This is a genomic window from Paenibacillus macquariensis (assembly GCF_900156375.1).
In the GTDB taxonomy this organism is placed as follows: domain Bacteria; phylum Bacillota; class Bacilli; order Paenibacillales; family Paenibacillaceae; genus Paenibacillus_AQ; species Paenibacillus_AQ macquariensis.
This window is the reverse complement of the sequence record NZ_FTNK01000013.1, coordinates 1-57,671: the sequence shown is the minus strand read 5'-3', so window position 1 is coordinate 57,671 and position 57,671 is coordinate 1. Positions and strand designations below refer to the sequence as shown.

57 protein-coding genes and 2 riboswitches (1 of these 59 running past the window's edge) are annotated in these 57,671 nt (G+C 40.7%); of the genes, 47 read left to right on the top strand and 10 right to left on the bottom strand.

Annotated features, from left to right (window positions below):
- Positions 1–454, top strand: the 3' portion of a protein-coding gene (locus BW961_RS20380; RefSeq protein WP_068591495.1) for an IclR family transcriptional regulator. It extends 290 nt beyond the left edge of the window; the window shows 454 of its 744 coding nt (coding positions 291–744); the start codon falls outside the window, past its left edge; the stop codon is at positions 452–454.
- Between the two features lie 82 nt (positions 455–536).
- Here the strand turns inward: BW961_RS20380 and BW961_RS20375 are convergent, their stop codons facing one another.
- Positions 537–1,991, bottom strand: a complete 1,455-nt coding sequence (locus BW961_RS20375) for an amino acid permease (protein WP_068591497.1) — start codon at positions 1,989–1,991, stop codon at positions 537–539.
- 173 nt (positions 1,992–2,164) lie between these two features.
- Positions 2,165–2,368, bottom strand: a riboswitch (Lysine riboswitch).
- 91 nt (positions 2,369–2,459) lie between these two features.
- On the bottom strand, positions 2,460–3,596 hold the full coding sequence (locus tag BW961_RS20370; protein WP_068591499.1) for a virulence factor: 1,137 nt from the start codon (positions 3,594–3,596) through the stop codon (positions 2,460–2,462).
- A 361-nt stretch (positions 3,597–3,957) separates the two neighbouring features.
- A riboswitch (cyclic di-GMP riboswitch) is annotated at positions 3,958–4,051 on the top strand.
- Positions 4,052–4,273: 222 nt separating this feature from the next.
- Here BW961_RS20370 and ggt point away from each other — a divergent pair.
- The 8 genes from ggt (at position 4,274) to BW961_RS20330 (ending at position 17,634) form a co-directional block, all read left to right on the top strand.
- Complete coding sequence (gene ggt, locus BW961_RS20365) at positions 4,274–5,992, top strand: gamma-glutamyltransferase (protein WP_068591500.1); 1,719 nt, start codon at positions 4,274–4,276, stop codon at positions 5,990–5,992.
- Positions 5,993–6,167: 175 nt separating this feature from the next.
- On the top strand, positions 6,168–8,213 hold the full coding sequence (locus tag BW961_RS20360) for a methyl-accepting chemotaxis protein (protein WP_082867679.1): 2,046 nt from the start codon (positions 6,168–6,170) through the stop codon (positions 8,211–8,213).
- Positions 8,214–8,584: 371 nt separating this feature from the next.
- A complete protein-coding gene (locus BW961_RS20355; RefSeq protein ID WP_068591502.1) occupies positions 8,585–10,210 on the top strand; it encodes an ABC-F family ATP-binding cassette domain-containing protein in 1,626 nt (541 codons plus the stop codon).
- A gap of 199 nt (positions 10,211–10,409) precedes the next feature.
- Complete coding sequence (locus BW961_RS20350; protein ID WP_068591504.1) at positions 10,410–11,372, top strand: ABC transporter permease; 963 nt, start codon at positions 10,410–10,412, stop codon at positions 11,370–11,372.
- 30 nt (positions 11,373–11,402) lie between these two features.
- On the top strand, positions 11,403–12,296 hold the full coding sequence (locus BW961_RS20345) for a carbohydrate ABC transporter permease (protein WP_170878592.1): 894 nt from the start codon (positions 11,403–11,405) through the stop codon (positions 12,294–12,296).
- Positions 12,297–12,378: 82 nt separating this feature from the next.
- On the top strand, positions 12,379–14,049 hold the full coding sequence (locus BW961_RS20340; protein WP_068591506.1) for an extracellular solute-binding protein: 1,671 nt from the start codon (positions 12,379–12,381) through the stop codon (positions 14,047–14,049).
- 209 nt (positions 14,050–14,258) lie between these two features.
- A complete protein-coding gene (locus tag BW961_RS20335; protein WP_068591508.1) occupies positions 14,259–15,839 on the top strand; it encodes a response regulator in 1,581 nt (526 codons plus the stop codon).
- Positions 15,840–15,855: 16 nt separating this feature from the next.
- The gene (locus tag BW961_RS20330) at positions 15,856–17,634 is read left to right on the top strand and encodes a cache domain-containing sensor histidine kinase (RefSeq protein ID WP_170878594.1); all 1,779 of its coding nucleotides are present in this window, start codon (positions 15,856–15,858) and stop codon (positions 17,632–17,634) included.
- Positions 17,635–17,727: 93 nt separating this feature from the next.
- On the opposite strand, the gene BW961_RS20325 is transcribed toward BW961_RS20330, so the two are convergent.
- Complete coding sequence (locus tag BW961_RS20325; RefSeq protein WP_068591509.1) at positions 17,728–17,913, bottom strand: hypothetical protein; 186 nt, start codon at positions 17,911–17,913, stop codon at positions 17,728–17,730.
- Between the two features lie 152 nt (positions 17,914–18,065).
- Here BW961_RS20325 and BW961_RS20320 point away from each other — a divergent pair, with 152 nt between their 5' ends.
- Together BW961_RS20320 and BW961_RS20315 are read left to right on the top strand one after the other, a co-directional pair.
- Entirely contained in the window at positions 18,066–18,959 is an 894-nt protein-coding gene (locus BW961_RS20320) for a cation diffusion facilitator family transporter (protein WP_082867680.1), read from the top strand.
- A gap of 238 nt (positions 18,960–19,197) precedes the next feature.
- Positions 19,198–19,773 (top strand): hypothetical protein, encoded by a 576-nt coding sequence (locus BW961_RS20315; RefSeq protein ID WP_082867681.1) that lies wholly within the window; start codon positions 19,198–19,200, stop codon positions 19,771–19,773.
- An 84-nt stretch (positions 19,774–19,857) separates the two neighbouring features.
- Here the strand turns inward: BW961_RS20315 and BW961_RS20310 are convergent, their stop codons facing one another.
- Entirely contained in the window at positions 19,858–20,022 is a 165-nt protein-coding gene (locus BW961_RS20310) for a DUF1328 domain-containing protein (RefSeq protein WP_076576970.1), read from the bottom strand.
- 274 nt (positions 20,023–20,296) lie between these two features.
- On the opposite strand from BW961_RS20310, the gene BW961_RS20305 reads away from it, so the two are divergent.
- From BW961_RS20305 to BW961_RS20255, 11 genes are all read left to right on the top strand, one after another.
- On the top strand, positions 20,297–20,785 hold the full coding sequence (locus BW961_RS20305; protein WP_068591511.1) for a DUF948 domain-containing protein: 489 nt from the start codon (positions 20,297–20,299) through the stop codon (positions 20,783–20,785).
- 59 nt (positions 20,786–20,844) lie between these two features.
- Complete coding sequence (locus BW961_RS20300; RefSeq protein ID WP_068591513.1) at positions 20,845–21,381, top strand: hypothetical protein; 537 nt, start codon at positions 20,845–20,847, stop codon at positions 21,379–21,381.
- 79 nt (positions 21,382–21,460) lie between these two features.
- Positions 21,461–21,799 carry a YflT domain-containing protein gene (locus BW961_RS20295; RefSeq protein WP_068591514.1) on the top strand — a complete coding sequence of 113 codons (339 nt, stop codon included), beginning with the start codon at positions 21,461–21,463 and terminating at the stop codon, positions 21,797–21,799.
- A 283-nt stretch (positions 21,800–22,082) separates the two neighbouring features.
- Entirely contained in the window at positions 22,083–23,252 is a 1,170-nt protein-coding gene (locus BW961_RS20290) for a PP2C family protein-serine/threonine phosphatase (RefSeq protein ID WP_068591515.1), read from the top strand.
- Positions 23,249–26,935 carry a response regulator gene (locus BW961_RS20285; protein ID WP_068591517.1) on the top strand — a complete coding sequence of 1,229 codons (3,687 nt, stop codon included), beginning with the start codon at positions 23,249–23,251 and terminating at the stop codon, positions 26,933–26,935. Before BW961_RS20290 ends, BW961_RS20285 begins: the two co-directional genes overlap by 4 nt.
- 22 nt (positions 26,936–26,957) lie before the next feature.
- Positions 26,958–27,827 (top strand): CheR family methyltransferase, encoded by an 870-nt coding sequence (locus BW961_RS20280; RefSeq protein ID WP_068591520.1) that lies wholly within the window; start codon positions 26,958–26,960, stop codon positions 27,825–27,827.
- Positions 27,828–27,844: 17 nt separating this feature from the next.
- On the top strand, positions 27,845–29,476 hold the full coding sequence (locus BW961_RS20275) for a response regulator (protein WP_068591521.1): 1,632 nt from the start codon (positions 27,845–27,847) through the stop codon (positions 29,474–29,476).
- Between the two features lie 80 nt (positions 29,477–29,556).
- A complete protein-coding gene (locus BW961_RS20270) occupies positions 29,557–29,892 on the top strand; it encodes an STAS domain-containing protein (protein WP_068591523.1) in 336 nt (111 codons plus the stop codon).
- Positions 29,893–29,913: 21 nt separating this feature from the next.
- The gene (gene rsbW, locus BW961_RS20265; protein WP_068591525.1) at positions 29,914–30,369 is read left to right on the top strand and encodes an anti-sigma B factor RsbW; all 456 of its coding nucleotides are present in this window, start codon (positions 29,914–29,916) and stop codon (positions 30,367–30,369) included.
- A complete protein-coding gene (locus tag BW961_RS20260) occupies positions 30,366–31,136 on the top strand; it encodes a sigma-70 family RNA polymerase sigma factor (protein ID WP_068591527.1) in 771 nt (256 codons plus the stop codon). Before rsbW ends, BW961_RS20260 begins: the two co-directional genes overlap by 4 nt.
- A 141-nt stretch (positions 31,137–31,277) precedes the next feature.
- Entirely contained in the window at positions 31,278–32,267 is a 990-nt protein-coding gene (locus BW961_RS20255; protein ID WP_068591529.1) for a magnesium transporter CorA family protein, read from the top strand.
- 93 nt (positions 32,268–32,360) lie between these two features.
- Here BW961_RS20255 and BW961_RS20250 read toward each other — a convergent pair whose 3' ends face one another.
- The 3 genes from BW961_RS20250 to BW961_RS20240 form a co-directional block, all read right to left on the bottom strand.
- Positions 32,361–32,681 carry a DUF5665 domain-containing protein gene (locus BW961_RS20250; protein WP_068591531.1) on the bottom strand — a complete coding sequence of 107 codons (321 nt, stop codon included), beginning with the start codon at positions 32,679–32,681 and terminating at the stop codon, positions 32,361–32,363.
- 103 nt (positions 32,682–32,784) lie between these two features.
- Positions 32,785–33,192, bottom strand: coding sequence for a YtxH domain-containing protein (locus tag BW961_RS20245; RefSeq protein ID WP_068591533.1), 408 nt, complete (start codon positions 33,190–33,192; stop codon positions 32,785–32,787).
- Positions 33,193–33,243: 51 nt separating this feature from the next.
- The gene (locus BW961_RS20240; RefSeq protein ID WP_068591534.1) at positions 33,244–33,501 is read right to left on the bottom strand and encodes a GlsB/YeaQ/YmgE family stress response membrane protein; all 258 of its coding nucleotides are present in this window, start codon (positions 33,499–33,501) and stop codon (positions 33,244–33,246) included.
- A 246-nt stretch (positions 33,502–33,747) separates the two neighbouring features.
- Here BW961_RS20240 and BW961_RS20235 point away from each other — a divergent pair, with 246 nt between their 5' ends.
- On the top strand, positions 33,748–34,482 hold the full coding sequence (locus BW961_RS20235) for a pirin family protein (RefSeq protein ID WP_068591536.1): 735 nt from the start codon (positions 33,748–33,750) through the stop codon (positions 34,480–34,482).
- An 89-nt stretch (positions 34,483–34,571) separates the two neighbouring features.
- On the opposite strand, the gene BW961_RS20230 is transcribed toward BW961_RS20235, so the two are convergent.
- Positions 34,572–34,799, bottom strand: a complete 228-nt coding sequence (locus BW961_RS20230; protein WP_068591538.1) for a DUF1128 domain-containing protein — start codon at positions 34,797–34,799, stop codon at positions 34,572–34,574.
- Between the two features lie 187 nt (positions 34,800–34,986).
- Between BW961_RS20230 and BW961_RS20225 the strand changes: the two genes are divergently transcribed.
- The 4 genes from BW961_RS20225 to BW961_RS20210 all read left to right on the top strand — a co-directional run bounded on the left by BW961_RS20225 (position 34,987) and on the right by BW961_RS20210 (position 40,116).
- The gene (locus BW961_RS20225; protein ID WP_068591540.1) at positions 34,987–35,781 is read left to right on the top strand and encodes an alpha/beta fold hydrolase; all 795 of its coding nucleotides are present in this window, start codon (positions 34,987–34,989) and stop codon (positions 35,779–35,781) included.
- Positions 35,782–35,985: 204 nt separating this feature from the next.
- A complete protein-coding gene (locus BW961_RS20220; protein ID WP_068591542.1) occupies positions 35,986–36,636 on the top strand; it encodes a DUF6483 family protein in 651 nt (216 codons plus the stop codon).
- 123 nt (positions 36,637–36,759) lie between these two features.
- Positions 36,760–37,875 carry a class I SAM-dependent methyltransferase gene (locus tag BW961_RS20215; RefSeq protein ID WP_082867682.1) on the top strand — a complete coding sequence of 372 codons (1,116 nt, stop codon included), beginning with the start codon at positions 36,760–36,762 and terminating at the stop codon, positions 37,873–37,875.
- A 168-nt stretch (positions 37,876–38,043) separates the two neighbouring features.
- Complete coding sequence (locus BW961_RS20210; protein WP_068591546.1) at positions 38,044–40,116, top strand: O-antigen ligase family protein; 2,073 nt, start codon at positions 38,044–38,046, stop codon at positions 40,114–40,116.
- Positions 40,117–40,126: 10 nt separating this feature from the next.
- Here the strand turns inward: BW961_RS20210 and BW961_RS20205 are convergent, their stop codons facing one another.
- Complete coding sequence (locus tag BW961_RS20205) at positions 40,127–40,441, bottom strand: dehydrogenase (RefSeq protein WP_068591548.1); 315 nt, start codon at positions 40,439–40,441, stop codon at positions 40,127–40,129.
- 171 nt (positions 40,442–40,612) lie between these two features.
- Between BW961_RS20205 and uptA the strand changes: the two genes are divergently transcribed.
- From uptA to BW961_RS20110, 19 genes are all read left to right on the top strand, one after another.
- Complete coding sequence (gene uptA, locus BW961_RS20200) at positions 40,613–41,227, top strand: undecaprenyl phosphate transporter UptA (protein ID WP_068591550.1); 615 nt, start codon at positions 40,613–40,615, stop codon at positions 41,225–41,227.
- On the top strand, positions 41,224–41,790 hold the full coding sequence (locus tag BW961_RS20195) for a thioredoxin family protein (RefSeq protein WP_068591551.1): 567 nt from the start codon (positions 41,224–41,226) through the stop codon (positions 41,788–41,790). Before uptA ends, BW961_RS20195 begins: the two co-directional genes overlap by 4 nt.
- A gap of 6 nt (positions 41,791–41,796) precedes the next feature.
- A complete protein-coding gene (locus BW961_RS20190) occupies positions 41,797–42,420 on the top strand; it encodes an MBL fold metallo-hydrolase (protein ID WP_068591553.1) in 624 nt (207 codons plus the stop codon).
- A gap of 519 nt (positions 42,421–42,939) precedes the next feature.
- Positions 42,940–43,461: an RNA polymerase sigma factor SigY gene (sigY, locus tag BW961_RS20185; protein WP_068591555.1), complete on the top strand. Its 522-nt coding sequence runs from the start codon at positions 42,940–42,942 to the stop codon at positions 43,459–43,461.
- A gap of 2 nt (positions 43,462–43,463) precedes the next feature.
- A complete protein-coding gene (locus BW961_RS20180) occupies positions 43,464–43,802 on the top strand; it encodes a YxlC family protein (protein ID WP_068591557.1) in 339 nt (112 codons plus the stop codon).
- Entirely contained in the window at positions 43,799–44,038 is a 240-nt protein-coding gene (locus BW961_RS20175) for a hypothetical protein (protein WP_280175214.1), read from the top strand. The genes BW961_RS20180 and BW961_RS20175 overlap by 4 nt, the downstream gene beginning before the upstream one ends.
- A gap of 1 nt (position 44,039) precedes the next feature.
- Positions 44,040–44,234, top strand: a complete 195-nt coding sequence (locus BW961_RS20170) for a PLD nuclease N-terminal domain-containing protein (RefSeq protein ID WP_068591560.1) — start codon at positions 44,040–44,042, stop codon at positions 44,232–44,234.
- Positions 44,234–45,151 (top strand): ABC transporter ATP-binding protein, encoded by a 918-nt coding sequence (locus tag BW961_RS20165; RefSeq protein WP_068591562.1) that lies wholly within the window; start codon positions 44,234–44,236, stop codon positions 45,149–45,151. The genes BW961_RS20170 and BW961_RS20165 overlap by 1 nt, the downstream gene beginning before the upstream one ends.
- On the top strand, positions 45,148–45,927 hold the full coding sequence (locus tag BW961_RS20160) for an ABC transporter permease (protein WP_068591564.1): 780 nt from the start codon (positions 45,148–45,150) through the stop codon (positions 45,925–45,927). The genes BW961_RS20165 and BW961_RS20160 overlap by 4 nt, the downstream gene beginning before the upstream one ends.
- Before the next feature lie 89 nt (positions 45,928–46,016).
- Complete coding sequence (locus BW961_RS20155; RefSeq protein WP_068591566.1) at positions 46,017–46,400, top strand: ATPase; 384 nt, start codon at positions 46,017–46,019, stop codon at positions 46,398–46,400.
- A gap of 172 nt (positions 46,401–46,572) precedes the next feature.
- Positions 46,573–46,860: an Asp-tRNA(Asn)/Glu-tRNA(Gln) amidotransferase subunit GatC gene (gene gatC / locus BW961_RS20150; protein ID WP_068591570.1), complete on the top strand. Its 288-nt coding sequence runs from the start codon at positions 46,573–46,575 to the stop codon at positions 46,858–46,860.
- Between the two features lie 29 nt (positions 46,861–46,889).
- A complete protein-coding gene (gene gatA, locus BW961_RS20145; RefSeq protein ID WP_068591572.1) occupies positions 46,890–48,347 on the top strand; it encodes an Asp-tRNA(Asn)/Glu-tRNA(Gln) amidotransferase subunit GatA in 1,458 nt (485 codons plus the stop codon).
- A gap of 115 nt (positions 48,348–48,462) precedes the next feature.
- Positions 48,463–49,902: an Asp-tRNA(Asn)/Glu-tRNA(Gln) amidotransferase subunit GatB gene (gene gatB, locus BW961_RS20140; RefSeq protein ID WP_068591574.1), complete on the top strand. Its 1,440-nt coding sequence runs from the start codon at positions 48,463–48,465 to the stop codon at positions 49,900–49,902.
- A 171-nt stretch (positions 49,903–50,073) separates the two neighbouring features.
- Positions 50,074–50,544 (top strand): GNAT family N-acetyltransferase, encoded by a 471-nt coding sequence (locus BW961_RS20135; RefSeq protein ID WP_068591576.1) that lies wholly within the window; start codon positions 50,074–50,076, stop codon positions 50,542–50,544.
- Positions 50,545–50,578: 34 nt separating this feature from the next.
- Positions 50,579–51,292 (top strand): MgtC/SapB family protein, encoded by a 714-nt coding sequence (locus BW961_RS20130; RefSeq protein WP_068591578.1) that lies wholly within the window; start codon positions 50,579–50,581, stop codon positions 51,290–51,292.
- 167 nt (positions 51,293–51,459) lie between these two features.
- The gene (locus tag BW961_RS20125; RefSeq protein ID WP_068591580.1) at positions 51,460–52,062 is read left to right on the top strand and encodes a hypothetical protein; all 603 of its coding nucleotides are present in this window, start codon (positions 51,460–51,462) and stop codon (positions 52,060–52,062) included.
- A 2-nt stretch (positions 52,063–52,064) separates the two neighbouring features.
- On the top strand, positions 52,065–53,333 hold the full coding sequence (locus BW961_RS20120; protein WP_068591582.1) for a DUF4097 family beta strand repeat-containing protein: 1,269 nt from the start codon (positions 52,065–52,067) through the stop codon (positions 53,331–53,333).
- Positions 53,334–53,465: 132 nt separating this feature from the next.
- Entirely contained in the window at positions 53,466–53,891 is a 426-nt protein-coding gene (gene perR / locus BW961_RS20115; RefSeq protein WP_068591584.1) for a peroxide-responsive transcriptional repressor PerR, read from the top strand.
- Positions 53,892–53,997: 106 nt separating this feature from the next.
- Positions 53,998–55,713, top strand: coding sequence for a glycosyl hydrolase family 18 protein (locus BW961_RS20110; protein WP_068591586.1), 1,716 nt, complete (start codon positions 53,998–54,000; stop codon positions 55,711–55,713).
- Positions 55,714–55,831: 118 nt separating this feature from the next.
- On the opposite strand, the gene BW961_RS20105 is transcribed toward BW961_RS20110, so the two are convergent.
- A complete protein-coding gene (locus tag BW961_RS20105) occupies positions 55,832–56,209 on the bottom strand; it encodes a YgzB family protein (RefSeq protein ID WP_068591588.1) in 378 nt (125 codons plus the stop codon).
- Positions 56,210–56,335: 126 nt separating this feature from the next.
- Between BW961_RS20105 and BW961_RS20100 the strand changes: the two genes are divergently transcribed.
- On the top strand, positions 56,336–57,205 hold the full coding sequence (locus tag BW961_RS20100; RefSeq protein ID WP_068591590.1) for a nucleotidyltransferase-like protein: 870 nt from the start codon (positions 56,336–56,338) through the stop codon (positions 57,203–57,205).
- Positions 57,206–57,671: the final 466 nt, after the last annotated feature.

Below are 57,671 nucleotides of genomic sequence, written 5' to 3'. Positions count from 1 at the left end.
TCGATTAGGGGAAACGGTCAGTCTTTATTTACGTGAAGGAAATGAACGACTACGTATTCAGGCGGTGCAGAGTAACCAAGGAATTCGGCGCGTGGCTAAGGTTGGTGCAAGGCTTCCGTTATATGTAGGTGCATCAAGTAAAGTTCTTGTAGCGTTTGCATCATCTGAAGAGCAAGGGGAATTGCTAAATGATCCTGAATGGCCGGCTTTGATTGACCGTGGCAGTTACTTGGAACAGTTACACGAGATTCGTGAGTGTGGATATGCGATGAGCTTTGAGGAGAGGGAACCAGGAGCTGCGGCTATATCGGTACCTATTGCAAATCGTCATGGTGTCGTGACTGCGGCATTGTCGGTATCAGGCCCAGTTAATAGATTATCTATTGAGACGCTTCGTGGATATGTGCCTTATCTCTTGGAAGCAGCACATGATATGGGATTAATGCTTCCATAGCATGATATAAAAAGGTAAGGATCAGCTAACACTATTTTCCAGTGTTGGGCTGATCCTTACCTTTTTTTGTCTCGGCTTCAGGTTAATCGATAGTACTTAAATCACATTGTTCCAATGGAATGATTTTGGTCTTCTTCACAAAGCGATATCCGAACCATATCATCAAGAACAGAGGAATACTGATATAAGATACGACAATGCCATACCAATCAATAGAATCGCCGGTAAATGCTCCAAGGTTCTGGCCGAAAATAGCGATTAGACATAGGATGAAAGCGAAGATCGGACCGCTTGGGAAAAAGCGTGCTACGAAAGGGAGTTCCTTAAGAGAATGCCCTTGAGCTAGAAATGCACGTCGGAAACGATAGTGACAGACCGATATAGCTAACCAATTAATAAATCCACACATGCCAGATGCATTCAGTAGCCAGATGTAGACAATACCATCTCCAAAGAAGGAGGCAAGGAATGCAAGCATTCCAATGGAAGTTGTTAGGATCAGAGCATTAACTGGAATGCTACGTCGATTTAACTTACCTAAAAATTTCGGTGCTAGTCCGTTCTTAGCCATGGAATATAAGACACGGGTTGCTGCATACATACCTGAGTTTCCTGCGGAAAGGACTGAACTCAGGATAACAGCATTCATGACCGCTGCGGCAAAAGCAAGTCCAGCCTTCTCGAATAATAGCGTGAATGGGCTGACCCCAATGTTATTTAGATCACTGTTGAGTAGACTAGGATCTGTATAAGGGATAAGCATCCCAATAACAAAAATAGAGAAAACATAGAAAATAAGAATGCGCCAAAAAACTTGCCGAATAGCACGTGGCACATTTTTGCGAGGATTCTCGCTTTCACCCGCGGCAACACCAATCAGTTCGGTACCTTGAAATGAGAAACCTGCGGCCATAAATACCCCAACAAAGGCAAAGAATCCACCGTGGAATGAGGAGCCTCCTAGATTGAAATTCTTCAATCCAACGAATTCACCACCGATAACTCCGAAGATCATGAGTACGCCAAGGGTAAGAAAGACAATGACTGTAATAATCTTTATGATAGCGAACCAAAACTCTGATTCCCCAAAGCTTTTAGTAGATAAGAAATTTAATCCAAACATGATAAGTAGAAACAAGAGGCTCCATATAGCAGAAGGGCTATCAGGGAACCAAAACTTGATGATGACGGTGGCTGCAGCGAGTTCTGCAGCAATGGTGATCGCCCAGTTATACCAGAAATTCCAGCCCACAGCAAAACCAAATGCAGGACTAACAAATCTTGAAGCATACGTGCTAAATGAACCTGAGTCGGGAAGATAGGTAGCCAATTCACCAAGGCTATTCATAAGGAAATATACCATCAATCCTACCGCAGCGTAAGCTAGTAAGGCCCCGCCGGGACCAGAAGAGGAAATAGCACTCCCACTAGCAAGAAAAAGTCCTGTTCCTATAGATCCACCTAAAGCGATCATTGTCATATGTCGTGCTTTGAGACTGGGCTTCAGTGAACCTTCAGTCTCCTTGTGATTCTTCATTAATCATTACACTCCCTCTACAAAATAAATACTTGTCATGGAAGGGGAGGGAAACAGCAAAAAAGACCGCTGGAATGGATTCCGGCGGTCTTTTCAATAGATACCAAAACAAAGGTATGCCCGTATACAAAGAGCATAATGTCTTCTATTTATATGATCCGCACCCAACTTCCATGAAAGATAGCCCAACATAGTGTCCTTATTGAAGGACACTATGACAGTTCTGCCCCTATTCGGAAAACAGACCCAGCATACGTGGCTAATTGAAGCAGCCTATATACTTCGGCGAAAGGCGCCTTTCGATCTGTGAATGATACGGCGGCTTCTTACGCCTCTTCACAGTCTACTCATCGCAATTCGCGACCTCTACCTCACCTTAGTAGGATGAGGATATCTTTACTTGTTTATACTGAACAATGTCTAAGTATAATCAATTGTCATCGCAGGATCAAATGGATAAATATTGTATTACGAGCGTGTGCGCTTAGCCATCTGCTGCCATATGGTTCCGGCAGCTTCTTCGCCAGACTCGATCCGTTCAAGAGCCATTTTGGCTTGTAAGCTAACTTCGAATTCAGGATCTTCAGCCGCTTCCTCAAGAGCTTGGCGTGCATCCTCCGTACCGACTTCATAAAGAAAGCGAGCGGCCCGCCAACGAACAAGTTTACTGCTATCTTTCAAGGTTTCAGTCATAGCCTTCGTTGCATGAGCATCACCGATGTCTGATAACGTGTCGCCAGCTGTACGACGTACAGCAGCAGACTTATCTTGCAATGCAACATATAACAGTTCCATTGCTTCTGGTGATTTCAAATCTCCAAGGTAGATAATTGCGAGACGACGGATTTGCATTTTGGAATCATGAAGTGCTGTTCTAATGAAACGGATTCTTTCGGGTGTTGGGCTCATACCGTCAAATGCTGCATAGCGAATACGCCAATCGTTATTCTGTAGTGCTTCTTCAAGCTCTTGGTCACTTAGTTCCGTACGTTTCTCCATGAATTCTTCGTCGCTTGCACCATGTGCAATGGCCTGCTGAATGACTTTCTCGAGACGCTCGGGAGGATAGGCTGCTTCAAGTTCTTGCTCCACTTCGCGTGCAATGTCAGCAAGTTCCCCGTAACGAATACCATAATCAGAAAGCTTACGTTCCTTAATCATAGTAGCGATAGCAACAGCCGTTACAGCCTGCGTGAATCGTTCGGACAAAGCGATACGTTCTTCGCGCCCAGCGGCCTTCACACGAATTTGCATGGGGATACTGCGGAAATACTGAACAAGAACTTCAGCTTCGCCGTAATGTTCGCCTAACTCATTATCTACTTCTAACCATGTCGTTGTCATGCCATCTTGACCGAGTCGTTCCTGTACTTCGCCTAGGATGGTGGACCAATCTGCATTACCTTTACGTTCAAGAGCTGCAAAATCAGTGGTGTGGAACACACTTTTGACACCTGAAATATGGAGCATTTCCCGTATCCATACGGGTGCTGAACGTTCATTTTCCAGGGTGTACGTTTTACGTAACCCAGTCTCTATAGTTTCATCCAAATGGAGCTTCATTGTATTGGGGCTTGGTGTTGGTTCAATAAATGTGATCTTCATGATTATGATCAACCTCCTCTTCTACGTTATTTTACCTCATTTATAAGAAAACCAAAAATAAGGATTTTTTAGCTACTGAAAATCAATATAGAGTTTAAAAGGATAGCCAAGTGCATGAATGCTCGATTGTAGGAATTCATTTTATTGAAGGGAGGTCTATGATCTAAGTGTTAAAAGGCAAGAAAAAAAGCGTTATGGCTAGTATGATCATAGCCAGTATTCTACATATAAATATGGAAAATAAAACAAATAAAAAATAATGACATCGTTATATTTACTCGAATTTTGTCGACTATTGATGGAATTTGATGGATGGTATATAATCTATCTTTATGATTAAATGTTCATGAACAAATACAATTACAGAAAAGAGCACACTATTTCGAAAGAATAGGTCGCAAAGCTATAGGGGCTACCGCTTGTTTTTACGCAGGTTATGCCAGCCAGTTACCTGTCATCGCAACGCGAATAAATAAGATGACATTGGTGGATGAGTTTCACCTCATCCTGTAGAGAAACTTTCTTCTAACAAGGGAAGGGCTCTCTCGCTGCAATGTCATCTTTATTTTGCTTTTACAGTGGTGATTGTTACCTTCAAAGGGGGAAAAAGGTATTAAGGGTTAGGTTCTAATACATTACATAACCATCAAGAATATTTATTATTTAGGAGGAGAAACATGAGAATTAATTTGAAAAAGTGTACAACCCTGTTGCTGACGACAATGTTATGCTTCTCGACTTTATCGGCCACTGCAGGTGCGGCGGGTCGCCCCACAACAATGGCTCCAAACGGAATCGTTACAACGCCGCATTATCTGGCATCTGCGGCAGCATTGGAAGTTCTTGAAGATGGAGGTAATGCTGTAGACGCGGCAATCGCAGCGCAAGCAGCGCTCGCGGTTGTTTACCCCCACTATACAGGTTTGGGTGGAGACGCATTCTGGCTTATTTATAACGCAAAGACAAAAGAAGTAAAAGCATTAAATGCAAGTGGTCGCTCAGGTGAGAAGACTACGATTGATTTCTACAAACAAAAGGGTTTTGAGAAAATTCCTTCCCGCGGCTATTTGGCGGCAAACACAGTTCCAGGAACAGTGTCTGGTTGGGGAGAAGCTTACAAATACGCGAAAAAATCGATGGGTAATTCCATGGATCTGGACAACGTGCTTGAGCGTGCCATTCAATACGCTGAGAAAGGTTATCCGGTGACACCTAATCAAGAGTCATGGACGATAAGCGCCATCGACACAAAAGATAAAGAGTTGAAAAACTTGCAGCGTTTTGAAACGTTCCGCAAGACGTTCTTGAAGCCTAACGGTGAGCCTTACAAAGCGGGCGAAATGCTTGTGCAGAAAGACTTAGCGAATACGCTGAAGATCATTGCAAATAAAGGTACAGATGCATTCTACAAAGGAGACATCGGGAAGAAGATCGCAGCTGATATTCAAGCTAACGGTGGTTCCTTGACGTACAACGACTTTGCTAACCACAAAGCGGATTGGGTAAACCCTATTACCGTGGATTACCGTGGATACCAAGCTTACAATGTGCCGCCGAACTCTCAAGGTATGGCATCATTATCTATATTGAACATTTTAAACAACTTTGATCTGAAGAGCATGGGCGAAGGCACCGCTGACTACTACCATGTTATGGTTGAAGCGACGAAGCAAGCATTCGCGGACCGCGATAAATGGTTAACTGATCCGGATTTTGTTAAAATTCCAGTTGATCAATTGTTATCCAAAGAGCACGGTAAACAAATGGCTGACCGCATCGATATGAAAAAAGCCGCTAAGGCAGTTGAACCGCTTGATCCTAAGGGTGATACTGTATGGTTAGGTATCGTAGATAAGGATGGCAATGCCGTATCCGTCATTCAAAGTCATTACTTTGACTGGGGCGCAGGTGTTGTAGCAAAAGATACAGGGGTTCTGCTACAGAACCGCGGAAGTTTCTTCTCCTTGGACAAGAACAACATCAACCATTTGGAGCCCAAAAAGCGCACGTTCCATACACTGAACCCTGCGATGCTGTTGAAAGACGGCAAGCCGTATATGCTATATGGTACACAAGGTGGGGAGGGACAACCTCAGACGCAAGCAGCACTTGTAACACGCTTCGTAGATTTTGGCTTCAGTGTGCAGGATGCTATTGAAGCGCCAAGATGGCTGCATGGCCGTAACTGGGGAGATTCTGCTAATGACTTGAAGATGGAAGGACGTATCCCGCAATCCGTTATGGATGAGCTTATCCGTCGTGGTCATCCAGTGAAGAAGATTGACAATTACACGGACCAAGTGGGTCAATCCGGTATGGTCGTTATCGATCCGAAAACTAACGTGAAATTTGGTGGCGCTGACCCTCGTGGTGAAGGCGCGTCTATTGGGTATTAATTTTATAAAATAATGAAATCGACAACGAGGATAAAGTTCGGAAATTTCCGGACTTCCTTAGTTGTCTCCTCTAAAATATACGCATATGAGACATCATGACACCCATACACCCTCCGATAACACATGCCGTACAGCTTAATTAGAGATTTCAATGGATAAGGTGGAGGGATAATAAATGAGAGAACCTGTCGAACAAAGTTCGGCTTCCAAGGCTAAGGGTCTGATACGTAATCTTTTTACAGGCAAGTTAAAAAATAAGCTAATCGCTTGGTTTTTGGTCGTTTCGTTTATTCCTTTAATTTCAACTTCCTTGTACGTCTACTACACGGTTTCGACTAAATTGATTGAGAAACAAAATGATTCCTACGTTTCTCTCGTACAGAGTAAAGCCAACACGATGGATATGTTCTTACGGGAACGCATGTCTGAAATACAGCTGCTGGCAACAACGTCAGATATTCGTACGGACGATAACGGACAAAAGATGAAGTATATACAGTCGTTAAAAAAGACAACAGACAAGTACGACGGCAACACCTTTATTGGTGCGGACGGCCTTGTGAAAGCTGATACATTTGAAAAAAGTGTAGGTATTGACTTGGGGAGCCGTCCATTTTTCAAAAATGGACTGGAAGGAAAAGTAACGTACACGGATGTTATTCTAGCAAAGACGACGGGCCAACGCTCCATTATTATGGCCGCTCCTGTTAAAGATGCTGACGATCGTGTCAAGGGTGTTCTGACTGGACTCGTAAACTTTGAAGGATTTACGTCCGACATTTTAAAAGATTTGTACATTGATAATGGCGTTGGATATCCGATTGTCGTGGACAACCAAGGAAAAATTCAGCTTCATCCGAATAAAGATCTGATCGGCAAGACAGCCGAAGAAGCGAAGTTGACGAATGGCTTAGCTGCTATCTTATCTGGAGATAAAGCGAAATCTACTTCCTATGTTTATAATGAAGCAGGAAAAAATTATTCAGTTGCATACGCGCCTGTGCCAACGACAGGTTATAGCCTGTACCTGCACATTCCGGAAGACTCGATTACAGCAGCAGTTTCTTCCATTAAAACGAATGTGACGATAATTGTTCTCCTTGTAAGCTTAGTGGTTATCTTTATTGCGATCTTTATTGCACAACAAATTACGCGGCCAATTGTCGCGGTAGCATACGCAGCTGAACGTGTATCGAAGGGCGATCTAAGCCAAGAAGCGTTGCAAGTGAAAACGCATGATGAAGTTGGCAAGCTGACAGGAGCCGTCAATACGATGATTACGACTCTGCGCGGCTTCATTCTGCAAGTGAATCGAACGGCCCAAGACGTGGCTACGTCCGCAGAGGAGTTGTCTGCAAACGCAGAGCATACGAGTAAGGCAACCGAGCATATTGCGATGGCGATTCAAGATGTGGCGGACGGAACGGAGAAGCAACTGAAAAACGTTGAAGAGAGCGTAAACTCAATTCGAGAGGTAGCAGAGGGTGTACAGCAAATTGCAACTAACGCGCAAAGTGTAGCCAACTCTGCTTTGACAGCATCCGAAAGTGCCGATATCGGCAATCAGGCCATTCAAGTGGTTATGAATCAGATGCAATCTATTCACGTTACGGTAAACTCCATTAACGATACGATAAAGCGTCTAGGCCAACGATCTGCTGCAATTGATAATATCGTTAAGGTAATGTCTGATATTGCGGGGCAAACGAACTTACTCGCTCTTAATGCAGCGATCGAAGCGGCTCGAGCAGGCGAACATGGACGAGGATTTGCTGTAGTAGCCGGTGAAGTGCGGAAACTATCTGAGCAATCAGGAGAGTCAACCAAGCAAATTACTGAGCTAATTGAAGCGATTCAAAGTGAGACGACAGTAGCCATCGAATCTATGGAGAAAGGCACACGCGAAGTAGCCATAGGTATCGATGTTGTTAACCAAGCGGGCGCATCCTTTAATGAAATTATGCAATCAGTACTGCAAGTGACAACTCAAATCCAAGAGGTTACGGCTTACTCGATGCAAATGAATAAGAGCACCGATTACGCTGTCGAGCAAGTGAACTTTATTACGAATGTGGCGGAGAAATCGGCTGAGGGAACGCAAGATGTGTCTGCGGCGACCGAAGAACAGTTGGCTGCGATGGAGCAAGTCAGCTCTTCGGCACAGTCGTTGGCCAAGATGGCAGAAGATCTACAAATTTATTTACGGCAATTCAAAGTATAATTAAGGAAAAAAAGTGATCGGGTAACTAAAAAAGCAGCTCATTTCTTGTTAGAGGATGAGCTGCTTTTGCTGTAGTAATGAGTAAATTCTAATTCGTCATACAACATGTTGATTCGGCGGAGCCATTCAAGTATTCGTAGATCTTAACGCTGAGATAATGATCCCGCAAGAAAAGCGTTAAAATGGACTGAGACTAAAAGCGATTAGAGATAGCAGATAATCGTGTGCAAGTCCTAAGCTATGGACTGACTCAGAAGATACATCCGGAGGCAAGAAAGGGGAATTAACTCTAATTCCATGATTACACTTCGAAAAGGCGCTTCATTTATGGTATGATGGGGGAAGTTTAATTTGAAAGGAATGGATTTTTCATGATCAGTACAAGCGGCGTGACTCTGCGTTACGGAAAACGCGCACTTTTTGAAGATGCAACTATAAAATTCACACCAGGCAATTGTTACGGTCTTATTGGAGCGAACGGTGCAGGTAAATCAACATTTCTAAAGATTCTTTCTGGAGAGATTGAAGCGAACTCAGGTGAGGTTCATATGACTCCAGGGGAACGTATGGCAGTACTCAAGCAGAATCATTTTGAATTTGATGAGTTCAATGTACTTGAGGTTGTTATCATGGGCCATATTCGTCTGCACGAGATTATGAAAGAGAAGGATACGCTCTATGCTAAATCCGAATTCACAGAAGAAGACGGACTTCGTGCCGGTGAACTGGAAGGCGAATTTGCTGAGTTGAATGGTTGGGACGCTGAGCCGGATGCTGCAGCACTCTTGATTGGTCTAGGGATTCCTCGTGAACTTCATGATAAGAAGATGATTGAACTTAGCGGTAACGAAAAGGTTCGCGTGTTGTTGTCGCAAGCATTGTTCGGTCGTCCGAATAACTTGCTACTCGATGAACCTACCAACCATTTGGATCTTGAATCGATTGGCTGGTTAGAGAACTTCTTGATGGATTATGAAGGTACTGTTATCGTTGTATCCCATGACCGTCACTTCTTGAACAAAGTATGTACTCACATTGCGGATATCGATTTCGGTAAAATCCAAATGTACGTAGGTAACTACGACTTCTGGTACGAATCCAGCCAGCTTGCGTTGCGCTTGTCACGCGATTCCAACAAGAAGAAAGAAGAGAAAGTGAAAGAACTACAAGCGTTCATTCAACGTTTCTCTGCGAATGCTTCTAAATCTAAACAAGCAACTTCACGTAAGAAACAGTTAGAGAAAATTACATTGGATGATATTCGTCCATCAAGCCGTAAGTATCCATTCTTACACTTCAAACCGGAACGTGAAGCGGGCAAACAACTACTTACAGTTGATGGCTTAAGCAAAACAATTAATGGCGAAGTTGTGATTGATAATGTAAGTTTCGTGGTTAATAAAGGCGATAAGATTGCTCTTGTGGGACCAAATACACTACCTAAATCTACATTGTTCGATCTAGTGATGGGTGAGCAACCTGCAGATTCAGGTGAATATACATGGGGAATTACAACAACCCAAGCTTATTTCCCTATAGATAACTCCCGTTATTTCGATGGCATAGAGATGAACTTGGTAGATTGGCTTCGTCAGTATTCCCAAGACCAAGATGAAACGTTCCTACGTGGTTTCCTTGGACGCATGTTGTTTGCAGGGGAAGAAGCTTTGAAGAAAGCAAGCGTGCTTTCTGGTGGAGAGAAAGTTCGTTGTATGTTAGCTAAGATGATGCTTAATGGTGCCAATGTACTTGTATTCGATGAACCTACGAATCACTTGGATTTGGAATCCATTACAGCACTCAATAACGGACTTACTGACTTTGACGGTACGATCCTATTCACATCTCATGACCATCAGTTCATTCAGACCATTGCGAATCGGATTATTGAGATTACTCCGAACGGAATTATCGATCGCTCTATGAGTTATGATGAGTATTTGGAGAACGAAGAGGTTAAATCCTTACGTGAACAAATGTACCCTAAAGAAAAATAAGCTAAAAATAAGTTTTTAGCGTTAGAATGATGACCCGTAAGTGGTGCACTTTGAAAAAAAGTGAACCCTTACGGGTCATTTTTATGATAAATAAAAGTATGGTGTTGATTAGTATCACATTTAGTTGATCTGTCAGATAGTAAATGAAAGCGTTATTTCGTAAACTTAATGCAGTCGGAATAGCAGAGGGGGACACGACATGGCACAGCTTTCCGTGAAAACGGTGGAATCAAAGCCACCGCTAAAGCGGCCTACAAATGTATTTACAACCTTTATTAAACAAATCGATTTGCAGTTAATGGTGTTACCAGCACTAGCCCTTATTATTCTCTTCAGTTATGTTCCTATGTACGGGATCATGATTGCGTTCCAGGATTATAAAGTAGGCAGTAGCTTCTCTAGTAGTCCATGGGTTGGATTTAAGCACTTTGCTTATTTCTTTAATTCACCAGATTTCGCCTTAATTATGAAGAATACAATCATTATCAGTTTGCTTAAATTTTTGATTGGATTCCCGGCACCGATCATTCTAGCTTTGATGCTTAACGAAGTTCGTAGAATGAAATTCAAGAGAATTGTACAGACAGTTACATATTTGCCTCACTTTATGTCATGGGTCATTATCGGCGGACTTATTGGCTCGTTGCTCGCGACAGACAATGGTAGTATTAATATGCTACTGGAAAAAATGAATTTGATTGATGAACCGATTAACTTTCTATCGATGCCTGAATATTTCAGAACCATTCTAGTATCAACAAATGTTTGGAAGGAAATCGGATTTGGCTCCATTGTTTATTTAGCAGCCATCGCAGGAGTGGACCCTAGCTCATATGAAGCAGCTTCAATAGACGGAGCAAGTAGATTTAAACAAATGTACTTGATAACGCTTCCATCCATTATGCCAGTTGTTTCAATATTTATGATTCTGGCAATCGGAAACTTGTTGAGTGCTGGGTTTGAAGACATCCTAGTACTTGCGCCAAACCCTGCGCTTAGAGATGTATCAGATGTCATTGATACTTATGTCATACGAGTCGGGATTAACAATTACCGATATTCCTATGCTACTGCCGTCGGTCTATTCAAAGCTGTTATTAGTGTAGGTCTTCTCACAATCGCTAACTATGTAGCTAAGAAATCCGGCAACAGTCTATGGTAATTATGACACAAGTAAAGGAGGTACATGCTGATGCACGACACTAAAGGCGATCGTTTTATGGTCATATTCATCTATGCATTTCTAACTATTTTGGCTCTTACGACGCTTTATCCGTTTCTGAATGCGATTGCGGTCTCATTTAATCAGGGGTCAGATACTGCTAAGGGTGGGATCACACTTTGGCCACGGCATTTCACACTGGAGAACTACGCTATCGTTTTCAAGGATGAACGTTTAATGAATGGATTTTTCATATCTGTGTTACGTACAGTTGTTGGTACCATAACGGCAATATTGGCTACAGCTATTTTCTCTTACGGCATGTCGAAGAAAGAACTAGTAGGCCGTAAATATTATATGGTTCTGTGTATCATCACGATGTATTTCTCTGGAGGGCTCATTCCAACGTTCCTATTGATGCGTAATCTTCACTTGATGAACTCATTCTGGATATTCATTATTCCCTCGCTAATTGGCGTATGGAACATGATAATATTTCGTACCTTTTTTCAGGGGTTACCTGCAGGATTGGAAGAGTCCGCAAAGATGGATGGCTGTGGAAATTGGAGCACATTATTTCGTATCGTATTGCCGCTATCGGGTCCTGTCATTGCAACATTAGCGCTGTTTACAGCCGTGTCGCATTGGAACGAATGGTTCGTTGCTAGTATCTACATCTCTAAAGATGATTTGATGCCAATTCAGACGATCTTGAAGCAAATTCTAGCTTCCAATATCGTATCTGAGCAAACTGCTGGTTTGGACGCAGCGTCCTTGGCGCATATGCAGAAGGCGAAGACGATAACGAGTAAGTCTTTATCTATGGCGACAATGATGGTAGCCACATTACCAATTGTTTGTGTATATCCTTTCGTTCAGAAGTATTTCGTAAAAGGGGTACTCGTAGGTTCTCTGAAAGAGTAATAGGAATTAGGATTTAGTTGGTATTAGTTTGGAGCCTTGTGCTTTAAGCATAAATAAAGAGTTTGAAAGGGGAAATTAGGGGATGAATAAAAAAGTGAAGTTGGCTAGCTCTGTTTTGTCAACTGCTATGGCTCTGTCTTTAGTTGTTGGATGTGCTAGTAATAATGAGAAAGCTGAAGCACCGAAAGAACCAGCTAAAGAAGGTAACAAGCAAGAGACCAAAGCTGAGGAACCTCAGAAGTATGAACTAGGCAAGGAACAACTAGACATATCTTTATTTGGTGCTTATGACTGGTATACAATGAAACCTAAGTGGGGATCAGACGAAGTTACGAAATTTGTTCAAGATACTAAGAAGGTTACAATTACTGAAATTCCAAACGGAGGAAATGCTGTTCAGAAGCTGAATACAATGATTGCTTCTGGCGAACTTCCTGATGTGATTTGGGGCGAACGTGGTCCAGACGTAGAGCGCTTGCGAGAAGCAGGTATGCTTGTACCATTAGATGATTATATCGAAAAATATCCTAACTTGAAGAAATGGTTGGATCCACTAGCGCTTAATATGCTACGTTCACCAGATGGTAAGATTTATCAATTCCCTAACTGGTATACGAATCGTCCAAACGGTAATGCTGGTTGGGTTGTAAATAAGAAAATATATGCTGAGCTTGGTTCACCGAAGTTGGAAACAACGGATGATCTTTATTCATATTTGAAATTAGTTAAAGAGAAGTTCCCTGATGTTGTTCCATTTGAGTCTGACTTAGCAAAAGAAGGTCAAGGGATTGACCAAATTTTCTCAGCTTTCAAAGAAGACAATCTTAGCTTCACAAGATACTTCGCTGTACCAGAAGGCGATAAGATGACTTCAATCTACAAAGATCAAGGTTTCAGAGAATCTGTGGTTTACGCAGCGAAATTATTCCGTGAGAAATTAATGACTCAGGATGCGATGACGCAAACACGTGATCAAGTTCAAGAGAAACTTAACAACGGAAAAGTAGCGGTATATGCTTCGACTAACCCGACTACTTTTGCGATGGAAGCTAATTCTGCACTAGCGAAGGTTGATCCTGATGCAGGATACTTCATGGTTATGCCAATTCATAAAGAAGGATTGGATGTAAACAAGATTTTCCCAGGTACGTATAATAAACTTGGATGGAACGCAGCTGTTATCACTACAAGTGCTAAAGATCCAGAAGCAGTATTCGCATTCCTTGATTATTGGACTGGTAATGAAGGTATGACATTACAAATGTGGGGTCTTGAAGGTGGGTACTGGGATGGATTTGAGTCTGATGGCGTAACTCCGAAATTCACAGAGAAATACAAGACCGATAAGAATGGTTTGGCAGAATATCAGACTAAGATGGACCCATTAATGTGGGTAGGTAATACCGTATATGTTGATGATATTAAGGGTAAATTCGAATCAACATTGTCTGAAAGTGAACGTAACTGGTCTACTTACTGGCAGTACCAAATCACTTGGAAGACGCAAGGTGATGCAACTGAATTCATCAATCTATTCCCACAACCAGAAAGTGAAGAAGGCATAGCGTTCCAACGTGCTAAAGACATCTGGTTGAAGGTAAGAGCGCAGACTTTGTATGCGAAGACGGACGAAGAAGCTCTTGCCATGCTTGATAAAGCACATGAAGATACTATGAGTGCTGGATTTCAAGGTGTACTTGATTTCTATGCTACTAAATGGCATGAGAATCAAGCAATGATTAAAGGTCAGTAAGATGTAATGAGGGAAGGGGGCCCAACGGGTCCCCTTTTTTTAGGTGCAGCTGTCATGAGTATAGTGGTGGATTTGGATAACAATTTGTAATATTGACGAATTGTTTAATAGGAAAGTTGGAACTTTTATGTTTTATGGTTCCAAATGAAGCTTGAAAAGTTATACTTATGTATAGAACCTGATGAGCCTTTTAGGAGGGTTATGAATTCATGTATAAAGTACTGTTAGCAGATGACGAGCTTCTTGATTTAGAGGGAATGAAACAATTTATTCCTTGGACTGAGTTGGGGTTGGAAGTAGTAGGCGCTGTAAATAATGGATTCGCAGCTTGCGAAGTTATGGATAAGCTGTCCATTGATATTCTTGTTACAGATGTGAACATGCCTAATATGTCTGGACTGGAACTTGCTAGAATAGCTATTGATAGGAAACCAGATGTACGAGTTGTATTCGTAAGTGGTTATCAGGACTTTCATTATGTTAAACAAGCATTGTCATTGAAGGCATGCAGTTATGTGCTTAAGCCAATGGATGATGAAGAACTCATTGCATCGTTGCATCAAATTGTTCAGGATCTTCAAACAGAGGAAAAACGCAGGGAAGAGGAAGAGCAATATTATCATATGAAGCCGATGGCGAGAAATGATCTTCTGATTCGTTTGCTTCAAGGGGAGCTTACCTGGGAGCGACCTGATGGGATAGCGAAAATTGCTGTGTCCTATGGTTTGGATAAGCTGGCTGGACCACTTCGTACAGCTGTGTTGGAAATGGATGATTTGGAATGGATGCAGCATGGGGATATGCAATCTGCCTCTGGACAAAAACTTGAAGTATTACTGAAAGAAATAAATGAAGTGATCCTTGGGCACGAAATGGGGTATTGTTTCAGGTTGTCACGACAACGCGTAGCTGTTGTGATACACGGGCAAAGGATGAATGATAATATTCATGAAATATTTGAAGAAATAACCTCTAGGTTATCTTTTTCTGTGACGATTGGGCTTGGAGAGCCTGTCAAAGATGTGTCACAGCTCCCTATTTCATATAAACAGGCGCTAGAAGCCTTGGATGGTAAAATATTTTTTGGTAAGGGGGACGTCATCAACTATGAGGATGTCCGTAGATCACCAGAGTTAAGTGATGCTAAAACACTGGATATTCGTTTGGATGCCTTATTTAAAGCCATGTCTGAGTATGACTTAGTGGGTATTCATGATGAAATTGAAAATTTATTTCAAACCGAGTCAACGTTACGCTCAAGATTTACGATATATAATTTAGCTATGTACATTATCTTTAAGTTGGATCATTATTTACATACCTTGGATGAGGATTTGTTCGAAATGCTAGGGATAGAGCTTCACAGTCTCGATATCGTATTGAAATTTGAGACGATTGGAGATATCCGTTCTTGGTTAGTGCGCAGAGTATTTGAGATTTCAGAAAAGATACGTCAAAGAAAAAACTCAAAAAATAGCAAATTAATTCGAGAGATTATGAATATTTTGAGGGAACGAATACATGAGAATATTACACTGAAGGATATTGCTCAGCAATTTTTGTTTTCTCCTAATTATCTGGGACATTTATTCAAAGAAGAGGTTGGTAAAAGTTTCAGTGAGATACTGACAGGCATGAGAATGGATCGGGCGCGCGAATTACTTAAAGATCCGACTCTGAAAATATATGAAGTTGCAAATCTGGTGGGATATAAATATATACCATATTTCAGTAGGCAATTTAGAGAAGCCTATGGTATGACGCCAATGGATTTCAGAAAAAGAGAGTAACGACGGAGGAAATATGATGCAAATTCAGGTGAAAGCGAAGAAGTCAAAGTATATTCCATTTGGCTACAAGTTGATGTTGACTTATCTAGTGTTTGTTATTATACCTGTTATTGCTATTGGTTTCTTCTCTCATAATATGTATCAAAATTCTATGCGTGAGCAGACGAGGAGTAACATTCAGGGAACGTTGTTACAAACTCGGGATAATATCGAATATAAGATGTCAGATGTTGAAAGAGTATCTTCGATGTTATATGAGGATTATTTTCTAAATTTACAGCTTCGCATTATTGACGAAGGCTGGGATCGTTATGAACGCATGACGAAGATTATCTTACCTAAGTTTGATATTGCCATTAATGCAACTGGTGTGAATATAGCGATGTACTTGTTTTTACATAATGAAAATTTTAATGAAGTGTACACGGGTTCCTTCACGAACGAAAATCCAGTGTTATTAGAACGTGACTATAATTTGTATCATATCAAGCGAATCGAGGATAAATCGTGGTATAAGAATTTTCCGAAGGAGGAATATGGAGGAACAAAGATTTGGGAAAGGGTAGAGCGTGATCAAGATTTTAATCGAATTTCGCTACTCCGTCGGTTAGTGGATAATAGTCGTCCTATGAGTTTGAAAGAAATAGGATTTATGAGACTAAGTGTTAGTATTGAGGAGCTCTTTCAGTCGGTTGACTATCGCAAAATTGGTGAAGGAAGCATATTGGCTATCAGAGATGGGGATGGGGAAATTTTACATCAGTCTGGCGTCATGCCCAATGATTTCGCGAATGATACGATTCAAGACGAGAGGTACATGATGATTACGGAAAGTATGAGGGGAACGCCTTGGGAGTTAGTGGCCTACGTCCCCATGACCATTATGGAGCGTGACTCTGCAAAAGTGCGAATGTTCATCATTCTGCTATGTATCCTCTGTTTGATTGTATTCACGATAGCAGGGATGTTTATCTCGCGGTATTTCTCCATTAGAGTAACCAAAATAGTATCTGTGCTGAATGCGTTCCGCGAAGGAGATTTACATAAGCGTATGGGTTACAAGGGCAAAGATGAATTCTCACAGATTGCTCTGGCACTCAATGAAATGGGGCACAATATTGATCATCTGATCGGACAAGTCTATGTGACACAAATTGAGAAGAGGGAGTTAGAGCTAGAGTCCCTGCAAGCCCAGATTAATCCGCACTTCCTGTATAACACACTTTCTTCGATTAGTAGGTTGGCCAAATTTGGTGAGATTGATAAGCTACATCGCATGGTTCTAGACTTAGCCAAGTTTTATCGGCTTTCACTCAATGAGGGTCGGACAGTAATTCCAGTGCGAAGTGAATTGGAACAGGCTGAAGCTTATATAAACATTCAGACTACTAAGTTTGGGGATGCAGTGTCCATCTATTTCGATATAGATCCTGAGATTATTAAATATGTAACCATTAAATTAATCTTACAACCTTTTATCGAGAATGCCTGTGAACATGCATGGTTTGGAGACTCGATTCATATTCGAATTGTGGGAGAACTGGAAGGGAATAATATCATATTTAAAATTATCGATGATGGCATTGGGATGTCACCGCTATTAATCAAACAAATTTTTGATCCTGTTGAAGGATTGAATACGGGGTATGGCATCCGTAATGTGAATAGTCGGATTCAGTTACACTTTGGTCCACAGTATGGTGTGACCATCGGTAGTAGGCCAGGTATTGGGTCCACAGTAAGAATCGTCATCCCGGCGCAGCTTCCAGACAGAAGAGCTAAGACAGATGAATAGAGTTGTCAAATAGCCAATACATTGTTAAAGAAAAAGATGGATCCTAATAATTTAGGATCCATCTTTTTCTTATTGTGTTCTATCTAAGGAAAGTTACGAAGAACCCGCACGACGACGTTGGGTAGTCGGCTTGGTGTTGTTCTGATTTTTTAATTGCTTAGCAGAACCGGCTTGAAAGGTATTCGTTTGACCTGAGGCAGACTGTTGTTTCTTCTGATCCAGTTTTCTTCGAATGGCATCAGCCAGACTAACTTTTTTTAATTCTTTATTTTCGCTCATGTGAAAACCTCCCTTTGGGCGTGTGTCTTTATTCTAATCGTTTTTAATTATCTCTACAAGGGGGAGTATGTTCAGGATCCCGATGAAGACTATTTCGTTACTCTCCCTCAAGAAGAATACGTTTATTCGGATAAGGAAAAGATGGTTGATAAATGCAAATGAAGGAGTTGTACAATGGTTTGGATATTTATGAAGAGATACGTAAAGGCGAAAGAGGAGCATGGGTTAGTATTGCGGCCTATCTCCTATTGTCTGCATTCAAATTAGTGAGTGGCTATGTATTTGCTTCAAGTGCTTTAGTGGCGGATGGTGTCAATAACGTAACTGATATCGTTGCATCCGTAGCTGTGTTAATAGGTCTACGTATCTCACAGAAACCACCGGACTCGGATCATGCCTATGGACATTTCAGGGCTGAGACGGTGGCAGCGCTCATAGCTTCTTTTATTATGGCTATGGCTGGTATTCAGGTGATAGTAGAAACGATACGGACACTATGGAAAGGTGAAAAGATGGAGCCTCCGAACTTGTGGTCTGCTGGGGTGGCTCTCGTATGTGCAGTTGCGATGTTTGGAGTATACCTGTACAACCGTCGATTAGCTCGGCAAATCAATAATAATGCTTTGATGGCCGCAGCCAAGGATAATCTGTCCGATGCTATGGTAAGTGTGGGGGCAAGCGTTGGGATTGTCGGGGCACAATTTGGATTGGCATGGATTGATAGCATAGCAGCATTTATGGTGGGAATCATCATTTGTATTACGGCATGGAGTATTTTTAAGGAGAGTACCTATAGTCTAACGGATGGATTCGATCAGAACCAAATCATGGACTTACGAAGTACTATAGCAAGTGTTCATGGTGTGGAAGGAATCAAGGATGTGAAAGCGCGTGTTCATGGTAGCCATGTACTTGTCGATGTGGTGGTTGAGGTACAACCGAACCTGAGTGTATCGCAAGGACATGAGATCACAGATCGAATTGAAGAACAAGTGAAGAAAGAGCATAACATTATGCAAGTCCAGATTCATGTAGAGCCCAAATAGTAAGAGCTGTGTTAGTAGCCAGTGGTTGAGTTATGATTTATGAAATTGAAAAAAAGGGTGTTTTCCAATAGGGAAGACACCCTTTTAGGTTGCTAAGCCGTGCTGTAGGAAGAGTAATGGTATCGCCTTTAGTGATAAAAGGTTCTAATACTGTTATAGTTGAAGGATAAGAATAGATAGTAAATACGCCCTTTAGTAGGGTGATTCATATCATTTGTTGTTTGAAAGGGGAGAGATTATGAGGATTGTTAGACGACTGTTTCTACTATTCCTTTTATTGGTTATCGCTCTGATTGTTGCAGTTATAGTCTATATCAGACCAGATAAAGCACTAGATATGAGCTATGAACCAGTAGATATGAAAGTTAAAGTATGGAACATGGTGAAGGATAAAGTACCTGAAATTGAATTGACAAGCGAGGAATTAAATAATCTCGCTAAGAAGAAAATGGTAGAGGTTCTCAATACTACTAAGACAAGCGTAGAAGTAACTGGGGCAGAATTTATCATTCATGGCGATGAAGTGGAAGCCAAATTGAATGGCAAGTGGGGCATGCTTCCTTTTGGAGTGACGTTATTCTTTCATATGGAATCTAGTGGGAGTAATCTCATTTTAGAGCACATATCGACCCAAATTAAACAGGTTACGATTCCTAATTCAATGTGGTCGTTAGAACCCATTACGTTCTCATTAAAGGAACATATACCGAATATTGTGGACATCGATCAAGTTGATTTTAAAACAGATAGCATCAGTCTTACTTTTAAAATAGATTGGTCATTAATCCCGCAATTTCTACTTGATTTTAAATAACGCAAATATCATAGAACCCCAAATCGCTAATTAGCAACTTGGGGTTCTATGATATTTAAACCTTGTTCATATCGCTTAATACGGTTATAAATTCCTTGATCGACCAGTAAAGAGCGAAATAATAAAGAGTACGATAAAGATAAAGAAGAGTACTTTCGCGATCGAAGTTGCTGCTGCAACGATACTGAAGAATCCAAATATTCCTGCAATTACTGCAATAATTAATAATATAACAGACCATCTCAACATGTTCAGTCACCATTCTTTCTTAATAATTTTGTTCTGCCTAGGATATTTTCTCGGTATCCTTCATATGGATAGGAGAATTCTTTGTCGTCTAATGGGGTTGTTGCATCCTTGTATTTGGTATTTAACCTAGCCATAAATGAATGAAACATCCAGAATTGAATGAATTGTAATAGCTATTTCAAATGAGTCGAGACCTGTTTCGCACTTTTAAAGAACGGGTAACTAAGAGCAATGAACCATTTAAATTCAGAACATACGAAGGAGCGATTTAACTATGATCGAAATCAGTGTCGTTATTATAGCTGTTGCATTTGCAGTACTTGTTGTATTTCTTATTAATACGTTAAGAGCAGCTACGAAATCATTAGAGAAAACAACTCAGACATTACAGGAAGTTCAGAAGACAATTGAAGAATTAGGCTATGAAGTGAAGCAAACCGTCAGACACGCTAATGACATTACCGTTGATTTACAAGCGAAGATGAAACAAATTGATCCGGTGATAGAATCTGTACACAATCTTGGAGAAGTATTAAGTGAAGTCACATATGCAGCTAAGCAACTATCGAGTACTGTGATGGATAAAATGACGAAAAAAAATAACAACAATACACCGCCTGCATCTAACATCCCACCAAGTACGGCTGAACAGCGGACAGTGAATTCTTATGCAACAGTTAACGAGACGAAGGAATCAAAGGCAACAAGTTGGGTGAAGTACGTTGATGTTGCAGCTAGCATATGGCAGAAGTTTCGCCGTTAAGGCGATTTTGAAAATGTAAGGTAAATCATCCAATAAGGTATTCAGAAAGGGTGAGGAACATGTTTCAGTTAATAATGATGTTGATAGGACTGCTTGCTCCTTTTTCTGGATCGCCAATGGATGAAAATATGAACAAGCTATCGACCTCAGTGACGGTACAGCATGCTATCTATAAAGTGTCGGATAATGGCCATTATGATCAACCACTGATGAGTACCGAGCCATTTGAAACAGTTAATGATATTTCTTTATGGGATCGTAAAGAGGAACTTTTTAATAAGAAGGGTGAGGCTTTGCAAGTCAACGAGATCCTCATTACAGGATGTACTGAGTATGTATATGATGAAATGACCGTTGGAATCTGTGATGATTTGGTGAGTTATGTTCACGTAGACGCTGGCGTCGGAACATTTAGAGTTAACGGAATAGATATCACTATAAGTGAGAAGGAAATGACTGATACTTTAGGTACACCTCAATTTTATGCAGAAGATGGAGAGGTATATATCAGAGGCGGACAGGCGATTAAAGTATATAAGGATTCCTTGACGGGTACAATTCAAGGTGTCGACTTTTTTGATGAAAGTTCTTCCTGAAAGTTATTCTTGTGATTCAGTTACTCTCTTAAAGGGTAATAGAATAACGAGGCAGAAACTTTAAAGGAGAGTGAGAATAATGGATTCAACTCAATTAAATTCTTATGCTAAAGTGGTTGATAATGGTGTTAAAGCGGTAGATGAGGTTAAGCAATTGCATAGTTCGGGCTATGTGTATGATAATATTTTCGTACTTGCACATGATGAAGAACGTACAGATCGTATTGCAAATGTAGCAAATGCTAATGAGATTGGTATCAAAGAAGAAGGCGTATTCGATTCACTTGCTAATTTATTTCGCTCCCGCGGCGATGAGCTTCGAGCTAAGATTACTTCTCTAGGATTTACAAATGCAGAAGCTGATTTCTACGAAAAGGAATTAGATCTTGGTAAAGTTCTTATTATTGCCAAAAGATAAGGAAAATCAAATAGATTGCTTACATGTGCTTTAAACATAGATAAGGAATGGGGGGATAAGCTCCATTCCTTATCTATGTTTTTTGGGACATATGAACATAAGGGGATAAAAAGGGGATAATAACTCCAGAATAAAAAAAGTTCCCTCTAAATGAAGCGGAATTTTAGTATATAGTAATAATAGTATGTCTATTTATAGACGAATGAAATATTAAGAGTGAAATGGCTTTTCCATCTATCTTATAACTTCGCTATTTCGTTATTATGAACCCAAGGAGCGAACTATGACTATATTAATTGTTGATGATAATCCTACGAATGTCATTATAATACGTGAGATATTAAAGAAAGAAAAGTATTTAGATACCCTGACTGCTGCGTCTGCTAGAGGCATGTTTGAGTATCTTGAAATTGGAAATCATCTTGCTGGGGTTGTACCTAAGAAGACCGATATTGATCTTATTCTTCTAGATATGATGATGCCTGAAATGGATGGTATCGAAGCATGTCGTGTTATCCAGCAATATACACACCTAAAAGATATTCCGATCATCATGGTTACAGCCGTGGGGGATTCTAAGAAACTCGCTGAGGCGTTAGATAGTGGAGCCATAGATTATGTTACAAAACCGATTAATAAAGTAGAACTCATGGCCAGAATTCGTCTAGCATTACGACTAAAGAAGGAGAACGATTGGCACAAGGAGCGAGACCAACGTATCCAGGAAGAACTTAGATTGGCTGCTTTAGTTCAGCAAGCAGTGCTTACTCCTCCAATTGAAGATGAATTATTTGAAGTGCACGCTCTGTATCAACCCTCAGCAGAATTAGCGGGTGATCTATATGCGTGGTATCCACTTGGGGATGGAAGATATGGTGTTATTCTACTAGATATGATGGGGCATGGAATTTCATCTTCACTAGTCTGTATGTTCGTTGCGTCAGTATTAAAGGATACGGTCACCACCTATGTCGAACCGGAGAAGGTCATTCAAGAGCTGAATAGACGGTTTAATCAATTGTATATTGAGAATGAGTTATTACAATATTACTTCACGGCCATATATTTAGTAGTGGATACACGTATGAAGAGAATTGACTATGTCAATGCGGGGCACCCCCCTGCGCTCTTTTTTCAAGAGAATGAAAGTGCAGAGATGTTACATCAAGTATGCTGTCCTGTGGGTCTATTTGATAAAATCGATGTAGAACAGAAGACTTTTTATTATGAAGGAAATAGTCATATCGCATTATATACAGATGGATTGATGGAGATTGTCGAAGGAGACCATGATGAGCAAATGGCCTTTTTATGTGGACATATAGAGGGGAATCATGACTGGGATGAGAGCGCAATGCGTCAAGCATTTTTTAATAGTGAATTAAAGAATGAACGAGATGATGATAAATGTTTGGTGTGGATATCACTTAAAGAAGGAGAGAGGCAAGGATGAAATTAAAAACAAAGCTATTGCTTGGATTTAGCTCTATGATGCTTCTCTTACTCCTATTGACAATGGTTGGATACGACCGTCTAGATTATATGAATAAGCAATTTAATAATGTCTATGAGGATAGATATATTAAGGTACGGAGCTCAACTGGGATGCGTGGTGAAGTTAATAAGGTATCCCGGTTTATGGCGAACCTACTCCTTAATGAGGATAAGAATGCCGCTCCGAGTGTAAAAGATCAACAAAATATAAATACATCGATTACGGATGCGGAGAATTACCTGAAGGTAATGGTAAATAGTAATAACAGTATTGAAGAGAAACAAATGTTAGACCGGGTACAATTGGCTTGGGCTCAATTTGATTCTTATCTAGATAAAGAAATGGTGTTATTATCCAAGGGGATGAAAGAGGAAGCCATTGCGTATCGAGATAACACGGGACTGCCAACACAACTGGAAGCATTAGAAAGTCTAAATGTGTTGGCTACGTATCAGGATCGAATGGTTGACGAAGCAACAAAAAATGCGAATGCTGAATACAACCGTTCTATTCAAATAACGACGATTATTATGGTTGTAGGACTGATGTTAGGTTTGGGTATTATTATGTGGATTATCCCGAGCATTACTAAAGGACTTAATACCGTTAATATGATGATCAAGAGCTTCGGTAAAGGTCATATAAGAACCATTCGACGTCTGAAAGTAACTTCTAAGGATGAGATTGGTGATGTGGCACGGGTATTCATACAAATGGCTGAGGATATTGAGAAACAACAGGAATTGGAAAAGAGTTATCTAGAAGCTCAGAAGGATCAGAATTGGCTTAATTCTCATACAAGTCAAGTGACAGAGCTACTTCGTGGTGTCAATTCTTTGGAACAGATTTCTCAAACCTTTATTAATGAATTCACACCCGTCTTGGGAGCTCATTATGGCGCAGTGTATATTCAGGGAGATGACAAACGACCTAATCGTCTATTCCAATATGGGGCATACGCTGGCTCTGTAAATGTAATGACGAAAGATTATATTGATATTGGGGAAGGACTAGTAGGACAGTGTGCATTGGATAAGAAACCGATCCATATTAAAGAAATCCCAGATCAGTATCTATCTATTCAATCTGGACTTGGAGATACATCACCTAGAAGTCTAATGATCTATCCAGTGCTCTTTGAAGATGAACTATTAGGTGTAGTAGAAGTCGCATCCTTGGGACAATTCACTTCTTTGCAGAGACAATTAATGTCCCAACTTACAGGTAACCTAGGTATTATCCTCAATAATATTCGACGTCGACTTAATGTAGAAGAATTGTTACGAGAATCACAGGCTTTGACGGAAGAATTACAGTGTCAATCAGAGGAATTACAGACACAGCAAGAAGAGTTACGTCGTTCTAATGAACATTTAGAAGAGCAGACAACAGCGCTCAAGAGGTCTGAAGGACAATTGCAGAGCCAACAAGAAGAGCTTGAACAATTTAATATAGAATTGATTGCTAAGTCACGTACGATGGAAGAGCAGATGCAAGAGTTGGAAGAGAAGAATTACCAAATTGGGAAAACGAGCGCTCAATTGGAACAACAAGCCGTACAGCTTGCTATTACTAGTAAATACAAATCAGAATTTCTAGCTAATATGTCCCATGAGTTACGTACGCCTCTTAACAGTCTTCTTATCTTGTCGCAGTTGTTGACTGAGAATAAAGGAGATAATTTAACGACTAAGCAAATAGAGTACGCCCAGACCATTTATATGTCGGGTGCAGATTTGCTGAAAATGATTGATGAAATTCTAGATTTATCCAAAGTCGATGCGGGTAAAATGGAAATTAATCAGGAAATGTTAAAGATCAAGGACTTAGAAGTATTTGTTCAACAGAATTTCACGCCAATAGCTGATAAACGTCAAATCGCGCTCAATGTTCAATATGGAGATGAACTACCTGAAGAAATCTTGACAGATGAACATCGAGTGAAACAGATTCTACGGAATTTGTTTACAAATGCTATTAAATTTACAAGTAGCGGCTATATTAACTTTAGTATGAATCGAGTACTAGCAAGTGAACTTCCTAATGCGCTTAAGAAGGATGGAGAATATATTGCTCTATCTGTGAAAGATACCGGAATTGGGATTCCACAAGATAAATTAGGACTGATATTTGAAGCGTTTCAACAGGTGGATGGGACAACTAGCCGTAAATATGGGGGGACTGGATTAGGACTCTCTATTAGCCGTGAGCTTGCGGGTCTTCTTGGGGGCTACGTTGATGTTGAGTCGAAGGAGAGTAAAGGAAGTTGTTTCACATTGTATCTTCCGATAGATTCCTCTAGTGAAGTATTTTCAGGGGAAAAGGAAGCGGCTGCTTCTCATTCTGAGCCATTCATTACTAGCAGAATCCATCGAATTGATACAGATTTCATGAGCAACATGAAGGTTGAACTGAAGGAAGTGACGATAGCTCCTTTACAAGATGATCGCGACTTAATTGAAGAACAGGATAAGGTCCTGCTTATTATTGAAGATGACGTGAAGTTTGCAGGAATACTACTGGAGATGGCACGAGATCGAGGGTTTAAGACGTTACTTGCGACACAGGGAGATTTAGGTTTAAAGATGGCACAACAATACCTTCCTAGCGCTATTATTCTAGATATTCAACTTCCTGTGATGGATGGATGGTCAATACTAGGTGTATTGAAGAATTCTGCATTAACGCGACACATTCCGGTTCATATCGTATCTGTTGTGGATGATGTGAAGCAGGGATTAAGGATGGGCGCGATTGCATATCTTCAGAAGCCCTCTTCTAAAGATTCTCTTGAAAAGGCCTTTTCGTATATTGAATCATATACGGAGAATTCCCTGAAACATTTATTGATCGTCGAGGATGACCAAATACAGCGTAATGCTATTATTGAATTTATTGATCATGACGATGTATCGATTACGGCTGCGTCATCCGGTAAAGAGGCGCTACAAGAACTTCGTAAACAAAAATACGATTGTATGGTGTTAGATTTAATGCTGACGGACATGACCGGGTTTGAACTTCTTGATCAGATTCGAGATGATAAACAATTAGCAGATCTTCCTATTATTATTTATACGGGTAAGGAATTAAATCATCAGGAAGAAATGATCCTACGGAAGTATACAGAGTCTATTATTATTAAAGATGTGCGATCCCCGGAAAGATTGCTAGACGAGACAACATTGTTCTTACATCGGGTCGAAGCTAACTTACCAGAGGATAAACGCGAAATATTACAAAAACTCCACAATAAAGAGACCCTATTTGAGAATAAAAAGATATTACTCGTAGATGATGATATACGCAACGTCTTTGCGCTATCTAGCGTACTGGAAAGTTACCATATGGAAGTTGTATTTGCCGAGAATGGAAGAGATGCTCTGGACATACTAGAGAAACAACCTGACTTTGATCTCATCTTAATGGATATGATGATGCCAGAAATGGATGGATATGAGGCTATGCGTCAGATCAGGCAAATCCCGGAATTCCAAAGGCTGCCTATTATTGCGCTAACGGCGAAAGCGATGAAAGAGGATCGTTCTAAATGTATTGAAGCAGGAGCCTCCGATTATGTGAAAAAACCGATACAAACCGAACAACTACTATCATTAATGCGCGTATGGTTGTATTCGTAATAACAAGAGAGTAGGTAATGTAATGACTTCGTGGAATAGTCCTGAGGATGAGCATTCACTAGTGAACTCGGTAGACTCTGAAAGAGAGCACATTGAACTCGAGCTGTTGTTGGATGGGATGCACCGTATGTACGGGCACGATTTCAGGAATTACGCACAGGCTTCTTTAAAGAGGAGAATATGGAATTTCATCAAGATGAATAACTTTCGAAATATTTCTTCTCTTCAAGAGAAAGTTCTCCATGACCGCTTAACGTTTGATCGTTTAGTCCATAATATATCTATTCCTGTTACAGAGATGTTCAGGGATCCTGAACTATTTAAGTCATTCCGAGAAAATGTGGTTCCAATTCTTCGAACCTATCCATATATTCGGATTTGGCATGCGGGATGTTCCACGGGTGAAGAAGTATATTCTATGGCTATTCTTTTGTATGAGGAAGGTCTATATGATAAGACACGTATTTATGCAACAGATATGAATAGCCAATCGTTAAAGCAAGCGCAGAGTGGCATATTCGGAATTGAGAAAATGAAGTTGTATACGAAGAATTATATAAAAGCGGGTGGGTCCCGTTCATTTTCCGAATACTATACAGCGAAGTACAATTCGGTTATTTTCAAACCTTTTTTACAGAAAAATATGATTTTTGCAGAACATAATCTAGCAACGGATCGATCATTTAATGAATTTAACGTTATTTTATGCCGAAATGTGATGATATACTTCAATGATAAGCTTCGTGATCATGTTCATGAGTTATTTCACGAGAGTTTGAGTCGTTTTGGGGTTCTAATATTGGGTTCGAAGGAATCAATTCAACATACGAACTATGGAAGTTTATATGAACCACTAGATCGAGTGGAAAAAATATATCGTAAAATAAATTGAGAACGGAAGTGGAAAACATGGGGTTTCTCGAACCCATTCATATCCTTTTGGTAGATGACCGACCAGAAAATTTACTTGCGCTCGAGGCTGTCCTTGAAAGTGAACAATATCATCTTAAAAAGGCAACTTCCGGGGAAGAGGCACTGAGATGCCTTTTGAAGAATGAATTTGCTGTGATTATTATGGATGTGCAAATGCCTGGATTGGACGGAATTGAAACCGCTAAATTAATTAAAGCAAGAGATAAGTCGAAAGATATTCCCATCATATTTATTTCAGCGAATAGTAAAGAGGCGGAACATCTTTTTGCGGGTTACTCAGCTGGAGCTATTGATTATATGGTTAAACCATTTATTCCGCAAATTCTGAAGTCTAAGGTCGATGGATTTGTGGAGATGTATGTAACTAATAAGAAACTTAAGACTCAATCGATGTTACTTCAACAGAAGACACGTGAATTAGAGAAAATGAATTATGAACTTGTTGTGGCGAAGGAAGCTGCAGAAATTGCTGCAAATGCAAAGACTGAGTTCTTAGCGATGATGAGTCATGAAATCCGGACACCGATGAATGGTGTTATTGGTATGATTGATCTTCTAATGGAGACTGAGCTACAAGATGAGCAGAAGGAATATTCTGAAATTATACGTAAGAGCGCAGATGCGCTTGTTACTGTGATTAATGACATCTTAGATTTCACCAAAATGGAATCCGGGAAGATGGAACTTGAGGAATACCCATTTGAGGTACAGGCTTGTGTTCAAGAGGTATTTAGTCTTATGGCTATGGAAGCAAGTAAGAAAAATTTGGAGTTGGTTTACTTTGTGGATGAAGATATTCCACAAGTGGTGTATGGAGACATGAACCGACTTCGCCAAGTTCTTATTAACTTGATTTCGAATGCTATAAAATTCACAAGTGAGGGTGGGGTATACCTTGTCGTGTCTCTTCAAGAGAGCGATCAAGAACACCTCACACTTGAATTTACAGTGAAAGATACCGGTATTGGACTCTCCAATGACAAAATAGATCAATTGTTCATCCCTTTTTCTCAATTGGATTCTTCCATGAACCGTAAGTATGGGGGTACCGGATTGGGCCTTGCTATATGCAAATCAATGGTTGAGATTATGGGTGGAGAAATTCATGCTGAATTGATGGATGAGGAGGGCGCTACCTTTATATTCAGTATAATAGTTCGCTATCTGAATGATGAGGAACGTAAATCATGCTTTGCAGATAATCTAGGTCTGCCTGTCACTAGAAAAGAGCAATTAGAAGCTAGCGTTCTCATCGTAGACGATCATCCCGTGAACCGAAAACTGATGGTAAGTATGCTCTACAAGATGGGGCTGTCTGCCGATATAGCGATAGACGGATTGCAGGCAGTTGATATGGTCAAGAATCATAAAGGATATGACATTATATTCATGGACTTACACATGCCTGTGATGGATGGGTTAGAAGCGACAGCAATGATACGTGAATTGATGTCATTAACGGATACGCAACCGATTATTATCGCAATGACAGCGAATGTGATAGAGGGCATTGAACTGCGATGTTCTGAGGCAGGGATGGACAATTATATCAGTAAACCAGTACAAATGAATCATGTAGAACAAACATTGTCGCTCTATCTGAAATGATTTTTAAGTAATTTGTTTCAAACATGATGAATAAGGGTTATGAATATTGGTAGTCAAAACAAATTCGGGAGAGAGTGTCTATGAATACAAATAAGAACGAGAAGTTTAATGCTACAACGGAATCGACCGATGGAACAATCACTGTTGTCCTTTCTGGAGAGCTGGATTTGTCTGTAGCTCCTGAATTTCGCTTAATGATGAAGCCAATAGTTGAGGATTCCAATCATGATCTTATTATCAATTTGAAGAATTTGAAGTATATCGATAGTACAGGTATTGGCATTTTATTATCTATATTAAAAGCACGACATGGTATGGGTTCACAGTTTCTTGTGGAAGATGTTCCTTCCCAAATTCAGAAGTTATTTGATATGACGGGTATTTCTAAGTTCTTTGCAACGAAAGAGAATTCCTAATAGGAAAGGGTCGGAAGATAAATGAATGGTGAAGCAGTTCAGAAAGTGGTAATTTCATTACCTGCCAGTGCTGATTATGTAGATATTGTAAGATTGAATTTGTATGGTATTGCCTCTAAAATGGGTTTTTCCTATGAGGATATCGAGGATATGAAGGTAGCTGTGTCAGAAGCTTGTAACAACTCTGTTCTATATGCTTATGGACAGGAAGACGGGACTGTAGAAGTTACTTTTGAAATAAACGGCGATTTATTATCTATTACTGTTAAGGATGAAGGGGAGAGCTTTGACAATCTAACCGCTCAAGGTGAAGGTAATACGTTACATGATAAAGAGTTGGATGACGTACAAATTGGAGGCCTTGGGTTTTATCTAATGCAGGCGCTAATGGATGATGTGCGCGTAGAAAGTCAAGCGGGTTGTGGCACTAAAGTAGTGCTTACGAAACGCATCATGAGAAGCGAGGAAACGGTATGAGTGACAATGTGACTCCCCCCGAGTCCATGAATGAGGTAGTGAGTCTGATCTGGGAATACCAACAGACACAAGATAATGAAATCGCGACCGTACTTATAAAGAAATTCAAGCCAATGGTAAAGATGGCAACGGGAAAGATATCTCGTAACCGTCCTGATCTGTATGAGGATTTATATCAAGTAGGTCAGATGGCTCTGATTCGTCTACTTAACCAATATGATATTAGTCTAGGGATTCCATTTGAGCCTTATGCTATGAAGAGTATCATTGGTCATATGAAGAACTATCTGCGAGATAAATCTTGGTATATTCAAGTCCCGCGAAGAATTAAGGAAAAGGGTGCTCTCGTTCAACGTGCTATTGATGAATTAAACATCAAGTTAGAACGCTCCCCCAATGTTCGAGAAATTGCCGAATACTTGGAGCTCACGGAAGAAGAGACTATAGAAGTGTTAGCAGGACGTGAATGTTATCATTATGTTTCATTGGACACACCGCTTTCACAGGAGGATTCAGGAACAACCTTGGGTGAACTCATTAGCTCCGATGTCAATGATTACGATTCACTTGAGAAACGTATGGATTTACAGCAGGCTTTAAGTCAACTTAAGGAACAGGAACAACAAGTATTATTATTCGCCTTCCAAGATGGTGAATCACAACGCGCGATTGCTCAGAAGTTAGGTATATCTCAAATGAGTGTGTCGAGGATTCAAAAGAAGGCCACGGAGAAGTTAAAAGAAATCATTACTAATTCTTCTTTATAAAAGGAACTTTATGAAGCAACAATACAAGACACAGATGAACCGTACCTTCGTCAGGACACGCTGATATTCTCTCGGAAGAATGAGAAGCGTGTCCTTTTTGCTACGGGGAGACAAAAAATATAGATAAAAGGAGGACTTCACTTGAAGAATGAACTCAGTAAGAGGCCGTCTAACTTGCTGTCTTTGCCGAGTGATTGGCAGTGGCATGATCTAGTAGTGGATGATTGGTTATCACCTGAAATTGAGAAGCTACGGGTGGATCATCCTCATGCAGTGGAGTGGCTTGATTTACTTCCACACCTTAAATCTAATTACATAAGCGTTCGATTTCCCGATGGTAAGAATTCGAGTATATTTGGAACGATAGAATATGCGATGAATTCAACAAAACAAAATAATAAACATAATAAACGTGAAGTGGAACGATTTCATTACTTTGTGTTCGAGAATACCCTTATCACGATTAATTTGGATAACCATACTTGGGAGGAAATGAATAAGGAGAACCGAATGATGATGTTGCAACAATGTCAGCATGCCATAGAGGGTTTATTTGTCATAGCTCGGACGGTCCTTCATTATCTTCATCAAGGGATGGATGTATTTGAATGTGATTTACGTGAGTTAGAACATCAAATGGAAAGAAATAATCATCGCTATTTAATGGATGAGATTTTAGATTCGCGATATGAATTGCTTTTTTGGAATAATCTATTTATTTCTTTTCAGGAATTAGTTGTAGCCTCTAAAGAGGCATATTATGAGGAGATCAAAGATAATCGACTTTATAATCAGTTATTCTATCGAGTAGATAGGATGGAGCGTTTATTTGTACATTACAATAAAGAAATAGATACTCTAATTTCGATTGATAACGCCGTTTCTGCCTTTCGAGGGAATGAGATCATGAAGACGTTAACGATATTGACAGCCGTATTTATGCCAGCCTCTGTGATTGGAGCCATCTGGGGAATGAACTTCGATACCATTCCATTCTCAACAATCCCATGGGGGTTTGCGGGGATGATTGCCATGATAGGATTAACAACCACAGTCATGTACTTATGGATGCGGAAGAAGGGATGGACGGGTGATCTACTTAAGACAAATTCAAGGGACAAACATGTGTAGGTTGACTTGAAATGATGATAAGAAATGGCCTGAAGATTCCTTTCGTAAGGATTTCTTCAGGCCATTTCTTATTGGATATGGATATAAATAAGTTCATTTATATGCGTCGATGTATTTCTGTAGGTCGCCCAGGTATTTACCTATCAGAGGCATATCAACGAAGACACTCAAGATAAACCCAAGAACTCCGAGTACAACAAAGGTCCCTACGGATAAACCAAGGCCGCGGGATAGACCTGCGGTGAAGTTCGTAATAATTCTTTTCTTGGGGTTGGTATAGTTCTCAATAATGTCTTTGAATTCAGCTTTATCAAGCATATTGGCAATTTGGTCAAGCCGAGAATTAAGATGTTTTACTTCATGTCTGAGCTCGAAAGGATGCTCATCGATATCATAATTTCTAATTTTCGTCATCGTACCATCCTCACTTTCACACATAAGAGCTTAACCGAATACCGGGCCGGTTGACGCACAAATAGCCAGCTTTGAAAGCCGGCTATTTGTGAGAACGAACGGCTTAAAGTTTGGTTTCGTTCAGTTCTTTTTGAACATTATGGGCTGCTTCAGTAGAAGAATCTTTGATTGCATTAGAAGCATTTGCTAATTCTTCTGATACATCAGAAACGGAACTCTTTACTGTGTCTACGATGTTCGTTGTACCTTCAACAACAATGTTAGCTACGTCAGTAGATTTGGTGGAGACATTCTTAGCGATTTCAGATGCCTTATCTGTCACAGCACAAGCAACTTCCTTTGTCTTATCGGTAACAAGAGATAATTTCTCGCTTAGATCTTCACGTAGTTGATTACCTGGTTTAGGTGCAAATAATAGAGCTGCTGCTGCACCGATTAATCCACCAATCAATGCTCCCTTAAAGAATGTACCATTACTTTGAACTGGATAGTTTTTTTCTTCTTGATTCATACTAAATCACTCCTCAGTTATATTTGTATTAGAATTAAGTATATCCTAGAATTAGGAAGCGCGTCGGAATAAACGGCTGAGTAAACCTAGCAGGAAGACAAAGATGGCTGTTCCCAAAATAGCGGGTGCGACTGCAAAACCACCAATTTGTGGACCAAAACTACCGAGCAACGAAGCTCCGATCCATGCTCCTACGAAACCAGCGATCATAGATCCTATTATGCCTCCTGGCATTTTATTACCTACCAGCGCATCGCCGATAAATCCGATAATAATTGCCATAACTATACTAATAATTAAACCCCACATAAGAATGACCTCCTTAGTATTGATTGTTATGATGTTGTCGTCTTGCTTACTTGGTATTTAAACTACAAAAGGGTGGATGAAACAAGGAAGAATGTTACGGTAGCTTTGTTCAAGGAGCATAAAGGATACATCTATAGGAAGTTATTCTTACAACATTTAAGGAATGATTGAAGTAATATAGCTGCGGGTAAGTATTGGTTATCAAATTCAAACCATTAACCTATTCACACTATGGAGGTGTATGTAATGATTAAAATCGTAACTTCAGCGGAACGTCATACTTCGGAGAAAGAGTGGATTCATAGCGAGTTTAGCTTTTCCTTTGCGGACTATGAAGATCCGAGTAATTCCCACTTTGGTTGTCTACTTGCCCATAATGATAATCAGTTACAACCACAGGAAGGCTTTAACAAACACCCACACCATGATCTGGAAATTGTAAGTTATGTCATCTCGGGGGAGCTCCAACATGAGGACGACATGGGCAACCAACACATATTAGAAGCAGGTACTGTGCAGGTGATGAGTGCAGGAACAGGATTACAACACGCGGAGACCAATCCCTCGACGACAGATCCTGTTCGTTTCTTGCAAATGTGGTTCCTGCCGTCTAGTCCAAATTTGGAACCAAGATGGGCGTATAGAAGTTTCCCTAAAGAGATGATGACAAATCAATGGCAACCTGTTGTGGTTGGACAAAAAGAATTACAGACAGAAGATCACTCTCCTTTGTCTATACAACAAGATGTAACGATTTACTTACCTAGTCTTGAGACAGGAAAAGAACTTATTTTTCCACAAAAAGAAGATAGGAGAACACACTTATTCCTTATTTCCGGACATTTGGAGATTCAATGTGATGAAGGAACCTTTCATTTAGAGCCTGGAGATGCGGCGCGAATTCACAAGGCATGTAATTTGAATATTAAAGGAAGTAGTAGTGAAGGGAAATCAGAATTTATACTTGTGGATCTTCCCTAGAACGGTTGATTGCTACAATATAAAGAAAGAAGGAGGGTATGCTTAACCATTATTTGATGGTTAAGCATACCCTCCTTCTTATGTAATCTTTAGGCTTGACGGCGTAAACGTCCGAGTTCCAACACAAGAGACTCCACTTCCGAAATGCTAAGGTTATTCTTTTTCATAACTAATTCATAGATATCTTGAATGTCTTCATACTGCTCTACTGAAAAGGCAGAAGATTGCATAGCTGCTCCACTTGCCATTCTTAATTTTGTTTTAATCTCTTCAATCATATATTCGATGTTCTCGGGCGTTTTATTTGATAAATCCATTAGATGGACCATCCTCTCTATATAAAAAATATGCTTCTTATATTGTAACATGTCTCATATGCTCACTACCATGTTCTATTGCTAAAGGTTCTATAATAAAGAAATCTTTATTAAAAGGTTTCAAGATCGTGTGATTTGATTAATAATACTTATTAGATGAAGATACGCAGAGAGAGAAGGATTGATTATGGAAAAAGTAATATGCGATGGAAATACTATTAGTTATAAGGATCAAGGGCAAGGCGAACCTCTAGTACTTCTACATGGATTTTGTGGTAGTTCAGAATATTGGGATCAAGTTGTTCCCTTATTATCAGATCGTTATCGTTGTATAGTACCGGATCTTCGAGGTCATGGATTGTCGGATGCCCCAATGGGTGCATATACGATTGAACAAATGGCTGATGACGTTATTCAACTGTTGGATGTATTAGAACTTCCCAAAGTGACGCTCTTAGGTCATTCATTAGGAGGATATATCACACTTTCAGTAGTCCAACGCTATGCAAATCGACTGAATGGATTCGGACTCATTCACTCTACAGCTTTCCCTGACAGTGAAGAGACGAAGGAGAAGCGTCTACTTGCAGTTAGTAACATTCAGGCGAATGGGATCACGCCGTTTGTCGACAACATGATTCCAACGCTCTTTGCTCCAGACCATGTAGGTGATCATCCGGAATGGATAAATTTAGCTAAAGAAATTGGATATAAAACACCTCCACAGGGGGCTTGTGGATCTGCAATGGCGATGCGTGAACGTCCGGATCGTCGTGATGTATTATCGGCATCGGTTCTTCCAGTATTACTTGTTGCGGGAGAAGAGGATGGGATTATCTCTCAAGAGAAGACCTTTACCGTCGACCAACCGAATGTGACTCAAGTTACGATTGCAGGTGTAGGACATATGAGTATGTTGGAAGCACCGGATCGGTTAGCTGCGACGATTATTACTTTTTTAGATCAGGTTCAATCTATTTAGTTCTCAATACAATAAATCATAGATTAGCCGGAGGTGATTGTGCCTTCGGTTTTTTGTGTGGCGAGATATTTCAAGAGGAGTGATTCACGTCAACCACAGAGGTAACTCGGAAAAAGGGTTGCTGGTATTGCTTGTGGGAATGACTTACAATTAAAGGCGGTAGAGAAAAGGTTTTGAAAATGGGAGATTTAAAGGAGGGTACATATGTTTCGTAAAGATTACATTCTCAGGATGGTTGAGGAAATGACCCAAATGATCTCCAAAGTGTTTGAATTAAAAAAAGAACGCAAATATACAGAGGCTCTTTGGGAAATAGATGAATTACTTAGTAAGGAGTATCCCTTGAATTCTCGGCTGTTGAATTCATTACCACCAGAAGAGATCACGGATATGTTTCGTTTTGGTGGGACGGTCGAATCCGATAAGTTGCAGGGTGCAGCGTATCTGCTAAATGAAGAGGGTAAGATATATATGGATTCTGGTCAAACAGATGAAGGTTTGACACGATTTATGAAATCATTACATCTATATTTGGTGGCGGATATTCATGGTGCGAATAAAGAGTTGATTAAGCTTACCGAACAAGTTGATAATCTCTTGAATCAGCTCAAGGACTACCGTCTTCCTCCGAAAACGGAAACCTTGTTGTTTCATTATCAAGAGGGTAATGGTCAGTATGCTGAAGCCGAGAATGCTTTGTTTCGTCTGTTAGAACAGGATGGAATAGATCCAACTGAGGGAATATCTTTCTACAATCGTCTTAAGGCTCAAGATGATGAAAGATTGGAGCAAGGCAGACTTCCACGGGTGGAAGTTATGGAAGGGTTATTTGAAATGCAGCGAAGATTCCAGTAATAATGATTTGGAGGAGTCAACCGAATATGTTATGGTAACGGATAAGACAACTTTTAGAAAGCGAGATGTACTCTTTTGGAATCCTTACGCAAACTTATTTCCCAGGTGATTAACGACTCTTCTATGATTACGGCCACGATAAGCCAACTTCGTAAGAAAGAAGGCATTTCATATACCAAAGTACAGATTAAACCGGTAGAGTTGAAAAAAGTACTTCATTACCAATTTGCTTATTACTACAGTAACAAGGTTGTCCACAAAAATGCTACAGAAGAAGAAGCTATAACGCTACTTGAAGAGCTTTTTGAGCAGACTTTTCGTCAAGGTATTATCTGTACATCTGAAGCTGATTATCAAATACTAATCAGTAAGAAGTTCAAAGTATCGATCTTGACCAAATCCCCTTCTAAGAGTGAAGTTGATTTGTCTCATAATCGTAAGAAGCAGTACGTTCTTGAAGAGGGACAACCGATTCCTTTTTTAGTAGAACTCGGAATTATGAACGAAGATGGCAAAGTGTTAGCCCGCAAATATGATAAGTTCAAACAAATAAATCGCTTTTTAGAAATGGTCGAGGATGTCCTTCCTAGCTTGCCAGAAGATCGTCCATTAACGATTGTAGATTTCGGCTGTGGTAAATCCTATTTAACATTTGCCCTGTATCATTACCTAGCTATTCAGGAACGAAGAACGTTGAATGTAGTTGGACTTGACCTGAAGGCGGATGTTATAGAACATTGTAATCTGCTTGCTAGCAAGCTTGCATATAACAATCTGAATTTCCTCGTTGGAGACATTGCTGACTATAATGAACTGGAAAAAGTGGATATGGTCGTCACGCTTCATGCTTGTGATACAGCAACAGATGCGGCGCTTGAGAAGGCTGTTCGTTGGGATGCCTCTGTAATATTATCCGTACCGTGTTGCCAACATGAAGTATTCACTCAAGTGAAGAACCCACTATTAGATCCACTTCTATCACATGGAATATTGAAAGAACGATTCTCTGCATTAGCGACAGATGGCGTACGAGCGAAGTTGCTAGATCTGATGGGTTATCGCACGCAACTTTTAGAATTTATTGATATGGAACATACACCGAAGAATATCCTCATTCGTGCCGTAAAAGGAGATAGTGGGGATCGTGCTCAGTTATGGAAGGAATACACGGATTTCCGTGACTTTCTTCATATATCTCCTTATTTAGAAAAGGTCTGTGCAGATCTTCTACCTAAATAGATTGAACTTGTGAGCATGAACTATATTTCAATCTATATCGTCTTCTAATAGGCATTAGAATGAAGTAAGTATAATGATTACCCTATTTTCATATAATAGAGAAGGAGCCGCCCGCGCTGGGCGGCTTTTTGTGTAGATATAAGGAAATGATGAAAGCGGGTATATCGTATGAAGAATTGGGAGTGGAAACTATCTGCTATGGGATTGCTTGCTATGGGGGCTATTTGCTGCTTTCAGACAGGTATTTTTTTTGCATCAGATCTATATCCCATCGTGCTTGGAGTCAGCATGATCTCTCTTGTGTTAGGATTCTCGGTTCTGATTCGGAGCTATAGGGTTTGGGAGAGGGTAACTGTACTTCCCGATATACTCGTACTTACTTGTCCTTTTCTTCTGATGATACTCTATGGGATACACGGATTCTCTCAACCTCTATCAGCTCAGGGAACTTTCGTTGAGTTCTTGAGATGGGGTTGTTATGGGACGGTTGCCGTAATGGCATATTATGTTGGATGTAAGAAAGAGGGGAGAACTTTTCTAAAGATAGGATGGCATGGTATGGGGTTATTCCTTTCATTAAGTGCAATCTTTGATATCTATGGGCTTGTGAATATCCCTCATAATATCGTGTATACGTTGAACCCCGGCATAAGTGCCACAGGTGCAAGACTAGCAGGGATGCTACAGTATCCCAACACATTCGGCGCAATCATGGCCGCTTTCCTACTGGAGCGGCTATTCGCGCTAGCGCCGCTTATGCAGAAGCGGCCCTCTACATGGCAGGTGCTACTTGGCATCCTGCCGGTAGCACCTTATGCCGCCGCGCTGCTCCTCAGCGAGTCGCGCGGCGCTTGGCTTGCGGCCGGCGTGGCCTCGGCCGCAGGTTTAGTGCTTGAGCGGCGGAGGCTTACGCCGCCGCTCGTGCTTGCCGCCGCGCCATGCTTAGGCGCGGCTTTGCTGTACCGCCAGCTGGCAGAGGTGCAGCTGGCTCCAGTTCCTTGGCCCAGCCTGCTATGGCTGGCTGGGCTTTGGGCCGGCAGCAGCATAGCCGGCCTAGGGCTGTGGCGGCTGTACCAAAGCCGCCACCACCTCCAAATTCGTAGCCTCACAACAATGTTGTTTGCGGTGGGCTTATGGACCGCGAGTTGTATCACGGTCTGGTTCACGGTGGTAGATCGGATAACAGCTAATTATGGTACGGTATCCGCTCGTTGGATCATTTATCGAGATGCGTGGAGGTTAATACAACAAGCACCATGGTTGGGACAAGGTGGGTCTACTTGGCGAATGTCATATCCTAAGATACAATCGCAGCCTTATGTAGGAAGTGAAGTTCACAGTGGATATCTCGATATGCTGTTGAATACCGGAATTGTTGGTTTTGTGATCGTGGTGTTCATGTTGATTGGCATCGGATGGATATTGTATAAGCAATATCGTGTGCTAGTGCCCCCATATTTGGTGTTGGTTCTACATGCAGCGGTAGATTTTGATTGGAGTTTTGGTCTCGTATGGATTCTTATTTTTTGGTTAGCGGCATGGGGATTCTCTCAACGTAATCGCGTTGAACATTCTAAAGTAATTAATGTAGAATCTATCGCTACGCAACACCATTCAAAACAGGTCATGCATAAGGTAATCTGTGTTCTGGTGTTATGTACAACCATAAGTTTGGCTGGTTTATCCCTACGCGCAGAGATGAGTAGTTCGCTACAAAGACAAGCTTTACAGTCTAAAGATTCAGAAATTTCCCGAAAGCTACTTCGTTCATCCTTGGTTTGGAATCCGATGAACACAGATGCAGCACTTCAATTGGTCCGTATTTCTTCACCAGAAGAAGGGATAGGAGTACTAACAAAGAGCTTGTCCTACGCTCCTCAACACCCTGGGCTTGTATGGAAGTTAGCTTACACTTATGGAGAACTGGGAGAAAGTGAGCTTTTCATAAAGTGGTTGTCTATAAGTAATTTCTTAGATCCATATAACGTCGGTAAACAAAGTTACAGTCTTGAGCAATTACTGACTCTTTCACGTGATCAAATGGCGATGGGAAATAAGATTGAATCCTATCGGTTGATTCGAATAGGGGTCAGCCACTACAATAAATACAAACAAATGGTGAAAGATTTATCGAGACAAGATGAAGAACTACATAATGATAGAAAATTCTTATTAACTAAGGAGGCTGAGGAATGGGGCAGTCAACTGGATATGTTGGCACAATCGCTGCCCGATTCATGACATCTAACTATTAGCCTCCAAAAGCATCACGGAATGCAAGACACAGCTTCCCTTGATCGACTTCCCATAGTGTAGCAAGTTCTTCACTGACGTCACTTTCCCACCACTGGTATAGTAACTTACGATTGCTACTGTTTTCGTGAATCCAGATCAGCTTACCGATTACTTTCCGATAGTATAATTCTTCACCTTGCTTCAGTAATGGAGCTGGAATATGTGTCTTCATCCGTTTGAGGGTACGGTATAGTTCTTTGCTACAGGCTCTACGTATGCCACGTGGAGTAGGAAGGGGTCTAGTATTCTTCGCTGTGTGATTAGGGGGCATAAATCCTCACTCCTTTCATCCACAACGTATGCATATAGATAGACGGAAGACACCCTTCAATTGTTAATTGGGCTCAACTAGAAGGTATGTCCTTTCCTATGTTAGAATAGAAATTAGGAATAGGAGTTTTTAACCATTATATACAGAATACTTAATGAAAGAGGGGACGGAGTGGAGTTCATTTCGGAAATTGTTAATCAGCTATTTCATTGGATTCAAAGTTTAGGTTATTTCGGAATTATGATTGGATTGATGGTAGAAGTCATCCCTAGTGAAATTGTACTTGCCTATGGTGGTTATCTGGTCTTTACAGGACATATTAATTTTTTTGGAGCAGTATTATTTGGAACCATTGGCGGAGTGGTAGCTCAAATATTCGTGTACTGGATTGGTCGTTATGGCGGTCGACCTGTACTTGAGAGATATGGTAAATACATCTTTATTCATAAGAAACAAATTGACGCTTCAGAAGCATGGTTTAATAAGTACGGCACAGGCGTGATTTTTACAGCTCGGTTTATTCCGATCGTTCGACATGCGATTTCGATTCCAGCAGGAATGTCTCGTATGCATCTAGGTAAATTCACACTCTTAACGACACTAGCCGTTATTCCATGGACATTCTTGTTTGTATATCTCGGGCATTATTTAGGTGCGAAATGGGAGACAATTGATGAAGTGGCGGGTCCTTATGTTACGCCAATTCTCTTAGTTGCACTTGCATTATTAATTGTGTATTTCTTAATGAAATGGGTTAAATCCAAGAAAAGAGGAATCAATTCATGAGAACAAATTTAGCAGACAAACTTAGAACGGGTATTTCGCCTCAACAGTTTATGGATGGTATGGAAAAGAATAAAGAGACGTTCCAATCTAACTATGATGAATTCGTATGGGACAGTACTTCAGAACGTGAATTTTTCGGAAGTTTGAATCATCGTGATGATATTCGTGTACTTATTCTTGCTGCAGATTGGTGCGGAGATGTAGTGCGCAATATACCTGTGGTCTTCCATGCGTTAGAGACTGCTGGTATCCCTACGGAAGTATTAATTCTTGAAGAAAACTTTGATGTCATGGACGAGTTCCTTACACTCGGCGGAAGATCAGTTCCTGTGGTTATCTTCGTAGATACAGGCGGACATGTGCTGGGCTCTTGGGGACCTCGTCCGAAACATGTTCAAGAGTATATGATTTCATTCAAACAAGAGAATCCAGATCGTGAAGCATCAGACTATGCCGAGAACATGGCTATTGTACGTTCGCAAATGATTGAGGCATATGGAGAAGGAGTCGATGTCCGTGCAGCTATTCTTAAAGAACTGCGCGAATTGATATCGGGAATATAAGAAGATATGTTGAAAATTGATAGTTACTCCTTAGGGCCTTTACAGACGAATGCCTATTTATTAACGAATGAAGAAACAGGCAAAGCCATTATTATTGATCCGGGTATGAACCCTGGTGCTCTTATCAAAAAGATAGAGAACTTAGAGATCGAAGCCATTCTGTTAACCCATGCTCATTTCGATCATATGGGTGGCGTTGATGAGATTCGTAAACTCAAAGGATGCCCAGTCTATTTACATGATTTAGAAAGCGATTGGCTGACATCCCCTAAGTTGAACGGCTCATTGATGTGGTCACAGGTATCACAACCTCTATCCACCGATCCTGCGGAGTATGATTTGGCTGGTGGGCAGCAATTGGACCTTATCGGCCATCAGTTCGCCTGTTACCATACGCCAGGTCATTCGCCTGGTAGTGTTAGTTTCCTATGTGGAGATCATCTTTTCTCAGGTGATGTGTTATTTAAGCTTGGGGTAGGGCGTACCGATCTTCATGGTGGGAGAGAGCGGGATCTGTTCGATTCGATACACAATACGTTGTTTACATTTAAGGATGAAGTGAAAGTATATCCGGGCCACGGTCCTCGTACGACGATAGGGTATGAACGTTCAAATAACCCGTATGTATAACTTCTAGGTCAGATACGAGCAAAGTGAATGTTAACGGTAATATTTACCTGTACATTTAATGACAAAATGGTTACAATCGGGTTAGTTATTTGATTCACAATGAAAAAAGCACGCAAGCTGCGGAATTGATCCCGGTTTGCGTGTTTTATTTTGTTGTGGAGTTTTTTTGTTCAATACTAAAACTAGTGCTTAAAAATGTTGAGTAGGATGACCGCTACGGTGACGGATTGTTCTTACGATCGCTGTTGCCATCAGATTTCTTGATTATATACCGCTTATAGCGGTGGAAATCCCATGGCAAGCTTATGCTTTCGGAGTAGCTTTCCTACGGAAAGCTTGTAGGCGACCGCTGACGCTTCTACAGTACAATTCGCCCCCTTCGCTACGACCTATATCAATCAATACTTTATAAGCACCGTTTTAGACTTGAGCTTTTTTTTGTATTTTATGAAAGACAAATGAACGAAACGGCCAACCTATTCGTATTATCTTTGTCGCTGATGGAAGTGAGGATTGAAGATGAAGACAGAGGAACGCAATAAAGTTAAACTTGCGCAGCAAGGAGATGCTGATGTTCTAGCAGAGCTAATACAGGAACATTACTCTTTTCTGTATAAATACTTAGTGAAGGTCACGATGGATCCTGCGATGGCAGAGGATCTCGCTCAAGACACCATACTCCGATGTATCGAGAAGATACGCCTTCATGATGGTTCCTCATCCTTCTCTTCTTGGCTGATGACGATGGGTACTCGTATATATATAGATCAGATGCGCCGTAAGAAGAGAGAGAAGAATTGGCTTTTTAAAGAGCGAGGGATTCGTCGAATTCGGTGGCAGTTTGAGAGCAGGAACGAGGAATGGAACGACGTACTTGAATCTTTAGCAAATTTATCTTCAGAACATCGGGTAACGGTGCTACTTAAACACTATTATGGCTATACCTACGAGGAGATTGGAGAGATGCTATCTATTCCCTCCGGAACGGTTAAGTCAAGAGTTGCCACAGGCGTTCGCCAATTAAGAGAGGAGATGAGTTAACCATGGATAGGAAAGATGAGAAAGGAACTGAGGATGAGATATTCCTCACAGGATTACGCCAAAGTTTAGACAGAATGGATCATATACTTGATCATCCTTCGATACCTTCCAAAGAATATTTGAAAGGTCATATTCATGAACGCTTACAACGGCGTCGGAAGTCTATGATGTTGGAGTTGCTGTTGTTCTGGTTAGTCTCATTATTCGTGATAGGTAGCGGGGCATTGTTAGCTTACTCGGCTCCTTGGATTGTTTGGTTGATACAGGGAATGAGTTTTGTTGCGGCTTTCGTTCTGGTGTTACACTTTATCATTCATCGAAGAAGAGAGGATTTAGGATGAGTGAAATTATGAATGAACTTAAGGAAATACCCATATGGCTCATCGTAACGCTTGTACCTCTCCTTTTGATCCAAGGGACGTGGTTGTTTATAGATGCTGGTAAACGGGGGAAATGGCGGTGGTTTTGGGGTCTATGGGGGATGGTTTATATCCCTATACCATTATTATTATACCTGTTTTTCGTTAGATTACCGGATGAGCGTCGTAAGAAATCCCATGGAAGAAAGGATGATTAACATGGATTTATCAATAAACTGGTCTTTAATTTTACCCATCTTGATTCTACAACTTGTCCTTGCCGTAATTGGTTTGATATCGCTATATAAAGCTTCGGAGGTACGTGGCCCTAAATGGATGTGGGTTCTAATCATTATATTTGGAAATATGCTAGGAAGCATCCTCTACTTCGTTATTGGAAGGAAAGATGCGTGATGTCTCTACTACAAGTGACTGATTTGAAGAAGAATTTCGGTAAGGAAAATGCTGTGAGAGGTTTGACATTTCAACTGGAGCAAGGTAAATGTGTTGCGCTACTAGGTCCCAATGGTGCTGGCAAAACAACAACATTACGGATGCTTGCAGGACTTCTAGAGCCTTCTTCAGGTGAAATCATCTTTGATGAACAGCAGGGGGTTACAGATTATCGGAAGTGGCTTGGTTATTTACCTCAGAATCCTACATTTTATGGATGGATGTCCGGACAAGAATATATTCGATTTGCAGCGGGACTTAGTGGAATGGAACAGAAAGAAATTGGTAAACGAACTGAAGCTGTACTTTCGAAGGTTGGCTTACAAGATGCAGCGAAACGTCGGATATCTGGCTATTCTGGGGGGATGAAGCAGCGTCTAGGATTTGCACAGGCACTTATTCATGAACCGAAGCTGTTAATCCTCGATGAACCTGTCTCTGCTCTCGATCCCATTGGACGGAGAGAAGTGATTAATCTTCTTCGTGAAATTAGACAAGAGACAACGGTTCTTTTCTCAACACATGTCCTACATGATGCAGAGGAAATTTGTGATGACATCCTGGTGATGGCGAAGGGACGCTTAGTTGAGCAAGGATCACTTAGCTCATTAAGAGAGAAGCATCGTCAGCCGCTTGTGATTGTACAAGTGGAAAGGGAACGTGAGGCGTTGTTATGGCTTGATTCTTTGAAGAGTAAACCTTATGTGATACAAGCAGATATTAAAGCCGACATTGCAGAATTAACGGTTCATGATCTGGGATCGGCTAGAGACGAGCTCATGAGAGAGGCTACGGAGAATCGGATACCTCTTGTGAGATTCGAAGCAGGAAGCTCTTCCTTAGAAGATATGTTCGTGAAAGTGGTGAGTGCGCAATGAGATCTACTTGGATATTTTATCGAAAAGAAATGCTAGACATGTCTCGAAGTTTCAAACTTATATGGATTCCTATCGTTTTTGCAATATTAGGAATCACCCAACCCATAATTAGCGTATTTATGCCGGAGATATTGGAGATGTCAGGGGGAGTCCCACCTGAGATGCTCTCATTATATGAGACACCTTCATCTGCGATGGTTATGGTTCAAGTATTGAGCCAATATAGTACGATGGGCGTTCTCATCCTTGTACTTGCAGGTATGAACAGTGTATCGGGTGAACGCCACGGGGGAACTGCGGAACTAATCATGGTAAGACCTATTTCATCTTTTTCGATCATGATTGCTAAATGGTTTGCTCAATGTACACAGCTACTTATTGCCTTTGGTTTTGGATACATAGCTTCGTTCTACTATACCTATCAAATGATTGGATCTTTATCTTGGACAAGTGGGTTAGCATCGTTTGGGTTGTATGGTCTGTGGCTCATATTAGCTATGACCATTACACTTCTATTTAGTACAATTCTGCGAGGAGCGGGAGCGGCCTTTGTCACATTAGCTATTCTAGCACTACTTTCGCTCTTAAATAGCCTTCTTCCTACTTGGTTCACCTGGAGTCCAGCACGTTTGTCATCCCTTGCAGCGGAGGTATTGATTGGGAATACACTTTCCGTATCTTCCGTTATTATTTGCTGCTTGATCACCGTAGGTATCATTGTAGTTTGTCTTCTTAGTGCAGCTCGTCTTCTTCAAAAGCGAGTGCTTCCTAACTAGCAATGAGGTCATCTTAATAGCTACCATAGACACCACTATCTTTTTTTAGTAGACTATTGAGTATCTTATTGACATCTAGGAGGTAGACGATGCTACTTATTGGGGAAAAAATTGTAATCGTCGATGACGCCTTTGAGCAGAATCTTCCGATCGGTGAATATGGTTATATTATTGCTTATGACCGCAATCCCGACAACGCATTTGACTATGTCATTCGTGTACCGAAAGTGAATCGCAATTTTTTCGTGCCTAATGATGATGTTGAGCTGGAAGAGCGGCTCTTGCAAGAGGAAGTAGAGCGTACAACACAAGAAGCGCTAATCGATTATGCATTGGCGACATATAATGAGGAGCTATTTCATCACGTGATGAATGGCGAACCAGAACCTGTTGAGGAAGGCGAGATGATCTCACCAGAAGCTTTGTCCCAAGCAGAATTTATTAAACAAGTAAATCTTCGTGCATGGATATAAAAAGAGTCGGCTTATGCCGACTCTTTTTGCGTAAAACATGGGAAGAATAAGGATCTTGGTTCCTTGTGATTGAATTGTGAAAGGTTCTATCCTATAATTATAAACATTATCCTGAGGGTTGAGGCTTTAATCCTGTACTAATTGAGAAAGAATAGGGAGGAATTGAAATTACATGAATATATCGACCCAAGATGTTCAACATGTAGCCAAGCTTGCCAGACTTAACTTGAGCTCAGAGGAAGAATTAGTGTTTACTGAGCAGTTGAATGCGATTTTACAATATGCAGAGAAGCTGGATGGATTGGATACAGAAGGCATTGAGCCAACAACACATGTTCTTCATCTTAGCAATGTTATGCGTGAGGATGAACAACGTGAGAGTCTTCCAATTGACAAAGTATTCGCAAATGCACCAGAGCATGAAGACGGACAATTTAAAGTTCCAGCAGTGTTGGAATAGCGTTTTATTATTGAAGGGAGGAATACCGTTTGAGCCTGTTTGATTATACATTGTCTGAAATACATAACAAGATGAATGGCAGAGAGTTGTCTCCTACCGATTTGGTAGATCAGGCATTCAAGACAATCCAAGAACGTGATGACCGCGTGGGAGCCTATCTTACACTTGACGAAGAAAAGGCTAGATCTACAGCACGTAGACTAGACGACCAACTGATTGCAGGTGGGGACCGGGGATTGTTGTTCGGATTGCCTGTGGGTATTAAGGATAACATTGTGACAGAAGGACTACGTACGACTTGTGCCAGTCAGTTCCTTAGCAATTTCAATCCTGTATATGATGCTACCGTAACGAAGAAACTGCGTCATGCCGATTCTGTTATCCTTGGTAAGTTGAACATGGACGAGTTCGCGATGGGTGGATCTAATGAGAATTCAAGTTTTCATCCTGTTCATAATCCGTGGAATTTGGATTATGTACCAGGAGGGTCTAGTGGAGGTTCCGCTGCTTCTGTGGCAGCAGGAGAAGCTTACTTCACGCTTGGTTCTGATACAGGAGGTTCTATTCGTCAACCAGCATCTTACTGTGGCGTTGTCGGCTTAAAGCCAACCTATGGATTGGTGTCTCGTTTTGGTTTGGTAGCCTTTGCTTCCTCTCTAGATCAGATCGGACCTGTAACGAAGAATGTAGAAGATTCCGCATACGTATTGCAGGCTATTGCAGGTTATGATTCCATGGATTCAACATCCGCTAATGTAGATATTCCTGATTATCTAAGTGCTTTGACTGGAGACGTTAAAGGACTTCGGATCGCTGTTCCGAAGGAGTATATTGGCGAAGGTGTGGACCCAGCGGTTAAAGAGAAGATTATGGATGCATTGAAAGTCCTTGAGGGACTAGGTGCCGTATGGGAAGAGGTTTCTTTACCACATACTGAGTACGCTGTTGCTACCTACTATTTGCTTGCATCATCTGAAGCTTCTTCTAACTTGGCACGATTTGATGGTGTACGATATGGTGTTCGTGCGGATAACCCAAGCAACCTTCTCGATCTTTACCACGAGTCTCGTAGTCAAGGGTTCGGACCAGAAGTTAAACGTCGTATCATGCTTGGTACCTATGCATTAAGTTCTGGTTATTATGATGCCTATTATTTAAAAGCACAGAAAGTTCGTACATTGATCAAACGTGACTTTGATCAGGTATTTGAGAAATATGATATTATCATCGGACCAACTGCGCCTACAACAGCCTTTAAACTAGGGTCTCAATTAGATAATCCACTTACGATGTATCTGAATGACATTCTAACCATTCCGGTAAGTCTTGCAGGCGTGCCTGCAGTAAGTATTCCGTGTGGTTTCTCAGACGGACTCCCTGTAGGGATGCAAATTATCGGTAAATCATTCGATGAATCTACGGTGCTGCGTGTAGCGCATGCTTTCGAACAGCACACGGATCATCATACCAAACGACCTAACGTATAACGGTCCATATAGATTGAACTAAAGTTTACACTTCCCATATTCTATGGATAACATCATGAATATGAGAACTCGTCTTTTGTTCATTCTATCTAGATAGAAGAGGAGGGAATAAGGCGTGTCTACATCCAAATATGAAACAGTCATCGGACTGGAAGTCCATGTCGAGCTACATACCAATTCCAAAATTTTCTGTGGCTGCTCGACCGAATTCGGAGCACCACCGAACACCCATACTTGTCCTATCTGTCTTGGACATCCCGGTGTATTACCGGTGCTGAATCGCCAAGCGGTGGACTATGCAATGAAAGCAGCGATGGCGCTTAACTGTACCATTGGTGACAGAAGTAAATTCGATCGAAAGAACTATTTCTACCCAGATTCACCTAAAGCCTATCAAATATCTCAGTTTGACCAACCGATTGGTGAACATGGCTGGATTGATATAGAAGTGAACGGTGAGACGAAGAGAATTGGGATTACTCGTCTTCACTTAGAAGAAGATGCGGGCAAACTGACGCATGTCGATGGTGGATATGCTTCGTTGGTGGACTTTAACCGCGTAGGTACCCCTCTTGTCGAGATCGTATCTGAACCAGAGCTTTCTTCACCTGAAGAAGCTCGCGCATACCTTGAGAAGATCAGAGCGATCATGCAATATTGCGAAGTTTCTGATGTGAAGATGGAAGAGGGTTCCCTTCGTTGCGATGCTAATATTAGTCTTCGTCCATACGGACAGGAAGAATTCGGAATAAGAGCAGAGTTGAAGAATATGAACTCTTTCCGTGGTGTACAGAAGGGTATGGAATATGAAGAATTCCGCCAAGCTGAAATTTTGGATGATGGTGGAGTCGTAGTACAGGAAACAAGACGTTGGGATGAAGGACAAGGAAAGACTATCAGTATGCGTGGGAAAGAACAAGCCCATGATTATCGATATTTCCCAGATCCAGACCTCGTGACGTTACATATTGATGATGCATGGAAACAGCGGATACGTGCATCTATTCCTGAATTGCCTGACGCACGTAAAGAACGATATGCGACTGAATATGGTCTTCCAAGTTATGATGCATCCGTTATTACCGCTTCCAAACCACTTGCAGACTTCTTCGAGGAGAGCTTGAAGTATACAAGTGATGCCAAAGCCGTATCGAACTGGATTATGGGTGACCTGCTAGGGTATCTAAACAGCAGTAACTTAGAACTATCTGGTGTGAAGGTTACTGGACAGGGGCTTGGTGAGATGATCGGTCTCATTGAGAAGGGGACGATCAGTAATAAAATTGCCAAAACCGTATTTAAAGAGATGCTTGAGAGTGGGAAGCTACCGGAGCAGATCGTGGAAGAACAAGGTCTAGTACAGATCAGTGACGAAGGAGCGATCCTTAGCATTGTGGAGCAGGTAGTATTGGCTAACCCACAATCGGTAGAAGATTATAACGCCGGTAAGCAGAAGGCGATTGGATTCCTTGTTGGTCAAGTTATGAAAGAGAGCAAGGGGAAAGCTAATCCAGCGCTCGCAAATAAATTAATTGTTGAAGTTTTAAGCCGCTAAGGCTAAAGGGCTTGTCGATGTTGACAAGCCCTTTTGTTTAAATATAAGAAATTTGATACGCTAATTCTTATATTTCCTCAGAGACGGATATCCGCCCGGTATGGGACGGTAACCGTTTCTTCTTGTATACAAGCTCAGGTAGGTATCAGTTCATGGAATGGAGAATGATAAATGATCATAGAACTTTTATTAGATCATGAAGATACGGTGCATCAAATATGGCGTCTACAACAAGTTGCTTATCGACTTGAAGCCGAAATAATTGGATTCAGCGAAATTCCTCCGCTGTTGGATACCTATGAAACGCTTAGTCAGTGTGGAGAAACATTCTTTGGTGAGGTGGATGAGTATGGTGAACTGCAGGGAGCAATAGCTATCATTAGTGAGGCTACTGGAACAATGACGATTACTCGGATGATGGTAAAGCCGGCTAATCTTCGCAAGGGTATTGCAGGCAAGCTAATTCAGTACGTGTTAGATGATCATAAGGATACGCCGTTATTTATTGTATCAACAGGCACATGTAATACTCCTGCGTTTGCGCTGTATCTGAAATATGGCTTTATTCCGTTTGATACCTATGAAGTAGTACCAAAGATTGAATTGACCACTTTTCATAGACAGCAACATAATCATGTGTAACTAACGAATCTTTATTACTTAAGGGAGGTGCAGTGTGCATAATCCATGGCTGATCGATGATCTGCATATTCTATTACGTTTATTACTATCTATGTTGTTAGGAGGACTCATCGGGTTGGAGAGAGAGAGCTCAAATCGTGCAGCAGGACTTCGTACACACATACTGGTGTGCTTGGGCTCGGCTCTAATTATGATGCTCTCGATTTATGGATTCGCAGAATTTGCGAATGAAATGAATATTCGAATGGATCCGGCGCGTCTGGCATCAGCAGTGATTACAGGTATTGGATTTCTTGGGGCGGGGACGATTCTATTTACAGGGAAATCGATTACTGGGTTAACGACGGCTGCGTCACTCTGGGTTGTAGCGGCGTTGGGACTTTCGGTAGGGGCAGGCTTCAATTTTGCCGCGATTACGACAACCGTGTTAATTCTATTGACCTTGGTCTTATTTAATAAGCTTGAACAGCGATATATTAAGGGGAATAAACTGCATTTAGTCACGATCCACGCAACGAATGCTCCAGGGTTTCTTGATGATGTGTCTCATTTATTTAAAGAAGAGGGCTTCATAATTAAGAAATGTATCGTGAACGAACGTAATGTTAATCCGTATGGGGAGCTTCAACCTCCACAGACGACGATTGAACTCACGATGCATGTATTAATCAAACGATCATTTGATCCGATTCATATATCATCGAAAGTTCGAGGGTTAGAAGGCGTCACTATGATTTCTTTGGAATGATGCGATTTATAACCGATAACGGGTACTTTCCGAGAGGGAATTACTCGTTTTTTATTTGCCTATCATTACAGTACCCAATTGTTTACCAGTTACTAAACTTCTGTAATGGGGTATTATCTTAATAATCTTAAGCTCAGTGATAGGTAAGGTAAAGGAGGGGATATGAGATGAGCCTCTTGCAACAGCAATCATCCACCAATAAGGAAAAATTACAACATCGCAATAAGCGAACTCGAAGATTTTTTTCTCGTAAACGTAAGTTTATAGCGGGATTATTTTCAGCAATTTTACCTGGTTTAGGACATATCTATTTGGGTTTATTTAAAAAGGGGATCACATTTCTATTCATTCTAATCCTGGATGGCTCAGCAATGTTATATTTCTCATCTAAAGGAATGCACATTAATGTGCCCTTATTAATTCTTTTGGGTCTATTGATTCCAGTTACTTATTTCTATAATTTATATGACGTACTTCAAGCGGCAGACTATACGATCACCCTCCGAGATAAGGATCTAGATGTGATCAATGATCCGGTACGGAAACGTCACAATCCTTTTGCGGGTGAAGGGAGTATTTCTTTCGGTATATTACTTGTGGTCGGAGGTACGTTATTGATTCTATTTTATCAAAAACCAGCTTGGCTAGAGCGATACATTGAACTTCATGGTCAGATAACGATTGCCGTTGGATTGGTGATTGTAGGTGTAGGACTGTTGATTCGAGAAATGGTAATACAACGAATTTCGAAATCACAGGGGGAGGGATAAGAATGAATGGCAAACACAAAATTCGCGTGGGGCGATATACAGCAACACTTTTGATCATGGTAACAGGGATGCTGTTAATCATAGATAAAGTGCAAGGGAGTGAATATATGCTTCTATTGCTTAAATGGTGGCCTATGTTAGCGATCATGTGGGGTCTTGAATCCATTCTTATCTATTGGTTTAGGCGGCATGAAAGAGGATCTGGGTCTAGACCGCAGCTTGATATGAAGGGTCTCTCATTGGCCATTATTCTGTGCGCCAGTGTATTCATCGTCACTCAACAAGAACACTATTTATATCTCTGGAATAAAGTGAGCCTGAATCTGACAGCATCTGGCGTTGATTATAGCGAGCAAGAAGGTGGAAGTTTTAATAAAGAAGTTCAAAATGTCCCTGTTGCCTTTGATAGTGAGAATATCGTTATTAACAATATAAATGGTGATATTGTATTACATCGAGAACCCATTGATAACATACAGATTTCAACTGAAGTATGGGTCGATCAGATTACCGGACCTGAGAGAGAAGCTATCGTTGAGCAGTCATTACTTGAGATTAGCGAAGGGGCGACCATCAACATTGCAACGACATCTAAAGCGTATGGACAATCAGGTAAACGGCAGCCTCGGATGAATCTTAGCATCGCACTCCCTGAGAATAGACGTTTTAATCTAGATGTACGAACGATGAATGGGAATATCAAACTTGAGAATATAAATGCCATCGAGAATATTTCATTGGAAAGTGCTAATGGCATGTTGGAATTATACAATGTATTAGGTAACGTCAAAGGTAAAACTTTAAATGGGGCTGTCCGAATTGTTAACCTTGAAGGGGATGCTGATATTAGTTCCAGTCAAGGAAACATGGAGGCTACAGATACATCGGGCACACTTAAATTATTGACTCAAGTAGGAAATATCTCTGTTATTCGTGCACTTAGTGATGTCGATATCAGAACAAAGAATGGGGATATCTATGTGAGCCAATCCCAAATGAGTCTCAAAGCGGAATCCCTTAACGGGGGTATAACTGTGTATGCATATCAAATCGGTGGGAACTGGGATATTTATAGTGCAGTAGGAGTCATGAATTTGTACTTACCGTTAGAAGCGAATTATAAGTTGAATGGCAAGATTACTTTTGGTGATATTCATTCCTCTATACCGGCATTTACAATTGTAAATAAAACCATTTTGGGAACAGTTGGAGAGGGCGACTATTCAATCCGAGTGGAAGGCAATAGCGACTTAAATGTAAATTCCCAATAAAATAGAACCTTTCTTATTAGTTATAACCAAGTTTCATGCAAGGGCTAGCTCATTGACAATTATCAGATAATAACCGTAATATAATAATAATAATACTAATCTAGATGACTTTTATAAAAGGTGGCGGGATAGATGGGAACTCGAGTCCAACATGCATTGGAACAATTAAAAACGACCGGTGTCCGGATCACACCCCAACGTCATGCAATTTTAGACTACTTATTGGAATCCATGACTCATCCTACAGCAGATGAGATATATCGTGCTTTAGAACCTAGATTCCCTAGTATGAGTGTAGCGACAGTATACAATAATTTAAAGATGTTTACGGAATCCGGGATGGTTCATGAATTAACATATGGCGATTCATCAAGTCGTTTTGATGCGAATGTATCGGATCATTATCATGTGATTTGTGAAGAGTGCGGTAAGATTGAAGATTTCATGTATCCTTCTTTAGTTGACGTTGAGCGTGTAGCGGAAGAGACCACAGGCTTTCAAGTGAAAGACTTAAGGATGGAACTTTACGGCGTATGTGGCACATGCAAGAAACATTAAGCACATACACAGCGTTATAAAACATGTGGATTCCTAGAGGGGATTCTTCATGTTTTATTTTTTATTCTACTATGTTCACATTCATTAATTTACGGAGGATTATACTTTGAGAAGAAACCAACCAAGACGTAATAAGACGAGAAAAAGGCGATTCGCTTCACTTCTGATGATTTGTTTATTTTTGATCGGTGGTTATTATCTATATACTAAGACCCTTCCGAATTCAGAGCACGTTGAACCAGATTGGAAAGGAAAGAGTAGTCCCATATTTGTACGAGGTGAACTACTTGAATATTCTGCATTGGGTACAGGTGAGGATTTAAAGCTTCCATTGCCTATATTACAAGATGTAATTGACCCACACATTCGTTATGAGGCGGAGACGAAATCTATTATACTCACAACTTCTGAGAAGTTGGTGCATTTAACTCCGGATGAGAAACAAGCTGAAATTAACAATGAAATCACGCAACTCCGGTTTGCTCCTGAAGAGTCAGAGGGGATTATGTACTTACCCATTCGTGTATTGAAGGAACTGTACGGGTTAGATGTGCATGAAGACATCGATTCAGGTGCAGTCCAGCTTATGAAAGCTGGAGAAATTATCCCCATGGGTACAGTGAAGGCGGGCAAATCAGATGCTACAATCGCTATGCGCAAAGACCATTCAATACATGCTCCTATTATATTTGATGTACCTACAGGTACTCAGTTAAGAGTATGGAGTACCGAAGAAGATTGGTACTATGTGCAATTGGATAATGGCTACACAGGATATATGGAGAAGAATACAGTCGTTATGGGGGAAAGTAGAACCGTAGCAACTCCTCCTGAAGTTCTTACACGTGCCGAGCGAAGTTGGAAAGGGAAACCTATTAATCTGGTATGGGAAGCTGTGTATCAGAAGAAAGCTAATCCAGCTAAGATAGGTGAACTTCCAGGTGTAAACGTCGTAAGTCCAACATGGTTCAGTATCATTGATGGTGAAGGGAATGTACGAAGCCAAGCAGACTTAGATTATGTGAAATGGGCACATAAGAAGCAAATGGAAGTCTGGGGTTTGCTCAGTAACAGTTTTGAACCTGATATTACCTCTAAAGCCATGGGTAGCTTTGGTAGTAGGATGAACGTTATCAATCAAATGCTACAGTATGCAGATTTATACGAGTTAGATGGGATTAATCTGGATTTCGAGAATGTATATACGAAGGACGGTAGCAATATAACGCAATTTGTTCGGGAATTAAAGCCGCTTGCGGAAGCTAAAGGGCTTATTATATCGGTAGACGTAACACCCAAGTCGAAAAGTGAGATGTGGTCACTATTTCTAGATAGACAAGCCCTTGGAGAAGCTGCCGACTATCTTATTGTCATGGCTTATGATGAACATTGGGCAGCAAGCCCGAAAGCAGGGTCCGTGTCTTCATTACCATGGGTGGAAGCAGCTTTACAGCGAATTATCTTAGAAGACAAAGTTCCGCCGGAGAAGCTTATCATGGGAATTCCTATGTACACTAGGATATGGAGTGAAGAGGTTAAGGATGGAGAAACTAAGGTTAGCTCTAAAGCTGTGGGGATGGATTCTGTAGCTGATATTATTCGTACAAAGAAGCTGAAACCAACTTATTTAGAGGGTCCTAAACAAAATTACGTTGAATATATAGAGGATGCTGTACTTAAGAAGATATGGATTGAAGACGAGGTATCTTTAAAATCAAGGGTGGAGCTAGCACGATCATTACAACTCGGAGGAATTGCTTCTTGGACCCGAAATTTAGCAAATGAGCAAGCATGGAAAGTACTCAAATCAATTCATCCTTAAAGTGCTGTACTTGAATATGAGTTTAATGACATCATAATATGTATAATATAATAATAAAACCGGCATCCTTATGATAAGGATGCCGGTTTTATTACAATTATAGAAATACAACTCCAAGTTACCCTTGAGAAGGTGAATGGCTAAGTTCTTCTTCCAACGCGTCAGCAGTGGTATTGGCTATTGCTGGGTCCATCGTTAGTATCGTTCTACAGAACATACAGCGATCTGTTCTACCTAACATTTTTGTTAATTTACCGCATTGTGGACATTGGATTTGGACTGCACTGGTAGATAGCATACCTGCCCAGAAGTAAATACCAAGGCTACCAACCATAGCAATAAGACCGATGACTAGACCTATTGCAGCAAAGATTTTACCTGAATGTCCCCAGAAGACGATACCTGCTGTTCCTAGTACCATAAGTCCCATGCCAATCATCGTAAGTAATAGTCCCCATGTACGAAATGCATTAATTTTTGCAGACTTAAACATCATGGTATGATCACCCTATCATATAGAATAATTATAATTCATTTTCCAAGAAGGAACTCGTATATACATGTTGAAATATAGTATAACTGAAATGGCGTATTTACGCCAAGAAATGTATGGAGGCAAATTGTGAAATTATCAAACCTGTATTTACAGTATAAAGAAGTATTAGATGAAGATACCCTAGGAGCTATTGTGTGCCAACAACATGATCATAACAAACAGGGGTCTCCTTTTCATGATTACGATATTCTTATATTAGTGGTACAAGCATCAGAACAGAGTAGGGTAGACCACGTTACCATTGGGGGAAAGGTCTGTCAGGTGTTCCATGTAAGTCTTAGATTATTTAGACGCTGGCTCATAGAGGGTGAGAAGTGCAATTTAGTAAAATGTTTGTTAGAGGGTGATATTATTATTGATACGGAAGGTGTTCTTGCAAATCTTTCTTTGGAATTTGAAGAATTTAAGCAACCACTTAGGGATCAAGTCATGTTCTTAGAATTCTCACGGTTTCTCTGGTTGTATCTAGAAAGCAAGCGTTATATGAGTGAAGGTTATATTATGGATGCTTATCATAGTGTCATACAATCCCTTCATCACTGGGCACGGATTGAATTAATTGAACGAGGGATACGTCCACAGGATAAAGTGTGGGAACAAGTGCGAGGATTAAGTACAGCTGTTCATAAACTATATGAAGAACTAACGGTAAGTAAGGAAACATTGAAACAACGGGTTGAATTGGTTCTATTGGGATGTGAGTTTTCTGTCCTGTCCAAGATGGCTGAATGTTCAGTTCTACTCATAAGCGTGATTGGCAGTCGTGAAAAGCCGTGGAGCGTTAGAGAATTACTTCAACATCCGGAATTGGAAATCGTCAGCGAAGAACTACCACTTGTACTTCGTATGTTAGTATATCGTTCGATTATTAAAGAAGTGAAGAGTGAGAATATGAATTTACATGCTCAACATAATATTTTCTATAGTACGCTATGAGGTAGGTAGGAAGAGTGGAGGAGAGAGTCTAATGACTTTCCTCTTTTTTTATGTTCGGGCAACATGAAATGGAGACCTAGATAATACGTAATTTACGACATGGCACTAGGAAGAGTGATTATAGGTATCTTCGTAACTCATCTTATGGTTGTGACGAAAGGCTCTTCAATTAGTTATTAGCAGAAACAATTGAAGGAGTAAGTGATTAGGCGATGTCTAATCAAAAAAATATCTTAAAATAAATTTGACTCAGCTATAGTTTCTGTGATAAATTATATCTCGCCCCATTAAACGTGAGCCGATAATTGATTAGTCAGTTATCATCACTGAAAAAGAAGTTGAAAAAAACTTCTTGACGAAATGGACGCCAACATGATATGATATAGAAGTTGTCGCCGAGAAGAACTGGTAACAACAAAACGAAATAATTGGTCTTTGAAAACTGAACAACGAGTGAGTAGATTTC

Excerpts from the sequence above, each read along its gene's own strand:
- BW961_RS20375 (WP_068591497.1), bottom strand. The coding sequence starts at position 1,991 with ATGAAGAATCACAAGGAGACTGAAGGTTCACTGAAGCCCAGTCTCAAA.
- BW961_RS20370 (WP_068591499.1), bottom strand. The coding sequence starts at position 3,596 with ATGAAGATCACATTTATTGAACCAACACCAAGCCCCAATACAATGAAG.
- ggt (WP_068591500.1), top strand. The coding sequence starts at position 4,274 with ATGAGAATTAATTTGAAAAAGTGTACAACCCTGTTGCTGACGACAATG.
- BW961_RS20360 (WP_082867679.1), top strand. The coding sequence starts at position 6,168 with ATGAGAGAACCTGTCGAACAAAGTTCGGCTTCCAAGGCTAAGGGTCTG.
- BW961_RS20355 (WP_068591502.1), top strand. The coding sequence starts at position 8,585 with ATGATCAGTACAAGCGGCGTGACTCTGCGTTACGGAAAACGCGCACTT.
- BW961_RS20350 (WP_068591504.1), top strand. The coding sequence starts at position 10,410 with ATGGCACAGCTTTCCGTGAAAACGGTGGAATCAAAGCCACCGCTAAAG.
- BW961_RS20345 (WP_170878592.1), top strand. The coding sequence starts at position 11,403 with ATGCACGACACTAAAGGCGATCGTTTTATGGTCATATTCATCTATGCA.
- BW961_RS20340 (WP_068591506.1), top strand. The coding sequence starts at position 12,379 with ATGAATAAAAAAGTGAAGTTGGCTAGCTCTGTTTTGTCAACTGCTATG.
- BW961_RS20335 (WP_068591508.1), top strand. The coding sequence starts at position 14,259 with ATGTATAAAGTACTGTTAGCAGATGACGAGCTTCTTGATTTAGAGGGA.
- BW961_RS20330 (WP_170878594.1), top strand. The coding sequence starts at position 15,856 with ATGCAAATTCAGGTGAAAGCGAAGAAGTCAAAGTATATTCCATTTGGC.
- BW961_RS20325 (WP_068591509.1), bottom strand. The coding sequence starts at position 17,913 with ATGAGCGAAAATAAAGAATTAAAAAAAGTTAGTCTGGCTGATGCCATT.
- BW961_RS20320 (WP_082867680.1), top strand. The coding sequence starts at position 18,066 with ATGCAAATGAAGGAGTTGTACAATGGTTTGGATATTTATGAAGAGATA.
- BW961_RS20315 (WP_082867681.1), top strand. The coding sequence starts at position 19,198 with ATGAGGATTGTTAGACGACTGTTTCTACTATTCCTTTTATTGGTTATC.
- BW961_RS20310 (WP_076576970.1), bottom strand. The coding sequence starts at position 20,022 with ATGTTGAGATGGTCTGTTATATTATTAATTATTGCAGTAATTGCAGGA.
- BW961_RS20305 (WP_068591511.1), top strand. The coding sequence starts at position 20,297 with ATGATCGAAATCAGTGTCGTTATTATAGCTGTTGCATTTGCAGTACTT.
- BW961_RS20300 (WP_068591513.1), top strand. The coding sequence starts at position 20,845 with ATGTTTCAGTTAATAATGATGTTGATAGGACTGCTTGCTCCTTTTTCT.
- BW961_RS20295 (WP_068591514.1), top strand. The coding sequence starts at position 21,461 with ATGGATTCAACTCAATTAAATTCTTATGCTAAAGTGGTTGATAATGGT.
- BW961_RS20290 (WP_068591515.1), top strand. The coding sequence starts at position 22,083 with ATGACTATATTAATTGTTGATGATAATCCTACGAATGTCATTATAATA.
- BW961_RS20285 (WP_068591517.1), top strand. The coding sequence starts at position 23,249 with ATGAAATTAAAAACAAAGCTATTGCTTGGATTTAGCTCTATGATGCTT.
- BW961_RS20280 (WP_068591520.1), top strand. The coding sequence starts at position 26,958 with ATGACTTCGTGGAATAGTCCTGAGGATGAGCATTCACTAGTGAACTCG.
- BW961_RS20275 (WP_068591521.1), top strand. The coding sequence starts at position 27,845 with ATGGGGTTTCTCGAACCCATTCATATCCTTTTGGTAGATGACCGACCA.
- BW961_RS20270 (WP_068591523.1), top strand. The coding sequence starts at position 29,557 with ATGAATACAAATAAGAACGAGAAGTTTAATGCTACAACGGAATCGACC.
- rsbW (WP_068591525.1), top strand. The coding sequence starts at position 29,914 with ATGAATGGTGAAGCAGTTCAGAAAGTGGTAATTTCATTACCTGCCAGT.
- BW961_RS20260 (WP_068591527.1), top strand. The coding sequence starts at position 30,366 with ATGAGTGACAATGTGACTCCCCCCGAGTCCATGAATGAGGTAGTGAGT.
- BW961_RS20250 (WP_068591531.1), bottom strand. The coding sequence starts at position 32,681 with ATGACGAAAATTAGAAATTATGATATCGATGAGCATCCTTTCGAGCTC.
- BW961_RS20245 (WP_068591533.1), bottom strand. The coding sequence starts at position 33,192 with ATGAATCAAGAAGAAAAAAACTATCCAGTTCAAAGTAATGGTACATTC.
- BW961_RS20240 (WP_068591534.1), bottom strand. The coding sequence starts at position 33,501 with ATGTGGGGTTTAATTATTAGTATAGTTATGGCAATTATTATCGGATTT.
- BW961_RS20235 (WP_068591536.1), top strand. The coding sequence starts at position 33,748 with ATGATTAAAATCGTAACTTCAGCGGAACGTCATACTTCGGAGAAAGAG.
- BW961_RS20230 (WP_068591538.1), bottom strand. The coding sequence starts at position 34,799 with ATGGATTTATCAAATAAAACGCCCGAGAACATCGAATATATGATTGAA.
- BW961_RS20225 (WP_068591540.1), top strand. The coding sequence starts at position 34,987 with ATGGAAAAAGTAATATGCGATGGAAATACTATTAGTTATAAGGATCAA.
- BW961_RS20220 (WP_068591542.1), top strand. The coding sequence starts at position 35,986 with ATGTTTCGTAAAGATTACATTCTCAGGATGGTTGAGGAAATGACCCAA.
- BW961_RS20215 (WP_082867682.1), top strand. The coding sequence starts at position 36,760 with ATGATTACGGCCACGATAAGCCAACTTCGTAAGAAAGAAGGCATTTCA.
- BW961_RS20210 (WP_068591546.1), top strand. The coding sequence starts at position 38,044 with ATGAAGAATTGGGAGTGGAAACTATCTGCTATGGGATTGCTTGCTATG.
- BW961_RS20205 (WP_068591548.1), bottom strand. The coding sequence starts at position 40,441 with ATGCCCCCTAATCACACAGCGAAGAATACTAGACCCCTTCCTACTCCA.
- BW961_RS20195 (WP_068591551.1), top strand. The coding sequence starts at position 41,224 with ATGAGAACAAATTTAGCAGACAAACTTAGAACGGGTATTTCGCCTCAA.
- BW961_RS20190 (WP_068591553.1), top strand. The coding sequence starts at position 41,797 with ATGTTGAAAATTGATAGTTACTCCTTAGGGCCTTTACAGACGAATGCC.
- sigY (WP_068591555.1), top strand. The coding sequence starts at position 42,940 with ATGAAGACAGAGGAACGCAATAAAGTTAAACTTGCGCAGCAAGGAGAT.
- BW961_RS20180 (WP_068591557.1), top strand. The coding sequence starts at position 43,464 with ATGGATAGGAAAGATGAGAAAGGAACTGAGGATGAGATATTCCTCACA.
- BW961_RS20175 (WP_280175214.1), top strand. The coding sequence starts at position 43,799 with ATGAGTGAAATTATGAATGAACTTAAGGAAATACCCATATGGCTCATC.
- BW961_RS20170 (WP_068591560.1), top strand. The coding sequence starts at position 44,040 with ATGGATTTATCAATAAACTGGTCTTTAATTTTACCCATCTTGATTCTA.
- BW961_RS20165 (WP_068591562.1), top strand. The coding sequence starts at position 44,234 with ATGTCTCTACTACAAGTGACTGATTTGAAGAAGAATTTCGGTAAGGAA.
- BW961_RS20160 (WP_068591564.1), top strand. The coding sequence starts at position 45,148 with ATGAGATCTACTTGGATATTTTATCGAAAAGAAATGCTAGACATGTCT.
- BW961_RS20155 (WP_068591566.1), top strand. The coding sequence starts at position 46,017 with ATGCTACTTATTGGGGAAAAAATTGTAATCGTCGATGACGCCTTTGAG.
- gatC (WP_068591570.1), top strand. The coding sequence starts at position 46,573 with ATGAATATATCGACCCAAGATGTTCAACATGTAGCCAAGCTTGCCAGA.
- BW961_RS20135 (WP_068591576.1), top strand. The coding sequence starts at position 50,074 with ATGATCATAGAACTTTTATTAGATCATGAAGATACGGTGCATCAAATA.
- BW961_RS20125 (WP_068591580.1), top strand. The coding sequence starts at position 51,460 with ATGAGCCTCTTGCAACAGCAATCATCCACCAATAAGGAAAAATTACAA.
- BW961_RS20120 (WP_068591582.1), top strand. The coding sequence starts at position 52,065 with ATGAATGGCAAACACAAAATTCGCGTGGGGCGATATACAGCAACACTT.
- perR (WP_068591584.1), top strand. The coding sequence starts at position 53,466 with ATGGGAACTCGAGTCCAACATGCATTGGAACAATTAAAAACGACCGGT.
- BW961_RS20105 (WP_068591588.1), bottom strand. The coding sequence starts at position 56,209 with ATGATGTTTAAGTCTGCAAAAATTAATGCATTTCGTACATGGGGACTA.